The 57,671-nt window shown below is 54.3% G+C and carries 44 protein-coding genes, 1 tRNA gene and 1 pseudogene (2 of these 46 cut by a window edge); 19 read left to right on the plus strand and 27 right to left on the minus strand.

Annotated elements, in window-relative coordinates:
- A protein-coding gene (gene pckA / locus ACLJR2_RS03775) for a phosphoenolpyruvate carboxykinase (ATP) (RefSeq protein WP_001265691.1) crosses the window boundary here: on the plus strand, positions 1–1,015 show its 3' portion. The gene continues 605 nt to the left of window position 1, outside the view; only the last 1,015 of its 1,620 coding nucleotides appear in the window; its start codon lies beyond the left edge, outside the window; it ends in the stop codon at positions 1,013–1,015.
- A 74-nt stretch (positions 1,016–1,089) separates the two neighbouring features.
- Here pckA and envZ read toward each other — a convergent pair whose 3' ends face one another.
- Together envZ and ompR are read right to left on the minus strand one after the other, a co-directional pair.
- Positions 1,090–2,442, minus strand: a complete 1,353-nt coding sequence (envZ, locus tag ACLJR2_RS03780) for a two-component system sensor histidine kinase EnvZ (RefSeq protein WP_001253818.1) — start codon at positions 2,440–2,442, stop codon at positions 1,090–1,092.
- The gene (gene ompR, locus ACLJR2_RS03785; RefSeq protein ID WP_001157751.1) at positions 2,439–3,158 is read right to left on the minus strand and encodes a two-component system response regulator OmpR; all 720 of its coding nucleotides are present in this window, start codon (positions 3,156–3,158) and stop codon (positions 2,439–2,441) included. The genes envZ and ompR overlap by 4 nt, the downstream gene beginning before the upstream one ends.
- Before the next feature lie 225 nt (positions 3,159–3,383).
- Here ompR and greB point away from each other — a divergent pair, with 225 nt between their 5' ends.
- From greB to ACLJR2_RS03815, 6 genes are all read left to right on the plus strand, one after another.
- The gene (greB, locus tag ACLJR2_RS03790) at positions 3,384–3,857 is read left to right on the plus strand and encodes a transcription elongation factor GreB (protein ID WP_000856695.1); all 474 of its coding nucleotides are present in this window, start codon (positions 3,384–3,386) and stop codon (positions 3,855–3,857) included.
- A 98-nt stretch (positions 3,858–3,955) separates the two neighbouring features.
- Positions 3,956–6,286, plus strand: a complete 2,331-nt coding sequence (locus tag ACLJR2_RS03795) for a Tex family protein (protein ID WP_000980661.1) — start codon at positions 3,956–3,958, stop codon at positions 6,284–6,286.
- Between the two features lie 436 nt (positions 6,287–6,722).
- On the plus strand, positions 6,723–6,950 hold the full coding sequence (gene feoA, locus ACLJR2_RS03800) for a ferrous iron transporter A (RefSeq protein WP_001160955.1): 228 nt from the start codon (positions 6,723–6,725) through the stop codon (positions 6,948–6,950).
- A gap of 18 nt (positions 6,951–6,968) precedes the next feature.
- Positions 6,969–9,287, plus strand: coding sequence for a Fe(2+) transporter permease subunit FeoB (feoB, locus tag ACLJR2_RS03805; RefSeq protein ID WP_000736983.1), 2,319 nt, complete (start codon positions 6,969–6,971; stop codon positions 9,285–9,287).
- A 12-nt stretch (positions 9,288–9,299) separates the two neighbouring features.
- Positions 9,300–9,536: a [Fe-S]-dependent transcriptional repressor FeoC gene (gene feoC, locus ACLJR2_RS03810; protein ID WP_000157587.1), complete on the plus strand. Its 237-nt coding sequence runs from the start codon at positions 9,300–9,302 to the stop codon at positions 9,534–9,536.
- A gap of 234 nt (positions 9,537–9,770) precedes the next feature.
- Complete coding sequence (locus ACLJR2_RS03815) at positions 9,771–10,685, plus strand: Rpn family recombination-promoting nuclease/putative transposase (protein ID WP_000235955.1); 915 nt, start codon at positions 9,771–9,773, stop codon at positions 10,683–10,685.
- Between the two features lie 35 nt (positions 10,686–10,720).
- Here ACLJR2_RS03815 and bioH read toward each other — a convergent pair whose 3' ends face one another.
- The gene (gene bioH, locus ACLJR2_RS03820; protein WP_000998144.1) at positions 10,721–11,491 is read right to left on the minus strand and encodes a pimeloyl-ACP methyl ester esterase BioH; all 771 of its coding nucleotides are present in this window, start codon (positions 11,489–11,491) and stop codon (positions 10,721–10,723) included.
- Between the two features lie 37 nt (positions 11,492–11,528).
- Here bioH and gntX point away from each other — a divergent pair, with 37 nt between their 5' ends.
- The 3 genes from gntX (at position 11,529) to gntT (ending at position 14,529) form a co-directional block, all read left to right on the plus strand.
- Positions 11,529–12,212, plus strand: coding sequence for a DNA utilization protein GntX (gntX, locus tag ACLJR2_RS03825; protein ID WP_000958733.1), 684 nt, complete (start codon positions 11,529–11,531; stop codon positions 12,210–12,212).
- 58 nt (positions 12,213–12,270) lie between these two features.
- The gene (gene nfuA / locus ACLJR2_RS03830; RefSeq protein WP_000619387.1) at positions 12,271–12,846 is read left to right on the plus strand and encodes a Fe-S biogenesis protein NfuA; all 576 of its coding nucleotides are present in this window, start codon (positions 12,271–12,273) and stop codon (positions 12,844–12,846) included.
- Positions 12,847–13,212: 366 nt separating this feature from the next.
- Positions 13,213–14,529, plus strand: coding sequence for a gluconate transporter (gntT, locus tag ACLJR2_RS03835; protein WP_001131738.1), 1,317 nt, complete (start codon positions 13,213–13,215; stop codon positions 14,527–14,529).
- Between the two features lie 118 nt (positions 14,530–14,647).
- On the opposite strand, the gene malQ is transcribed toward gntT, so the two are convergent.
- Positions 14,648–16,726, minus strand: coding sequence for a 4-alpha-glucanotransferase (malQ, locus tag ACLJR2_RS03840; RefSeq protein ID WP_000428731.1), 2,079 nt, complete (start codon positions 16,724–16,726; stop codon positions 14,648–14,650).
- Positions 16,727–16,735: 9 nt separating this feature from the next.
- Positions 16,736–19,129 (minus strand): maltodextrin phosphorylase, encoded by a 2,394-nt coding sequence (gene malP / locus ACLJR2_RS03845; RefSeq protein WP_000082249.1) that lies wholly within the window; start codon positions 19,127–19,129, stop codon positions 16,736–16,738.
- A gap of 594 nt (positions 19,130–19,723) precedes the next feature.
- Here malP and malT point away from each other — a divergent pair.
- Positions 19,724–22,429, plus strand: coding sequence for an HTH-type transcriptional regulator MalT (malT, locus tag ACLJR2_RS03850; RefSeq protein ID WP_000907030.1), 2,706 nt, complete (start codon positions 19,724–19,726; stop codon positions 22,427–22,429).
- A gap of 114 nt (positions 22,430–22,543) precedes the next feature.
- Here the strand turns inward: malT and ACLJR2_RS03855 are convergent, their stop codons facing one another.
- The 5 genes from ACLJR2_RS03855 to ACLJR2_RS03875 all read right to left on the minus strand — a co-directional run bounded on the left by ACLJR2_RS03855 (position 22,544) and on the right by ACLJR2_RS03875 (position 27,260).
- Complete coding sequence (locus ACLJR2_RS03855; RefSeq protein ID WP_000220921.1) at positions 22,544–23,104, minus strand: hypothetical protein; 561 nt, start codon at positions 23,102–23,104, stop codon at positions 22,544–22,546.
- Positions 23,101–24,135 carry an RNA 3'-terminal phosphate cyclase gene (gene rtcA, locus ACLJR2_RS03860; RefSeq protein ID WP_000101036.1) on the minus strand — a complete coding sequence of 345 codons (1,035 nt, stop codon included), beginning with the start codon at positions 24,133–24,135 and terminating at the stop codon, positions 23,101–23,103. Before rtcA ends, ACLJR2_RS03855 begins: the two co-directional genes overlap by 4 nt.
- 3 nt (positions 24,136–24,138) lie before the next feature.
- Positions 24,139–25,353 (minus strand): RNA-splicing ligase RtcB, encoded by a 1,215-nt coding sequence (rtcB, locus tag ACLJR2_RS03865; RefSeq protein ID WP_001105536.1) that lies wholly within the window; start codon positions 25,351–25,353, stop codon positions 24,139–24,141.
- 78 nt (positions 25,354–25,431) lie between these two features.
- Positions 25,432–25,548 (minus strand) — tRNA-OTHER (locus ACLJR2_RS03870).
- 158 nt (positions 25,549–25,706) lie between these two features.
- A complete protein-coding gene (locus ACLJR2_RS03875; protein ID WP_000013009.1) occupies positions 25,707–27,260 on the minus strand; it encodes a vWA domain-containing protein in 1,554 nt (517 codons plus the stop codon).
- A gap of 189 nt (positions 27,261–27,449) precedes the next feature.
- Here ACLJR2_RS03875 and rtcR point away from each other — a divergent pair, with 189 nt between their 5' ends.
- Positions 27,450–29,033, plus strand: a complete 1,584-nt coding sequence (gene rtcR, locus ACLJR2_RS03880) for an RNA repair transcriptional activator RtcR (RefSeq protein WP_001232875.1) — start codon at positions 27,450–27,452, stop codon at positions 29,031–29,033.
- On the opposite strand, the gene ACLJR2_RS03885 is transcribed toward rtcR, so the two are convergent.
- The 3 genes from ACLJR2_RS03885 to glpE form a co-directional block, all read right to left on the minus strand.
- Entirely contained in the window at positions 29,030–29,788 is a 759-nt protein-coding gene (locus ACLJR2_RS03885; protein WP_000815085.1) for a DeoR/GlpR family transcriptional regulator, read from the minus strand. The genes rtcR and ACLJR2_RS03885 overlap by 4 nt on opposite strands.
- Positions 29,789–29,881: 93 nt before the next feature.
- Complete coding sequence (gene glpG, locus ACLJR2_RS03890) at positions 29,882–30,712, minus strand: rhomboid family intramembrane serine protease GlpG (RefSeq protein WP_000928702.1); 831 nt, start codon at positions 30,710–30,712, stop codon at positions 29,882–29,884.
- Between the two features lie 75 nt (positions 30,713–30,787).
- Positions 30,788–31,114 carry a thiosulfate sulfurtransferase GlpE gene (glpE, locus tag ACLJR2_RS03895; RefSeq protein WP_000434524.1) on the minus strand — a complete coding sequence of 109 codons (327 nt, stop codon included), beginning with the start codon at positions 31,112–31,114 and terminating at the stop codon, positions 30,788–30,790.
- Positions 31,115–31,312: 198 nt separating this feature from the next.
- On the opposite strand from glpE, the gene glpD reads away from it, so the two are divergent.
- A complete protein-coding gene (gene glpD / locus ACLJR2_RS03900) occupies positions 31,313–32,821 on the plus strand; it encodes a glycerol-3-phosphate dehydrogenase (protein WP_000448178.1) in 1,509 nt (502 codons plus the stop codon).
- Positions 32,822–32,867: 46 nt separating this feature from the next.
- Here glpD and ACLJR2_RS03905 read toward each other — a convergent pair whose 3' ends face one another.
- The 8 genes from ACLJR2_RS03905 to asd all read right to left on the minus strand — a co-directional run bounded on the left by ACLJR2_RS03905 (position 32,868) and on the right by asd (position 45,899).
- Positions 32,868–33,413, minus strand: coding sequence for a hypothetical protein (locus ACLJR2_RS03905; protein WP_000390369.1), 546 nt, complete (start codon positions 33,411–33,413; stop codon positions 32,868–32,870).
- 9 nt (positions 33,414–33,422) lie between these two features.
- On the minus strand, positions 33,423–34,916 hold the full coding sequence (locus ACLJR2_RS03910; RefSeq protein WP_015633155.1) for a PstS family phosphate ABC transporter substrate-binding protein: 1,494 nt from the start codon (positions 34,914–34,916) through the stop codon (positions 33,423–33,425).
- Between the two features lie 129 nt (positions 34,917–35,045).
- Positions 35,046–37,493, minus strand: coding sequence for a glycogen phosphorylase (gene glgP, locus ACLJR2_RS03915; protein WP_000993424.1), 2,448 nt, complete (start codon positions 37,491–37,493; stop codon positions 35,046–35,048).
- Positions 37,494–37,512: 19 nt separating this feature from the next.
- Positions 37,513–38,946, minus strand: a complete 1,434-nt coding sequence (glgA, locus tag ACLJR2_RS03920; RefSeq protein WP_001197674.1) for a glycogen synthase GlgA — start codon at positions 38,944–38,946, stop codon at positions 37,513–37,515.
- A complete protein-coding gene (gene glgC, locus ACLJR2_RS03925) occupies positions 38,946–40,241 on the minus strand; it encodes a glucose-1-phosphate adenylyltransferase (protein ID WP_000253994.1) in 1,296 nt (431 codons plus the stop codon). Before glgC ends, glgA begins: the two co-directional genes overlap by 1 nt.
- A gap of 14 nt (positions 40,242–40,255) precedes the next feature.
- The gene (gene glgX / locus ACLJR2_RS03930; RefSeq protein ID WP_000192489.1) at positions 40,256–42,232 is read right to left on the minus strand and encodes a glycogen debranching protein GlgX; all 1,977 of its coding nucleotides are present in this window, start codon (positions 42,230–42,232) and stop codon (positions 40,256–40,258) included.
- Positions 42,229–44,415 (minus strand): 1,4-alpha-glucan branching enzyme, encoded by a 2,187-nt coding sequence (glgB, locus tag ACLJR2_RS03935; protein WP_000098547.1) that lies wholly within the window; start codon positions 44,413–44,415, stop codon positions 42,229–42,231. The genes glgX and glgB overlap by 4 nt, the downstream gene beginning before the upstream one ends.
- 377 nt (positions 44,416–44,792) lie before the next feature.
- On the minus strand, positions 44,793–45,899 hold the full coding sequence (gene asd, locus ACLJR2_RS03940) for an aspartate-semialdehyde dehydrogenase (protein WP_000799940.1): 1,107 nt from the start codon (positions 45,897–45,899) through the stop codon (positions 44,793–44,795).
- 234 nt (positions 45,900–46,133) lie between these two features.
- Here asd and ACLJR2_RS03945 point away from each other — a divergent pair.
- Positions 46,134–46,208: pseudogene (locus ACLJR2_RS03945) on the plus strand (MarC family protein); the annotation flags it as partial.
- 114 nt (positions 46,209–46,322) lie between these two features.
- On the opposite strand, the gene gntU reads toward ACLJR2_RS03945, so the two are convergent.
- The 5 genes from gntU to ACLJR2_RS03970 form a co-directional block, all read right to left on the minus strand.
- Positions 46,323–47,663: a gluconate transporter gene (gntU, locus tag ACLJR2_RS03950; RefSeq protein WP_000105950.1), complete on the minus strand. Its 1,341-nt coding sequence runs from the start codon at positions 47,661–47,663 to the stop codon at positions 46,323–46,325.
- Positions 47,660–48,193 carry a gluconokinase gene (gene gntK, locus ACLJR2_RS03955; RefSeq protein ID WP_000108340.1) on the minus strand — a complete coding sequence of 178 codons (534 nt, stop codon included), beginning with the start codon at positions 48,191–48,193 and terminating at the stop codon, positions 47,660–47,662. Before gntK ends, gntU begins: the two co-directional genes overlap by 4 nt.
- A 138-nt stretch (positions 48,194–48,331) precedes the next feature.
- On the minus strand, positions 48,332–49,327 hold the full coding sequence (gene gntR, locus ACLJR2_RS03960; RefSeq protein WP_000730239.1) for a gluconate operon transcriptional repressor GntR: 996 nt from the start codon (positions 49,325–49,327) through the stop codon (positions 48,332–48,334).
- A gap of 129 nt (positions 49,328–49,456) precedes the next feature.
- A complete protein-coding gene (locus ACLJR2_RS03965; RefSeq protein WP_000639789.1) occupies positions 49,457–50,152 on the minus strand; it encodes a pirin family protein in 696 nt (231 codons plus the stop codon).
- Between the two features lie 123 nt (positions 50,153–50,275).
- On the minus strand, positions 50,276–51,313 hold the full coding sequence (locus ACLJR2_RS03970) for an oxidoreductase (protein ID WP_000172396.1): 1,038 nt from the start codon (positions 51,311–51,313) through the stop codon (positions 50,276–50,278).
- 468 nt (positions 51,314–51,781) lie between these two features.
- On the opposite strand from ACLJR2_RS03970, the gene yhhY reads away from it, so the two are divergent.
- The 5 genes from yhhY (at position 51,782) to ACLJR2_RS03995 (ending at position 56,582) form a co-directional block, all read left to right on the plus strand.
- On the plus strand, positions 51,782–52,270 hold the full coding sequence (gene yhhY / locus ACLJR2_RS03975; RefSeq protein ID WP_001290286.1) for an N-acetyltransferase: 489 nt from the start codon (positions 51,782–51,784) through the stop codon (positions 52,268–52,270).
- A gap of 264 nt (positions 52,271–52,534) precedes the next feature.
- Complete coding sequence (locus ACLJR2_RS03980; protein WP_000667440.1) at positions 52,535–53,749, plus strand: PfkB family carbohydrate kinase; 1,215 nt, start codon at positions 52,535–52,537, stop codon at positions 53,747–53,749.
- Between the two features lie 15 nt (positions 53,750–53,764).
- Complete coding sequence (locus ACLJR2_RS03985) at positions 53,765–54,526, plus strand: glutamine amidotransferase (protein WP_001066509.1); 762 nt, start codon at positions 53,765–53,767, stop codon at positions 54,524–54,526.
- A gap of 53 nt (positions 54,527–54,579) precedes the next feature.
- Positions 54,580–55,551 carry a DMT family transporter gene (locus ACLJR2_RS03990; protein WP_001038944.1) on the plus strand — a complete coding sequence of 324 codons (972 nt, stop codon included), beginning with the start codon at positions 54,580–54,582 and terminating at the stop codon, positions 55,549–55,551.
- A complete protein-coding gene (locus ACLJR2_RS03995; RefSeq protein WP_000675705.1) occupies positions 55,548–56,582 on the plus strand; it encodes a phosphotriesterase in 1,035 nt (344 codons plus the stop codon). The genes ACLJR2_RS03990 and ACLJR2_RS03995 overlap by 4 nt, the downstream gene beginning before the upstream one ends.
- Positions 56,583–56,626: 44 nt before the next feature.
- Here ACLJR2_RS03995 and ggt read toward each other — a convergent pair whose 3' ends face one another.
- A protein-coding gene (ggt, locus tag ACLJR2_RS04000) for a gamma-glutamyltransferase (RefSeq protein WP_000805089.1) crosses the window boundary here: on the minus strand, positions 56,627–57,671 show its 3' portion. The gene runs 698 nt beyond the window's last position; the window shows 1,045 of its 1,743 coding nt (coding positions 699–1,743); its start codon lies off the right edge, out of view — the gene reads right to left on this strand; it ends in the stop codon at positions 56,627–56,629.

A 57,671-nucleotide genomic window follows, 5' to 3' on the forward strand; every position in this document is an offset into this window, starting at 1 on the left:
CGGCACCTGGTACGGCGGCGAAATGAAAAAAGGAATGTTCTCGGTAATGAACTACCTGCTGCCGCTCAAAGGTATCGCCTCAATGCACTGTTCCGCCAACGTGGGTGAAAAAGGCGATGTCGCGGTCTTCTTCGGCCTTTCCGGTACCGGAAAAACCACTCTGTCCACCGACCCGAAACGTCGTCTGATTGGCGATGATGAGCACGGTTGGGATGACGACGGCGTGTTCAACTTTGAAGGCGGCTGCTACGCCAAAACCATCAAACTGTCGAAAGAAGCGGAGCCAGAAATTTATCAGGCGATTCGCCGTGATGCGTTGCTGGAAAACGTCACCGTGCGTGAAGACGGCACCGTTGATTTCGACGATGGTTCCAAAACCGAAAACACCCGCGTCTCTTACCCGATCTATCATATCGATAACATCGTTAAGCCCGTGTCCAAAGCAGGTCACGCCACCAAGGTTATCTTCCTGACGGCGGATGCTTTCGGCGTGCTGCCGCCGGTTTCCCGTTTAACCGCTAACCAGACGCAGTACCACTTCCTGTCGGGTTTCACCGCTAAACTGGCCGGCACCGAACGCGGCGTCACCGAACCGACCCCCACCTTCTCCGCCTGCTTCGGCGCCGCGTTCCTGACGCTGCACCCGACGCAGTATGCTGAGGTGCTGGTGAAACGTATGCAGGCAGCAGGCGCGCAGGCTTATCTGGTTAACACCGGCTGGAATGGCACCGGCAAACGTATCTCCATCAAAGATACGCGCGCAATTATCGACGCCATTCTGAACGGTTCTCTTGATAACGCGGAAACCTTCCGTCTGCCGCTGTTCGATCTGGCGATCCCGACTGAACTGCCAGGCGTGGATACCCACATTCTCGACCCGCGTAACACCTACGCGTCGCCGGAACAATGGCAGGAAAAAGCCACCGCGCTGGCGAAACTGTTCATTGAGAACTTCGAGAAGTATACGGATACCCCGGCAGGCGAAGCGCTGGTTAGCGCCGGACCGAAGCTGTAAGGAACAGGCCGGATGGCGGCTTTGAACGGCGTCATCCGGCGTTGAGAAGAAAGGGAGGGTAATACCTCCCTTTCTTATGCCTCTTTTGTCGTCCCCTGGACGCGAGCCACAGGAACCGGTAGCCAGGCGCGAATTGACAATCCGCCACGCTCGCTGGTGCCAATCTCCAGCATCCCGTTATGGTTATCGATAATGCGCTGCACAATCGCCAGCCCCAGCCCTGTGCCACTGGTGCTACGGGCGCTGTCGCCACGCACAAAAGGCTGGAACAGATGTTTACGCTGCTCCGGCTTAATGCCCGGCCCGTCATCTTCTACCTGAAACCAGGCGCGATGCGACTCGGTGCCGCTGCTGACCTTAATCCAGCCGTTGCCATAGCGGGCAGCATTGACCACCATATTCGCCACCGCGCGCTTAATTGAGAGCGGGTGCATTTTCACCTGGATGCTCCCTGCCTGAAGCGCAGTGTTAATCTCACGCTCATAGCCGCTTTCCGCCGCAATCACCTCGCCCAGCACGGAATTGAGATCCGCCATCTCCATTGGCATTTCCTGACCGGTACGCAGATAGTCAATAAACTGTTCGATAATGGCGTTACACTCTTCGATGTCTTTATTGATCGACTCCGCGAGATAACCGTCTTCCTCGCCCATCATCTCCGTCGCCAGACGAATACGGGTCAGCGGCGTGCGCAAGTCGTGGCTGACGCCCGCCATCAATAGCGTACGGTCATCGGCCAATTGTTTCACGCCGGCTGCCATATGGTTAAACGCCCGAGTCACAGAGCGCACCTCAGAGGCGCCATATTCACGCAGCGGCGGCGGAATAATTCCCTTCCCTACCTGCAGGGCGGCATGTTCAAGATCCACTAACGGTCGATTCTGTATACGAATAAACAGCCACGCGCCGCCTATCGCCAGGAGCATGATCGCCAGCGTGTAACGGAAAAGCGGAGAAAAATCGCCCTGATGAATCTCGGTCAGCGGCACGCGCACCCAGATATTGGGCGACAGCCAGGTTTTGAGCCACACGACGGGCGAGCTTTTGTTGACCTCAACGCGCACTTCCGTCGGGCCGCCTAATTGCTGCGCCATCTGGTGGCTTAAGAATTCGTAGTGTTGCGCCCAACGCAGCCCGGCCTCTTCGGCGGCTTCGTTGGTGTAGAGAGAGATCCCCAGCTCGCGATAGATTTCCCGGCGAAACGCAGGCGGCACGACTAACTGCGTGCCGTCCTCCAGTTGCAGCTTATCGGTCATCAGCATACGGACTTCGTAAGCCAGAACCTTATTAAACTGCTGGAGGCTCGGCAAAATCGCGAAGTTCAGCACCACCAGGTAGGTCGTCACCAGGCTGACGAACAGCAAGGTGACGATGAGCAACAGCGTGCGGGCAAATGAACTTCGCGGCGAGAAGCGCATTCGCCTCATGCTTTAGAACCGTCCGGTACGAAGACGTAGCCCAGGCCCCATACGGTCTGAATATAACGCGGATGTGCCGGATCTTCTTCCACCATACGGCGCAGGCGGGAGATCTGGACGTCGATGGAGCGTTCCATCGCGGAATACTCGCGGCCACGGGCCAGATTCATCAGCTTATCGCGAGAGAGCGGCTCGCGCGGATGGCTGACTAACGCTTTCAGTACCGCAAACTCCCCGCTGGTCAGCGGCATCGGTTCATCTTCACGGAACATCTCGCGCGTACCGAGGTTCAGTTTAAACTTACCGAACGCGATAACGGCCTCTTCCTGCGACGGCGCGCCGGGCAGTTCGTTTGCCTGACGACGTAACACGGCGCGGATACGCGCCAACAGCTCGCGCGGGTTAAACGGTTTAGGAATGTAGTCATCGGCGCCGATTTCCAGCCCGACGATACGGTCAACTTCTTCACCCTTCGCCGTGACCATAATGATCGGCATTGGATTACTTTGACTACGCAGGCGACGACAAATCGACAGACCATCTTCACCTGGCAGCATTAAATCCAGTACCATGAGATGGAAAGATTCACGGGTCAGCAGACGATCCATCTGCTCGGCGTTAGCGACGCTTCGAACCTGGAAGCCCTGCTCGGTCAGATAACGTTCCAGTAGCGCCCGCAGACGCATATCGTCATCAACCACCAGAATCTTATAATTCTCTTGCATTGTCTGTACTCCCAAAGGTTCGCAACAAATGTAAGTGTGTATTCTTAAAAAAGCTCACGTGAGTCACCAGCAAATTCTGGTATGAATTTCAGGCTAAATTGTTACAAAGCATATTTAACAGCAGCTTAAATATACAATTAATCGGCAACCCCATTATTTATTCTGTCGGGACGATCACGTTATACCCCGTGTGCGCAATATCGACAGCAAAGGTAAATCAACGAGATGAAAACGCCCCTGATCACCCGCGAAGGGTACGAAACACTCAAACAAGAGCTCAATTATCTCTGGCGTGAAGAGCGCCCGGAGGTCACCAAAAAAGTGACCTGGGCTGCGAGTCTGGGCGACCGCAGCGAGAATGCCGACTATCAGTATAATAAAAAGCGCCTGCGTGAGATCGACAGACGCGTCAGATATCTGACCAAATGCATGGAAAATCTCAAAATCGTGGATTATTCCCCGCAGCAGGAGGGCAAAGTCTTCTTCGGCGCCTGGGTGGAAATTGAAAATGATGACGGCGATACGCTGAAGTTCCGCATTGTCGGCTACGATGAAATTTTCGGACGTAAGGATTACATCTCTATCGACTCGCCGATGGCGCGGGCGCTACTGAAAAAAGAAGTGGGCGATCTGGCGGTGGTCAACACCCCTGTCGGCGAAGCAAACTGGTACGTCAATGCGATCGAATACGTCAAATAAGACAAGAAGAATCCTAAGCCCCCGCTGATGGCTGGCATTTTTGCCAGCCAATCCGTATAACTATCCCCTGATTTTTATCCTGAAGACGAAGCTAACCCATGATGAATGATTCTTTCTGCCGCATTATTGCGGGTGAAATCCAGGCAAATGCCGGACAGGTTGAAGCTGCCGTTCGCCTGCTTGACGAAGGGAACACCGTGCCGTTTATCGCACGTTATCGTAAAGAAATCACCGGCGGTCTGGATGACACGCAGTTGCGTAACCTGGAAACGCGTCTGGGCTATCTGCGTGAGCTGGAAGACAGGCGTCAGGCCATCCTCAAGTCCATTTCCGAACAAGGCAAACTGACCGATGAGCTGGCTGGCGCCATCAACGCTACGTTAAGTAAGACCGAGCTCGAAGACCTCTACCTGCCCTATAAACCTAAACGCCGCACCCGTGGACAAATCGCCATTGAAGCCGGCCTTGAGCCGCTGGCCGATCTGCTCTGGAACGAGCCGTCCCACGATCCTGACGTGGAAGCGGCAAAGTACATTGATGGCGACAAAGGCGTGGCGGACACGAAAGCCGCGCTCGACGGCGCACGCTACATTCTGATGGAGCGCTTTGCCGAAGACGCCGCATTGCTGGCGAAAGTGCGTGATTACCTGTGGAAGAACGCCCATCTGGTCGCCACCGTCGTGAGCGGCAAAGAGGAAGAAGGGGCAAAATTCCGCGACTATTTCGACCATCATGAGCCCATTGCTAACGTCCCGTCTCACCGTGCGCTGGCCATGTTCCGTGGTCGTAACGAAGGCATTCTGCAACTTTCGCTCAATGCCGACCCACAGTTTGATGAGCCGCCGAAAGAGAGCTACTGCGAGCAAATCATCATGGACCATCTCGGCCTGCGGCTAAATAACGCCCCGGCGGATAGCTGGCGCAAAGGCGTAGTGAGCTGGACGTGGCGTATCAAAGTCTTAATGCACCTCGAAACCGAACTGATGGGCACCGTGCGCGAACGTGCGGAAGATGAAGCGATTAACGTGTTTGCCCGTAACCTGCACGACCTGCTGATGGCAGCTCCCGCAGGCCTGCGCGCCACGATGGGCCTTGATCCTGGCCTGCGTACCGGCGTAAAAGTCGCTGTCGTTGACGGCACCGGCAAGCTGGTGGCGACGGATACCATTTATCCGCATACCGGTCAGGCGGCCAAAGCGGCTACCGTGATCGCCGCGTTGTGCGAAAAATACCACGTCGAACTGGTCGCGATTGGCAACGGTACGGCCTCGCGTGAAACCGAACGCTTCTATCTCGACGTACAGAAACAGTTCCCGAACGTGACGGCGCAGAAAGTGATCGTCAGCGAAGCGGGGGCGTCCGTGTATTCCGCTTCTGAGCTGGCGGCGCAGGAGTTTCCGGATCTCGACGTCTCCCTGCGCGGCGCGGTCTCTATCGCCCGTCGTCTGCAGGATCCGCTGGCGGAACTGGTGAAAATCGATCCGAAATCCATCGGCGTCGGCCAATATCAACACGATGTCAGCCAGACCCAGTTGGCCCGTAAACTGGATGCGGTGGTCGAAGACTGCGTAAACGCCGTCGGCGTCGATTTGAATACCGCCTCCGTACCGCTGCTGACCCGCGTCGCAGGCTTAACGCGCATGATGGCGCAAAACATCGTCGCCTGGCGCGATGAGAACGGTCAGTTCCAGAACCGCCAGCAACTGTTGAAGGTGAGCCGTCTGGGGCCGAAAGCGTTTGAGCAGTGCGCGGGCTTCCTGCGTATTAACCACGGCGATAACCCGCTGGATGCGTCCACCGTCCACCCGGAAGCCTATCCGGTTGTCGAACGCATTCTGGCGGCGACGCAGCAAGCGCTAAAAGATCTGATGGGCAACAGCAACGAATTGCGTCACCTCAAGGCCGCTGATTTTACCGACGATAAATTCGGCGTGCCGACCGTGAGCGATATCATCAAAGAGCTGGAAAAACCGGGCCGCGACCCGCGTCCTGAATTTAAAACCGCGCAATTCGCCGATGGCGTCGAAACCATGAACGACCTGCTGCCGGGGATGATTCTGGAAGGGGCGGTCACTAACGTCACTAACTTCGGCGCGTTTGTCGATATCGGCGTTCATCAGGATGGCCTGGTGCATATCTCCTCGCTCTCGAATAAGTTCGTTGAAGATCCACACACCGTGGTGAAAGCGGGCGACATCGTGAAGGTGAAAGTGCTGGAAGTGGATCTGCAACGTAAGCGTATTGCGCTGACGATGCGTCTGGACGAACAGCCCGGCGAAACCGCCGCTCGCCGCGGCGGCGGCGCCGATCGCGCGCAGGGCAACCGCCCGGCATCAAAAGCGGCGAAACCGCGCGGTCGTGACGCCCAGCCAGCCGGTAACAGCGCCATGATGGACGCGCTGGCTGCGGCAATGGGGAAAAAACGCTAATCGGGTAATACGCAGGCCGGGTTACTTCTTATCCGGCCTGCGATTTTGCAATACGTCCAACCCTTTCTTTTTTAATTAACAATTAAATCTTACCCATTAGAATCTGTTAATTAATTTCCTTCTGCTATCCGCACTATTAATTATCACTTTATTAACAGATGAAACCTTAATTAAACATTAAAAACGGTGAATATTTGCACATTAGGGGTATTTGCAAAAAGACAAATAAATGTTGAGCCATATCAACATCGGCGCAAATTATCGCTTATTTGTACATTCCGTCACATTTTAATCGTTGAAGATAGAAACCATTCTCATTATCATTGTGTTGTTGATTATTTACTCTTTCCTTCGTTGGCTAAACATCGGGTCTCCTGCCGCCCCCCTGAGCGCCGCATGAGGTATACATCCAGTTAGTAAGAAACAAGTAGGTCGTATGCAATTCACTCCTGACACTGCGTGGAAAATCACCGGCTTTGCGCGTGAAATCAGCCCGGCGTATCGTCAAAAACTGCTTTCGCTCGGCATGTTGCCCGGCTCTTCATTTAATGTCGTCCGCGTCGCGCCCTTAGGCGATCCGATCCATATCGAAACACGACGCGTGAGTCTGGTTTTGCGTAAAAAGGATTTGGCGTTAATAGAAGTGGAAGCGGTTTCCTGTTAATACAGTGAGTCTATAAAAATGAAAAAATTAACCATTGGTTTAATTGGTAATCCTAATTCCGGCAAGACCACCTTATTTAACCAACTCACCGGCGCGCGTCAGCGCGTGGGGAACTGGGCGGGCGTCACCGTCGAGCGTAAAGAGGGCCAGTTCGCGACAACTGACCACCAGGTCACGCTGGTAGATTTACCCGGCACCTATTCTCTGACGACCATCTCGTCACAAACCTCTCTCGACGAACAGATCGCCTGCCACTACATCCTGAGCGGCGACGCCGACCTGTTGATAAACGTTGTGGACGCCTCCAATCTGGAGCGCAACCTCTATTTGACGCTGCAACTGCTGGAGCTGGGTATCCCCTGTATTGTCGCGCTCAACATGCTGGATATCGCCGAAAAACAGCAGGTTCGTATTGATGTCGACGCTCTGTCCACGCGTCTGGGTTGCCCTGTCGTACCGCTGGTATCGACTCGCGGCCGCGGTATCGAGGCGCTGAAACTGGCCATTGACCGTCACAACGCTAACGACAACGTCGAACTGGTGCATTATGCCCAGCCGCTGCTGCGCGAAGCAGGTTTCCTGGCCGACGCGATGGCCCAGGAGATGCCTTTACAACAGCGCCGCTGGCTGGGTCTGCAAATGCTGGAGGGCGATATCTACAGCCGGGCTTACGCAGGCGAGGCGGCGCAAAACCTGGACACCTCCCTGGCCCGTCTGAAGGACGAAATGGACGACCCGGCGCTGCATATCGCCGACGCCCGTTACCAGTGTATCGCCGCTATTTGCGACGTGGTCAGCAATACCCTGACAGCCGAACCCAGCCGCTTCACCAGGGCGGTCGATAAAATTATCCTGAACCGCTTCCTCGGCTTACCGATTTTTTTGTTCGTGATGTACCTGATGTTCCTGCTCGCCATTAACATCGGCGGCGCGTTGCAACCCCTGTTTGATGCCGGTTCCGTCGCCATCTTTATTCATGGCATTCAATGGATTGGCTACACGTTGCACTTCCCGGATTGGTTAACCATCTTCCTGGCGCAAGGTCTTGGCGGCGGGATCAATACCGTCCTGCCGCTGGTGCCGCAAATCGGGATGATGTACCTGTTCCTCTCCTTCCTTGAAGACTCCGGTTATATGGCGCGCGCGGCCTTCGTCATGGATCGCCTGATGCAGGCGCTGGGACTACCGGGTAAATCCTTCGTGCCGCTGATTGTCGGCTTCGGCTGTAACGTGCCTTCCGTGATGGGCGCCCGCACGCTTGACGCTCCGCGCGAACGTCTGATGACCATCATGATGGCGCCGTTTATGTCCTGTGGCGCGCGCCTGGCGATTTTCGCCGTCTTTGCCGCCGCCTTCTTCGGGCAAAACGGCGCGCTGGCGGTCTTCTCGCTGTACGTGCTGGGTATTGTCATGGCGGTATTAACCGGCCTGATGCTGAAGCATACCATTATGCGCGGCGAAGCCTCTCCGTTTGTGATGGAGCTGCCGGTTTACCACGTCCCGCATATCAAGAGCCTGATCATCCAGACCTGGCAACGCCTGAAAGGTTTTGTACTACGCGCCGGTAAAGTCATTATCATCGTGAGTATTTTCCTGAGCGCGTTTAACAGTTTCTCGCTGAGCGGCAAAATCGTCGATAACATTAATGACTCCGCCCTCGCCTCTGTAAGCCGGGTCATCACGCCAGTCTTTAAACCGATCGGCGTCCATGAGGATAACTGGCAAGCGACCGTAGGTCTGTTTACGGGCGCCATGGCGAAAGAAGTTGTCGTCGGTACGCTGAACACGCTCTACACCGCCGAAAATATTCAGGACGAAGCGTTTAATCCTGCCGACTTTCACCTCGGCGATGAACTGCTGGGCGCGGTTGACGATACCTGGCAAAGCCTGAAAGACACCTTTAGCCTGAGCGTACTGGCTAACCCGATCGAAGCGAGTAAAGGCGACGGCGAAATGGCGACCGGCGCGATGGGCGTGATGGATCAAAAATTCGGCAGCGCCGCGGCGGCGTACAGTTACCTGATTTTCGTCCTGCTTTACGTACCGTGTATCTCGGTAATGGGCGCTATCGCCCGCGAGTCCAGCCGCGGCTGGATGGGCTTCTCCATCCTGTGGGGACTGAATATCGCCTATTCGCTCGCCACGCTGTTCTACCAGGTTACCAGCTTCAGTCAACACCCGACATACAGCCTGATCTGTATTCTGGCAGTGATCGTCTTTAACGTTGTGGTGTTAAGCCTGTTGCGCCGCGCCCGCAGCCGTGTAGACATTGAACTGCTGGCAACCCGCAAAAACGTCAGTTCCTGTTGTTCGGGCACTGCGGGCAATTGTCACTAAGGGATGTAAAAAATGGCTTCATTGATACAGGTTCGCGATCTACTGGCGCTGCGGGGGCGTATGGAGGCAACGCAGATCAGCCATACGCTGCACGCTCCGCAGCCCATGATCGACGCCATGCTGAATCAACTGGAGATCATGGGTAAAGCGGTACGTATCCCGGAAGAAGCGGACGGCTGCCTTTCAGGCAGCTGTAAAAGTTGTCCGGAAGGTAAAGCCTGCCTGCGCGAATGGTGGGCCTTGCGTTAGCCTTCGCCGGGTAGCGACGTAACGCGTCTTATCCGGCCTTTATCCCGCGTTATGTTGCCCGGTACGCGTCACGCTGCCGGGCAATTTTGCGTCATTCCTTCCACAAAGATGAAAGCGTTACCGCCGTGCGCATTTATCTCCCCACGCGCCTCGCAAGCGCACTAATCCTCTACTGCAATCAGCCCGGTCTGCGCGTAGTGTCACGCCATTGAACTTCACCGATGACGGATCGATATGGCGACCTCAACAACATCCACGCCGCATGACGCGGTATTCAAACAGTTTCTATGCCACCCCGATACTGCACGGGATTTTTTGGAAATTCATCTCCCGACGACATTACGTCAAATCTGTAATCTGAATACGTTACGGCTGGAGTCCGGTAGCTTTATTGAAGAGGATTTACGCCCCCATTATTCCGATATTCTTTGGTCGCTGGAAACAAGTGAAGGTGAAGGTTACATTTACGTGGTTATTGAACATCAGAGTACGCCGGACGCGCATATGGCATTTCGGCTGATGCGTTACGCAATGGCTGCAATGCAACGGCACCTGGAGGCCGGGCATAAGACGTTGCCGTTAGTGGTGCCAATGCTGTTTTATCACGGAAACCGCAGCCCGTATCCGTTCTCATTATGCTGGCTGGATGAATTTGCCGACCCGGTGATGGCGCGTAAGCTATACGCCACCGCCTTTCCTCTGGTCGATATTACGGTCGTGCCGGACGACGAGATTATGCGGCACCGACGGGTCGCGCTGCTGGAACTCATACAAAAACACATCCGCCAGCGTGATCTGATGGGGCTTGTCGAACAGCTGGTCGCACTGCTGGTTAAGGGATACGCTAATGACACCCAGCTTCAAAGTTTGTTTAATTACATGATGCACACTGGCGACGCCGCACGCTTCAATACGTTTATCCGCCAGGTGGCTATGCGTATCCCACAGCATAAGGAGAAGATCATGACTATCGCAGACAGATTACGTCAGGAAGGACATCGTAACGGGTTACAGCAAGGCAAGCAGGAAGGCCAACGGCTCGCCGCATTGCGCATTGCCCGCTCCATGCTAAACGATGGTTTCGATCGCGATACCGTGCTTAGGGTTACCGGGCTGGCGCCTGCCGATCTGGCGTCTGAAAGTCATTAATCTGGCAGAATGGCCTGTGCCCGGCAACGCCCTGGTTACAGCGATGATTTTAACGTCATCAGCGCCTGACAAAACGCCGCCGGATGCGAGATAAACGGCGCATGGGCCGCCTTCGCCATTATCTGTGATGTACTGTGCGGCCATAACGTATCGAGCAAAGGCACGATTTTACGCGGCACCAGACCGTCCAGATAACCATACAAACGCAAAAAGGGCATGTTCACATTTTTAAGCGCTTCTCGTAGATCGACCGTTTTTAAGATTTCCAGTCCGCCATTGAGCACGTCTACATCCGGCATAGGCTGCGCCAGCACCACGCTTTTTAAGGTGCGGGCATCCTGACGCGCCGTCTCCGTCCCTAACGTTTGCAGCGCCAGAAAACGCTCCACCGTGCGCTGAAAATCGTCGCTAAGCTGCTGCTGGAATCCGCCGAGGATTTCCGGTTTTATTCCCGGCCACCCCTCACGCGCGCTAAAGCATGGCGAAGAGGCGACTGTCACCAGCGCCTGAACGCGTTCAGGGTGGGTGAGCGCCATCTGACTCGCCACCAGGCCACCCAGGCTCCAGCCAAGCCAGATAGCCTGGTCCGGCGCGTTTTTCGCTACCTGCGCCGTCATCTCTTCAAGCGTCATGGCGCCAAACCCCGAGCTGCGACCATAGCCCGGCAAGTCGACCAGATGCAGCGTAAAATGCGAGCCGAGTTCCTCGCGAATGCAATGCCATACCTCCGCGTTCAATCCCCATCCGTGCAGCAGCACAAGATGACAATTTCCCTCGCCGTAGGTCTGCCACCAGATGTCATTCATCAGTTACTGTTCTCTTTTGTCTAACAAGGATGCACCTATGCTAACAGTACCGGGATTATGCTGGCTATGCCGAATGCCGCTGGCGTTAAGCCACTGGGGGATTTGTTCCGTATGCGCGCGCGCCGTCCGCCAGCGCGTCAGCCTGTGTCCGCAATGTGGATTACCCGCCGCGCATCCTTCGCTCCCCTGCGGTCGCTGCCTGCAAAAACCGCCGCCCTGGCAGCGTCTGGTGAGCGTCAGTGACTATACGCCGCCCTTGAGTTTACTGGTGCATCAGCTTAAATTTACCCGCCGCAGCGAAATTGCCGCCGCACTGGCGCGTCTACTGTTGCAGGAAGTCCTCATGGCGCGCCGCAGCACTGGCTTGCAGCTTCCCGACAGAATCGTCAGCGTTCCGCTCTGGTCGCGCCGACACTGGCGGCGGGGATTTAACCAAAGCGATCTGCTATGCCAACCGTTAGCGCGCTGGCTTGGCTGCGCGTGGGACAGCCAGACCATCACGCGGGTACGGGCGACCGCAACACAACATCATCTCAGCGCCAGGTTACGTAAGCGCAATTTGAAAAACGCGTTTCGCCTTGAATTGCCGGTACAGGGTCTCCATATGGTTATTGTGGATGATGTCGTCACTACCGGAAGTACCGTCGCGGAAATCGCGCAACTGCTTTTGCGCAACGGCGCAGCGACTGTCCAGGTATGGTGCCTGTGTCGAACCTTGTAGAGCCTCGATGATGGGCGTATTATAACCAACTAAAATAGTCAACTATTAGGCCATTACTATGATCCGTATTTCCGATGCTGCACAAGCGCACTTTGCCAAACTGCTGGCAAATCAGGAAGAAGGGACGCAAATCCGCGTATTTGTCATTAATCCCGGCACTCCTAACGCAGAGTGCGGCGTTTCTTATTGTCCGCCCGACGCCGTAGAAGCCACCGATACTGCACTAAAATTTGACCTGTTGACCGCTTATGTCGACGAGCTGAGCGCGCCCTATCTGGAAGACGCGGAAATTGATTTCGTGACCGACCAGCTAGGTTCTCAACTCACATTGAAAGCGCCAAACGCGAAGATGCGCAAAGTGGCCGATGACGCGCCGCTGATGGAGCGCGTGGAATATGCTCTGCAATCGCAGATTAACCCACAGTTGGCGGGCCACGGCGGTCGCGTCTCGCTGATGGAAATTACCGATGAAGGCTATGCAATTCTGCAGTTTGGCGGCGGTTGTAACGGTTGCTCGATGGTTGACGTCACGCTGAAAGAAGGGATCGAGAAACAGTTGCTGAATGAATTCCCGGAACTGAAAGGGGTTCGCGATCTGACCGAACACCAGCGCGGCGAGCACTCATACTACTAAGATTTTCCCCGCATCCATGCCCGATGGCGCTTGCGCCTGTCGGGCCTTATCTGCCCCACCGTAGGCCGAATAAGGCGTTTACGGCGCAATCAGCCACCTCTCAGAACAATGGTCCTTCTTCTTTCGCCGATAACATGACCTGTGTCTCATAATTTAAATTTTGCCTGCCAGGGTCATTTTCAACACCCATATGTTACCCGTATCATTCTTATGGGCACCTAACATCCATATAACATCTGACTACGCTCATTCGTTTCAACGGTAATCAGTATTGGTGCTATTGCGACTCTGTTCCCGTCGGGAACAACAGGAATTTGTCGTCGAAACAATGACGTTACCCATAACAAAGTAAAGGCCAGGTAAATCATGCCATTAGTCATCGTTGCTATCGGTGTTATCTTGTTACTTCTTCTGATGATCCGCTTCAAAATGAACGGATTTATCGCCCTTGTCCTGGTAGCGCTCGCTGTCGGGTTGATGCAGGGAATGCCTCTGGATAAAGTCATCGGCTCCATCAAAGCCGGTGTCGGTGGTACGCTTGGCAGTCTGGCCCTGATTATGGGGTTCGGCGCCATGCTGGGCAAAATGCTTGCCGACTGCGGCGGCGCTCAACGTATCGCCACTACCCTGATCGCGAAATTTGGTAAAAAGCATATTCAGTGGGCCGTAGTGTTAACCGGCTTTACCGTCGGCTTCGCTCTGTTCTATGAAGTGGGCTTCGTTCTGATGCTGCCGCTGGTATTCACCATTGCCGCAGCGGCGAATATCCCGTTACTGTACGTCGGCGTGCCGATGGCCGCGGCGCTCTCCGTCACACACGGCTTCCTGCCGCCGCACCCGGGTCCAACCGCAATCGCCACGATTTTCCATGCCGATATGGGTAAGACGCTGCTGTTTGGTACGATTCTGGCGATCCCGACCGTGATCCTTGCCGGACCGGTTTACGCCCGTTTCCTGAAAGGCATCGATAAGCCGATCCCGGAAGGCCTGTACAGCGCGAAAACCTTTACGGAAGAAGAGATGCCGGGCTTTGGCGTCAGCGTCTGGACGTCGCTGGTTCCGGTGATTCTGATGGCGATGCGTGCGGTTGCCGAGATGATTCTGCCAAAAGGCCACGCTTTCCTGCCTGTTGCCGAGTTCCTGGGCGACCCGGTAATGGCTACGTTAATTGCCGTACTGATTGCGATGTTCACCTTTGGCCTGAACCGCGGGCGTTCCATGGATCAGATTAACGATACGCTGGTCTCTTCCATCAAAATTATCGCCATGATGCTGCTGATCATCGGCGGCGGCGGCGCGTTCAAGCAGGTGCTGGTCGATAGCGGCGTGGATAAATACATCGCTTCAATGATGCATGAAATCAATGTCTCTCCGCTGTTGATGGCGTGGTCTATCGCGGCGGTTCTGCGTATCGCGCTGGGCTCTGCGACTGTCGCGGCGATTACCGCAGGCGGCATTGCGGCGCCGCTGATCGCCACTACCGGCGTTAGCCCTGAACTGATGGTTATCGCAGTCGGTTCCGGGAGCGTGATTTTCTCTCACGTCAACGACCCGGGCTTCTGGCTATTCAAAGAGTATTTCAATTTGACTATCGGCGAGACCATTAAATCCTGGTCGATGCTGGAAACGATCATCTCCGTCTGCGGCCTGATCGGCTGTCTGCTACTGGGTATGGTGGTTTAAGCGAGGCGGCTTGTAGGCCGGATAAGGTAGCAATGTGCGCCAGGATTGCCTGATGGCGCTGCGCTTATCAGGCTTACGTGCTCTCACCATCATAAAGCCGGGGAAATCCCCGGCTTTATTACTTCTTCTTCGCGGCCGCTTTTCGGCGCTTATCCAAATCCTTAATCAGCTTGTTTACGCCCTCATCGGCAAACATGGCCTCAAGAGATGCAGACAATTTCCGCCGCCAGTTTTTATACTGATCGCTGGTGCCCGGTACGTTAACCGGATCGGCCATATCCAGCCAGTCCTCCGGCTGAAGCCCCAACAGACCGCTGTTACTGTCGGCGATGTAGCGCTGAAGCCCGCGATTTAGCGTTGGCGTCATAGACATTAACGATGCCTTATGCCCGGCGCGTTTTGGTAGACAGCCATATTTATGCAGCGCGTCCAATAGCCCCTGTTTCGCCCGCTCGCGATCCTCATACAGCCCGCGCAGAATCACTTCATCCGGATAAAGCCCCAGAGCTTTACCCAACGTCAGGTCACCGCATTCCCAATAGCCGCGCAGCGTGGGGAGATCGTGCGTCGAGGCGACAGCCATCGATTGTTGCGGATACGCGCCTGGCGCGCGGAAGTTTTTCTCAAGGTCATTTTCAAACCACAGCACTTTATAAGAATAGACCCCGCTATCGCGCAGCTTGCCGACAATCTCAACTGGCACCGTCCCCAGATCTTCGCCTATCACCATACAACGGTGACGTTGGCTCTCCAGCGCCAGAATAGCCAACAGATCGTCAACCGGATAATGGACGTAAGCCCCCTGATCCGCTGTTTCGCCATACGGTATCCACCACAGACGCAGCAACGACATAACATGGTCAATGCGCAACGCGCCGCAGTTTTGCATATTGGCGCGCAGCAGGTCGATAAAGGGCTCATAGGCCCGGGCGACAATAATATGCGGGTCCATTGGCGGCAGCCCCCAGTTCTGACCGAGCGGGCCGAGGATATCCGGCGGCGCGCCGACAGATGCTTTCAGGCAGTACAGCTCCCGATCGCACCAGGTTTCCGCGCCGCCTTCCGCTACGCCAACCGCCAGATCGCGGTACAGACCAATCGGTAGTTTAAAACTCTGGCAAGTATCCCAGCAGGCGGCGAATTGGCGCCAGGCCAGCCACTGAAGCCAGAGGTAAAACTCCACCTCTTCGCGGTGCGCTTCACAGAATTGTTTGACAGCGGGAGACTCTACCGACTGGTACGCCTCCGGCCAGGCTGGCCAGCCCCAGCGCTGCTCATCCTCTTTTACCTGATACGCATGCAGCGCGTCGAATGCCGCCTGCCAGTAAAGGCTCTCGCCTTCGCGGGCGATAAAGTGACGAAACTCCGCCATTTGCGCATCGTCGCGAGCGGCAAACCGCGTCCACGCCATCCGCAGCGCCGTGATTTTCAGCGCGGTAACGGTAGCGTAATCCACCCATTGCGCATCGCGCGCCTGTCGCAGCTTTTGCTGTGTGGCGGACATTTGCCACCATGCCTGCGCCTCTTCGCTCAGGCGGAAATCTTCGACGGCGTTGACGTCGATATATATCACGTTCAGCCAGCGACGAGACGAGGGGCTGTAGGGACTGGCGCTCTCCGGATTCGCCGGATAAAGCGCGTGGATCGGGTTCAGGCCGATAAACGCGCCGCCGCGTGTCGCCACGTCGACCAGCATCGACTTCAAATCGCCGAAATCGCCAATACCCCAGTTTTTTTCTGAACGCAGAGTATAAAGCTGGACGCAGGCCCCCCACAGTTTTTTCCCTTCCAGCAGCGCCTGCGGCTCATAGCATCGCGGCGGGGCGACGATAATCCGGCAGTGCGTACGCTGTTCATCCTGGGTCAACGTCAGGGTGTGGTAGCCCTCCGGCAATGTAGCCGGAAGGTTAAGTTTTTTACCGCCCGTCACGCGCCCTTTGTAATGCACGCCCTCTTCCGTAGTCAGCAGCCAGGCAAACTCACCGCGCCCCTCTACCGGCAACGCCATTTGTTTACCCGCGGTATAAACCTTCACATTCGGCACGACCGCCTGTGGTCCTGTTGTCGTGCCGTGCATCGCCGCCAGCAAACGTCTCTTGGTTTCAGCGCCAATAGACTGCGGTTTGCCATGAGCATTGATGTAACTGGGGCTGATCCCCGCCGCCAGCGCGGCACTATCGAGACGTTTATTTTCCATCGCGCTCCCTTAGCGTTTTGCCTGCCAGATACGGGCCTGATAATCGCGAATAGAGCGATCGGAACTGAACATACCGCAGCGCGCGGTATTGAGGATCGCGGCGCGCGTCCACGCTTCCTGGTCGCGATACAGCGCATCCACCTGCTTTTGCGCCTCGACATAAGCGGCGAAGTCCGCCATGACCAGGTACGGATCGCCCCCCTGTTTGCCGAGGCTATGCAGCATCTGGTCAAAGGCATGTTTATCGCCATCGCTGTATTGACCGCTTTCCAGCTCTTTTAGCACCGCATCCAGCACTTTGTCTTTTTTACGCCATTTCACCGGATCGTAGCCTTTGGCTTTGAGCGCCTTGACCTCTTCCACAGTATGGCCAAAGATAAAGATATTCTCTTCACCCACCTTCTCAGCGATTTCAACGTTAGCGCCGTCCAGCGTTCCCACTGTCAACGCCCCGTTCAGCGCCAGTTTCATGTTGCCGGTGCCGGACGCCTCTTTCCCGGCAGTGGAAATTTGCTCGGAAATATCCGCCGCCGGAATGAGCATTTCCGCCACCGAGACGCAGTAATCCGGCAGGAAAACCACCTTCAGCTTATCACCCACCGCCGGGTCGTTATTAATGGCTTCCGCAACCTTATTGATAGCAAAAATGATGTTCTTCGCCAGGTAATAGCCCGGCGCCGCCTTCGCGCCAAACAGGAATACGCGCGGTACGCGGTCGGCCAGCGGGTTTTCGCGGATCTCTTTGTACAGCGCCAGAATATGCAACAGATTCAGATGCTGACGCTTGTACTCATGCAGGCGTTTGATCTGAATATCAAAAATCGCATGGCTCGAAATCTCAATCCCGGTACGGGCCTTGATGAATTTCACCAGCCGTTCTTTGTTCGCCCGTTTGATGTCGCGATACTGCTGACGGAACTTCGCATCGTCAGCGTATTTTTCGAGGTTGATCAACTGGTCGAGATCGTTAGCCCACTCTTTTTTCAGCGTTTTATCCAGCAACGCCGCAAGCTGCGGATTGCACTGTTTGATCCAGCGACGCGGCGTAATGCCGTTGGTGACATTGTGGAATTTGTTCGGCCAAAGCTGGTGATATTCAGGGAACAGATCTTTCACCACCAGATCGGAGTGCAGCGCCGCCACACCGTTGACCGCAAAGCCACTGACCACGCACATATTGGCCATGCGCACCTGACGGTCATGCACCACCGCCAGTTTTGCCCATACCTGCTTATCGCCAGGCCAGGTGTTATCGACCAGCGTCTTAAAGCGGTCGTTAATCTGCTTGATAATCTGCATATGACGCGGCAACAGCGCTTTGATTAACCTCTCGTCCCAGCACTCCAGCGCTTCTGGCATCAGGGTGTGGTTGGTGTAGGCGAAGGTTTTGCTGGTGATAGCCCAGGCGTCATCCCAGCTCAGCTGGTGCTCGTCAATCAGCACGCGCAGCAGTTCCGGAATGGCGATGGTCGGGTGAGTATCGTTCAACTGAATGACCTCGTAATCCGCCAGCTCATGCAGTTTGCGTCCGGCCAGATGGTGGCGACGCAGAATATCCGCTACCGAGCAGGCGCACTGGAAGTATTGCTGCATCAGGCGCAGTTTTTTGCCCGCCGTGTGGTTATCGTTGGGATAAAGCACCTTCGTCAGTTTTTCCGCATCGATACCCTGCTGTTCCGCCCGCAGGAAAGCGCCGTCGTTGAATTTGGTCAGATCAAACGGATGCGCGTGGGTCGCCTGCCACAAACGCAGCGGTTGCGCGACGCCGTTACGATAGCCTAACACCGGCAGATCCCAAGCCTGGCCTGTAATCACAAAACCTGGCTCCCAGCGCCCTTCTTTGGTGACTTTACCGCCGATCCCAACCTGGACGTCCAGCGCCTCGTTGTGGCGGAACCACGGATAGCTGCCGCGATGCCAGTCATCCGGCGCTTCCATCTGCTTGCCTTCAACAAATGACTGACGGAACAGCCCATACTGGTAGTTCAGACCATAGCCCGTAGCGGACTGCCCGACGGTGGCCATCGAATCGAGGAAGCAGGCGGCCAGACGTCCCAGACCACCGTTGCCGAGCGCCGGATCGACTTCCTCTTCCAGCAGATCGGTCAGATTAATATCGTGCGCTTTCAGTACATCGCTAACGTCCTGGTACCATCCCAGATTTAACAGGTTATTTCCCGTCAGGCGGCCAATCAAAAATTCCATCGAAATGTAGTTCACATGACGCTGGCCTTTCGTCGGCTGCGCTACCGGTTGCGCGCTCAGTAATTCCGCCAGCGCGCCGCTAACGGCCTGCCACCACTGACGAGGCGTCATGTCGGACGCCGACAGTAAACCGAAACGCTGCCACTGACGCGTCAGGGCGGCCTGGAATTGATCTTTATTGAAGGTTGGCTGTGACATAGGAAATCCGTCCTCGGGTAATAAAACAACGTTATCGCTAGTTTGCCAGGCTCGATGTTGACCTTCCTCCTCCCGGCACTGATTAGGGAGGGAGGAGGAGCGGGGATGAGCATAAAAGTGTGATCGCCGCCACTTACCCCTGTATAAACGCGCCGATTCCTGTCAACGACCCCCAGTGTTACGCATAATCAAATGAATAAACAGAAATAACAGTAAATCGCGAAGGGGTATTTTCGAAAGATTATATGAACGCCGAAATAGTTTCTTACCTGAAATATTCAGTGGCGGGAGATTCACTCACTAAACATAATTAATTAAACGCCTGGTATCGCCATTGTGTTAAATCCGGATGATGTCCAGGACATTATTTACAATAACGGAAATATGACCTCAGCCCAGCTCTGACGCTCGTTTCAACCGAGCCGAATACTTTTTTAATACCGTTATTTAGAATTGTGACAGAGTGCAAATTCAGACACATAAAAAGTCTGCTTAGCTTGCATTAAAATGCTTTCTGGCCGACCTTATATCTATTAATTACGAAGCGCAAAAAAAATCGCAGTTCCCCCCATTTCCCACAGTGAAGTGATTGCTATGTTGATTCCGTCTAAATTAAGTCGTCCGGTTCGTCTCGACCATACCGTGGTTCGTGAGCGGCTGTTGGCTAAACTTTCCGGCGCGAACAATTTCAGGCTCGCCCTGGTAACCAGTCCTGCTGGCTATGGGAAAACCACGCTTGTCTCACAGTGGGCGGCGGGCAAAAATGAATTAGGCTGGTACTCTCTCGACGAAGGCGATAACCAGCAAGAGCGATTCGCCAGTTACTTAATTGCCGCTATCCAACAGGCCACCGGCGGACACTGCTCGACCAGCGAAGCGATGGCGCAAAAACGTCAGTACGCCAGCCTGACGTCCCTCTTCGCACAGCTCTTTATTGAACTGGCGCAGTGGCATCGCCCGCTTTATCTGGTGATTGACGACTACCATTTGATTACCAATCCGGTGATTCACGACGCGATGCGCTTTTTCTTACGGCATCAGCCGGAAAATTTCACCCTGGTGGTGTTATCGCGTAATTTGCCGCAACTGGGCATCGCTAACCTGCGCGTGCGCGATCAGCTGTTGGAAATCGGCAGCCAGCAGTTGGCTTTTAACCATCAGGAAGCAAAGCAATTTTTTGACCGTCGTCTTTCGTCGCCCATTGAAGCCGCTGAGAGCAGCCGCATGTGCGACGATGTGGCCGGTTGGGCCACTGCGCTACAGTTGATCGCCCTCTCCGCGCGCCAGAACCATACCTCTGCGCATCACTCCGCCCGCCGTCTTGCCGGGATTAATGCCAGCCACCTTTCTGATTATCTGGTGGACGAAGTACTGGATAACGTGGATGTCAGCACCCGACATTTCTTACTTAAAAGCGCGATCTTACGCTCAATGAATGACGCGTTGATCGTGCGCGTGACCGGCGAAGAAAATGGCCAGATGCGGCTGGAGGAGATTGAGCGTCAGGGGTTATTCCTGCAACGCATGGACGACACAGGCGAATGGTTTAGCTATCACCCGTTGTTTGGTAGCTTTCTGCGCCAGCGTTGCCAGTGGGAACTGGCGGCGGAACTGCCGGAGATCCACCGTGCGGCCGCGGAAAGCTGGATGGAACAGGGTTTTCCCAGCGAAGCTATACATCATGCGCTGGCGGCGGGTGACGCGCAAATGCTACGCGATATCCTGCTTAACCATGCGTGGGGGCTGTTTAATCACAGTGAACTGGCGCTGCTGGAAGAGTCATTAAAAGCGCTGCCGTGGGAAAGCCTGCTGGAAAATCCGCGGCTGGTGTTGTTACAGGCCTGGCTGATGCAAAGCCAACACCGCTACAGCGAAGTGAATACGTTGCTGGCGCGCGCCGAGCAAGAGATCAAAGGGGTCATGGACGGCACGCTACATGCTGAATTTAACGCGCTGCGCGCCCAGGTCGCCATCAACGACGGCAATCCGGAAGAGGCTGAGCGGCTGGCGAAACTGGCGCTGGATGAGCTTCCTCTCGCCTGGTTTTATAGCCGCATTGTCGCGACCTCCGTTCACGGTGAAGTGCTGCACTGTAAAGGCGATCTCAGCCAGTCTTTATCGCTGATGCAGCAAACCGAACAAATGGCGCGCCATCATGACGTCTGGCATTACGCGCTGTGGAGCTTAATTCAACAAAGCGAAATTCAGTTCGCCCAGGGATTCCTGCAGGCCGCATGGGAAACGCAGGAGAGAGCCTTCCAGTTGATCAAAGAGCAACATCTGGAACAACTGCCGATGCATGAGTTTCTGGTACGTATCCGCGCGCAATTGCTGTGGGCGTGGGCGCGCCTTGACGAAGCGGAGGCCTCGGCGCGCAGCGGTATCGCTGTGCTGTCCACCTTCCAGCCGCAACAACAGTTGCAGTGCCTGACGTTACTGGTGCAGTGCTCGCTGGCGCGCGGCGATCTGGATAATGCCCGTAGTCAGCTTAACCGACTGGAAAATTTATTAGGCAATGGTCGTTATCACTGCGACTGGATCTCTAACGCTGATAAAGTGCGTGTCATTTACTGGCAGTTAACCGGCGACAAAAAATCCGCCGCCAACTGGTTACGTCATACGCCCAAACCGGCGTTTGCCAATAACCATTTTCTGCAAGGGCAATGGCGGAATATCGCCCGCGCGCAGATCCTGCTGGGCGAATTCGAGCCTGCGGAAATCGTGCTGGAAGAGTTAAATGAGAATGCCCGTAGCCTGCGCTTAATGAGCGATTTAAACCGCAATCTGCTGTTACTCAATCAGCTTTACTGGCAATCCGGGCGGAAAAACGATGCCCAGCGCGTATTGCTTGATGCCTTACAGCTCGCCAACCGGACCGGATTTATCAGCCATTTTGTGATTGAAGGCGAAGCCATGGCGCAACAATTGCGTCAGCTTATCCAGCTCAATACGCTGCCGGAGATGGAGCAGCATCGCGCGCAGCGCATCCTGCGAGAGATTAACCAACATCACCGGCATAAATTCGCCCATTTTGACGAAGGCTTCGTCGAGCGCCTGCTTAACCATCCGGATGTCCCGGAGCTTATTCGCACCAGCCCGCTCACCCAGCGTGAATGGCAGGTGTTAGGGCTTATCTATTCCGGTTACAGCAACGAACAGATTGCCGGCGAACTGGCGGTAGCCGCAACCACCATTAAGACGCATATCCGCAACCTCTACCAGAAACTCGGCGTCGCGCACCGTCAGGACGCGGTACAGCACGCACAACAGTTGCTGAAGATGATGGGGTACGGGGTTTAACGTGTGCCTGATAACGCTTCGCTTATCAGGCCTGCAGAGTCATTTTAAATCATATTGATATTGCTGGTTTTGTAGGCCGGGAGCATAAACGTAAATCCAGACGTTGAGTTGGCTTCAGGCCCGATGGCCGTCGCTCAGCCGCAGGTTAAATGGCGCCCATCCATCCGGCGGATCCCACTCACCACTGCCATAAATAATACCCTCCCGGATATCGTGAATAATGACGCCATCAATACCACACAGTTCCGATCGCCAGATAATGCCGGAACTCACGTTGATAAGAAACGTATACTGAAAGGTTGTGACCAGGAAATTCTCGCTCAGCGAGGCCTTATGATCCCAAACATCGGGTATTGAATAAATATGGCCAACATAATCATCAAGAAACAAGCTCTTAACCTGATGTGAATCCGTATCAAATAAGTGAACGTGCTGACCGTATAATATCGCAATAGTCTTATCATTATTCATGATGCCGCTGAAGCACTGCTCAACGATCCAGCGCCCCTCTTCCAGCGCGACAAAAAGACACAGCACGATAACCGGCTCGCCGTCCTGACTCACCAGCACTCTTCGCCGCATCGTTGAAGGGCCGGAAAAGGGATTAACATCCCTCTCCGGGATGGCGTCAGCAACGCGTTGTTCAGCATCAAGGAAATCAGCGTGGTATGTCATGATCCGCTATCCTTTTTACTTACCATAACCTGCACCATCCCCCTCGCCTCCTCCAGGTTGAACGTTACCGGCAAAAACCGTTCCACCACTGCAATATTGGTAAGCAAGTGAGCGGAAGCCCGCGCCACGGTAAACGCGCCTTCGCCCGCCAGCGCCAGCGGTAAAATCAGCTGGTCGGCCAGATGCTCTCCCACCGCCGCCGGGCTTGCGAGATAGCGCCGCGCTTCATGCGCAACCTGATTAGCTACCGCTTCCGCGCTGGTGCCTTTTACGCCGAACGCGGCGAACAGTTCGGTCAACTGTTCGCTTTGGATCACCAGCGACAGCGCGTTGCCCGGCCCGCAGCCGCCTTCCAGCGCAACGACGTTTTTCTCCGCCAGCGGGAAGTAGGCTTCCAGCGTTGCGACTTCACGTTCGCCAACGTGGTGAGGCACCGAGGCCAGCAAAGCTTCGGCGGTGATACGCCGCGTCTCGCCGCGCGATATCAGCGTCAGACCGCGTAAAGACGCCGCCGGTTCGACGACCGTCGCCGCCGCGCCGCCGCCTGCCGGATAAAAGCCGTGTTTTATCAGCGTGGTACGCTGGCTGATGCCCATCCTCGCCAACAGCGGCTCCCAGACGCGGCAGATAAAATCGGCGCTGGGCGCGGCCTGATTATGCGTCCCACCGTGAACCTCCACGCGGGATGAACCATCGGCAAACCACAGCGCAGGCAGGACGGTTTGCAGCACCAGCATACAACTGCCCGCGCTGCCAATCGCGAAACGGTACTCGCCGCCGCGAATCGGCCCCGGCGTAAAACGCAACTGCTGCGAGCCCAGTTCGTCGCCGTTCACCTGCGCGCCGCAGATTTCCGTCGCCGCCCGCACCGCCGTTAAATGCTGGCGTAGCAGCCCCGGTTTGGCGCGCCCGGCGCGGATGCCGCTCATTTCAAACGGCTGGCCGGTTATCATTGATAAACTCAGCGCCGAGCGCAAAATCTGCCCGCCGCCCTCTCCCTGTGAGCCATCCAGCGCGATGATCCTTGCCATTTTCTATCCTTTAACGCACACCACCTGCCGCAGGGTGTACATGATTTCCACCAGGTCAGACTGCGCCGCCATCACCGCATCAATGTCTTTATACGCCATTGGGATCTCGTCGATCACGTCCGCATCTTTACGGCATTCGACATGCGCGGTGGCGCGAATCTGATCGTCAACGCTAAACAGTTTCTTCGCTTTCGTTCGGCTCATCACACGCCCGGCGCCGTGGCTGCACGAACAGAACGACTCTTCGTTACCCAGGCCGCGCACGATAAAGCTTTTCGCCCCCATCGAACCGGGAATGATACCGAACTCACCGCGCCGCGCCGAAACCGCCCCTTTACGCGTCACATAGATCTCTTCGCCAAAGTGCTGCTCTTTTTGCACATAGTTATGGTGGCAGTTGATCTCGTCCATATCGAGGGCGATCGGTTTTTCCACGCAGCGCTGGAGCGCCGCCAGCGCATTTTCCATCATCGCCTCGCGGTTCAGGCTGGCGAATTGCTGCGCCCAGTGTACCGCTTTCAGGTAATCGTCAAAATATTCGCTTCCTTCATTAAAATACGCCAGATCGCGGGACGGCAGCGTTTCTAACTGCTCCTGCATTTCTTGCTGCGCCAGGCCGATAAAATAGGTGCCGATGGCGTTACCGATCCCGCGCGAACCGGAGTGCAGCATGATCCATACCCGATCGGTTTCATCCAGACAGATCTCAATAAAGTGGTTACCGGTTCCCAGCGTTCCCAGGTGCTTATAGTTATTGGTATTCAAAAAGCGCGGATATTTTTGCGTTAACCACTGATATCCCGCCTCCAGTTGCGCCCATTTCTCATCCACGTTGACCGGCGGGTTTTCCCATGCGCCCACATCGCGACGCCCGCGTCCGGTGGTACGCCCGTGAGGCACAGCGGCCTCTATGGCGCTACGCAGTTCCGCCAGGTTTTCCGGCAGATCGGCCGCCGTTAAGTTGGTACGCAGCGCGTTCATTCCACAACCGATATCCACGCCCACCGCCGCCGGAATAATCGCCCCTTTCGTCGGGATCACGCTACCGATGGTCGATCCTTTCCCCAAATGCACATCCGGCATAACGGCAATATGTTTGAAAATAAACGGCATTTTCGCCGTATTGATCAGCTGCTGACGGGCATCGTCTTCTACCGGTACGCCTTTGGTCCACATTTTTACCGGTGCATTCCGGGTGGTCATCAATTCGTAATTCATCATTTTTTTCTCGTTTTAATCATTAGGGTGGCGACAAGTTTATGTGAATACACCGCTCTACCATTGAGCTACAGAGCCGGGCTCTGACGGGTCTCGAACCCGCAACAAATGTAGATCCACAGGCATTCGCCAAAATAGGGTGGCACGACAAGTTGAGGTGGATCAGCCTGCTCTAACCTACTGAGCTACGGAGTCAGACTCCGGCAGGACTCGAACCTGCGACCTGGATCTTCATAGGATGTAGATCCACCAGCATTCGTGCCTTCAGCGTTGCGCGACAAATTCATAGCCGGGATGATACGCATCGGGAAAGATGTAATCCCGACCAGCATTCGCGCCGCGCTGAATACTCTTTACAGCGTCACGGCTTCAATCTCTTCCAGCCAGTGCGCGCTGCCATAGCGACCGTTAACAAAGTTATCTATCACCGTAAACACCTCGTCGCTGAAGCCGCCGACGTTCAAAATATCGCTTCGTTCCGCCGCCTGCGTGGTGCCGTAAGGCAGCAGATCGATACACACCAGGCGCGCCTGCGGGTTGCGCTTTTTCAGTTCGATCCAGCATTCCATGGTGGCCGCTGAGCCATGGCGCGATTTATCAACCCACGATTCGTTATCCGACACCATAATCACCAGATCCACTCGCGCCCGCTCGTTCAACAACCTACGCAGCGGCGCGGAGCAGTTGGTGCCGCCGCCGCCAACCGCCGCCAGCTTTTGCGCGTTGTGCATAACCGACTGGCGCGCATCAAGCTGCACGTCGACCACATCGCATTCAAACGGCAGCACGCGGGCCTGCGGATGATTACGCAGCACGGCGGCGGCGATCAGCCCGGCAACGTCCACGCAGCGGATCTTACTGGTCGCCCCCTTGCGATAGCCGGTTATCGACGACTTCATCGACCCCGACACGTCCGGGCAGACCACCACATTGCCGTGAAACGGCGGAGTGTTCTCCAGCGCGTACTCCATCGCCTGCGCTAAAGCCTCGCGAATAACCTGCGGCACGCCGCTTTGCAGATTGCTCCACGCCGACAGCAACTGATAAGGATAAACCCAGGACTGGCGCACCTGCGCCCTGTCCGCCAGCCGCTGCGCCACGCTGGCGGCAAGCGTTGCATTCTCAAACACGTCATGACGCGCCAGCGTATTCAAATTCATCCGCAACGTTTGCCAACTCATCCGCTGCGCCAGCTGTGCCCACTGTTCGCGACTCAGCGGCGCGTTGGTCAGCAGTAAAAACGGCACATCGGGTAAGGCCGCGCCCATGTTGCCTTCACGAAACGCCAGCAGCGCGCGCGTTTTTTCCGGCAGCTGCGCCTTATCGCACGGCTTACCAATCAGCCAGGCGAAGAAGGCTTCCTGCCACGCCGCCTGCGGCCGTGGGTGCACCATTTTGACGATATCCGCCAGCGACGGCGCATTGCCCACCGAGGCCTGCAATAAACGCTCTTCGCTGGCGTTCTGCAACCAACGCTGCACCAGCTTCTTTGGCCGCGTCCCCAGCGAGCGCCGCCCGGTCACGCCGCTGCGCAACATTTGCACAAAGTTACGCAGCATCCGGCCATTATTGATCACCCGCGTAAAGACTACCGGCAGCAGCGCCGAACCACGCGCCGCCAGAATGGCGGTCAACAGCGCGGGCATATCCTTCATCATCCCGCGTTCGCGGCCATAAATCGCCAGTTGCGCTAAAAACAGATCGTCGAGATCTTTCGCCGTCGCCAGAACATCATTTAGCTGCGCCTGGCCGCTGGCATAAAAAGTCTCGTTCATGCAGCCGGTCATCACCATTTGCGCCAGTTTATGGCGCGGGGTGAAGGCAAAGGCCGCTGCGCCTTGCTGATTGCTGGCGTTGGCCAGCGGCGCGTCCCTTAACAGCGAACGGAACAAAAGTGGATTAGCCATTTGTTTTTCCCATTTCCGTTATTCTCCATGCCATGGTTATTGCAACCAGCGTGCCAGAAAATAAATTATTTTATAATTTATTGATTTTTAAAAAATTTATTTCTTTGGTGTTCAGATGAAAGAAAAATGCCTGCACGGCAGCCATTAAAAAGCGATAAAATTATCTCGTCTTTTAGAAGGAAATCTAAGATGCGAAAAACGGTGGCCTTTGGTTTTGTCGGTACGGTGCTCGACTATGCAGGACGCGGCAGTCAACGTTGGGAAAAATGGCGCCCCACCTTGTGCCTGTGTCAGCAGGAGACGCTGGTCGTTCACCGCCTGGAACTGCTGTACGATGCCCGCTCTCGCTCGCTGTTTGAAGGATTAAAGAAGGATATCGCCAGCGTCTCGCCGGAAACGGAAGTCGTCGGCGTAGAAATCGCGATCCGCAACCCGTGGGACTTCGAAGAGGTTTACGCCTGCCTGCACGATTTCGCCCGCAGCCATACCTTTCATCCCGAAGATGAAGACTATCTGATTCATATCACCACCGGCACCCACGTCGCGCAGATCTGCTGGTTCCTGCTGGCGGAGGCGCGCTATCTACCGGCGCGATTAGCGCAGACCTCGCCGCCGCGCAAAAAAGATAAATCGCATAGCACGGGCGACGTGACGATTATTGACCTCGACCTCAGCCGCTACAATGACATCGCCACCCGCTTCGCCCAGGAGCGGGAGGAGACGCTCAACTTCCTGAAGTCCGGCATTGCAACCCGCAACCCGTGTTTCAACCGGATGATTGAGCAAATTGAGCGCGTCGCGATACGCTCCCGTTCGCCAATCCTGCTCAACGGCCCGACCGGCGCGGGCAAGTCGTTTCTCGCCCGTCGCATCTATGAACTAAAACTGGCCCGCCACCAGTTCAGCGGCCCGTTTGTCGAAGTGAACTGCGCCACCCTGCGCGGCGACACGGCGATGTCGGCGCTGTTCGGCCACGTTAAGGGGGCGTTTACCGGCGCGAGAGAGGAGCGTGCAGGGTTGCTGCGCAGCGCCGACGGCGGCATGTTGTTTCTTGACGAAGTGGGAGAGCTGGGCGCGGATGAACAGGCCATGTTGCTGAAAGCCATTGAAGAGAAACGCTTTTACCCTTTCGGCAGCGACCAGCAGGTCAGCAGCGATTTCCAGTTGATTGCCGGCACGGTGCGCGACCTGCGCCAGCGGGTGGCGGAGGGGACATTCCGCGAAGACCTGTACGCGCGCATTAATCTCTGGACCTTCGAACTACCGGGCCTGCGTCAGCGCCAGGAAGATATTGAACCAAACCTTGACTACGAACTGGAGCGCCACGCGGCGCTAACCGGCGACAGCGTGCGTTTTAATACCGAAGCGCGCCGCGCCTGGCTGAGCTTCGCCACCTCGCCGCAGGCCGCCTGGCGCGGTAACTTCCGCGAACTCTCCGCCAGCGTCACCCGCATGGCGACGCTGGCGGACAACGGGCGAATCACGGTCGAAACGGTAGACGATGAAATCGCGCGTTTGCGCTATAGCTGGAATGACCATCGCCCCTCCGCGCTCGACGGACTGTCGGGCATTGACGCAACGGCGCTGGATCTGTTTGACCGTATGCAACTGGAAAACGTCGTTGCCGTCTGCCGCCAGGCGAAAACCCTTTCCGACGCCGGGCGGCAGCTATTCAACGTTTCCCGTCAGGGGAAAGCCACGGTGAATGACGCTGACCGGCTGCGTAAGTACCTGGCGCGTTTTGGTCTGACGTGGGACGTTTTACAGAATTAACACAGCTCCAGTTGGATATGGTTCTCCGTCAACACCTGCATCACGCCCGGCGGCGGCAGGGTATCGGTGTAGACCGCATCGACCATACTAATGCTGCCCATGTTTACCATCGCGTTACGGCCAAATTTAGAGTGATCCACCACCAGCATCACGTGGCGCGAATTTTCGATAATCGCACGCTTGGTGCGTACCTCATGGTAGTCAAATTCCAGCAACGAGCCGTCGCTATCAATACCGCTAATACCGAGAATGCCGAAATCGAGACGGAACTGGGCGATAAAGTCCTGCGTCGCTTCGCCAATAATGCCGCCGTCGCGGCTGCGGAGTTCGCCGCCGGCGAGGATAATACGAAAATCCTCTTTCGCCATTAGCGTGTTCGCTACGTTCAAATTGTTGGTCACGATCCGCAAATTACTGTGCCCTAACAGGGCGTGCGCTACGGCTTCCGGCGTCGTGCCGATATCAATAAACAGCGTCGAACCATTGGGGATCTGGGCCGCGACTTTGCGAGCGATGCGCTCTTTTTCTTCCGTTTGCGTCGCCTTACGATCGTGCCACGGCGTGTTCACCGAGCTGGAGGGCAACGCCGCGCCGCCGTGGTGGCGCAAAATCATATTCTGTTCCGCCAGATCGTTAAGATCCCGACGAATGGTTTGCGGGCTGACAGAAAAATGCTCCACCAGCTCTTCCGTACTGACGTACCCCTGTTTTTTCACCAGTTCAATGATCGCGTCATGCCGTTGTGTTTGTTTCATGAATAATCTCTGAAAGTAACCAACCTTGCGCCGGATAGCGGCATTCGCCCTACCCGGCCTGGAAAAATATCTCGACCACAGGCCGGATACGCCTCACGTTCGTTTTCGCGCATTCAGCGTATCAACAAAGGCCATCGCTAAACCGACGATAAGCCCGGCGATGTGCGCGCCGTTCGCCATAGACATGCCAAACCAGTCAAACCAACCAGCGACTATCCACAATAATGCAAAAATAATTAAGCCGCGCTGGAGGTAAATTCCGCTTTGCGGATCGCGCTCTCCGCGCAGCCACACGTACCCCATCAGCGCATAGACGACGCCAGACAGTCCGCCAAACCACGGGCCGCTAAATTTCTGCTGTACATAGCCGCTTAGCAGCGCACTTATCACCGTAATGACGATTAATTTACCGCTGCCCAGGCGCTTCTCTACCGCCCCGCCGAGATACCACCACCACAGCAGGTTAAAAAGAATATGCATCAGTGAGAAGTGCATAAAGATATGGGTGAAGTAGCGCCAGACTTCAAATTTTAAAACCGGATCGAACGGCCACGCCAGCCACACCATCACCGTCTGATCGCCGATGAGACTCATCGCGATATAGACCAGCACGCAGGCGAGCATCACGATCCAGGTAACAGGGCCGGCTCGTTCACGCAGCGTGGCGAGAAAGGGAAAACGGCGGTAGCGTAGCCCGCTGTTAGTCTGCCCGGACTGCCAGCTAGCCGCCAGATAACGCGGATCGCCGGGATTTTCTATAAACCGCGCCAGCTCGACCCGCACACGTTCGGCCTGCGATTCATCTGCCAACCAGATATCGCTTTGATTATGTTGCTGAATAGTAAGAATGACGCCCTGGGTGGCCATGTAATCAACAAATGCCTGCGCCACGCGAGGATTCGCAAAGGAAGTAATCATCAACATTATTGCTGTCGCTTAGTCCATACAAAAGAAGACAGTATATATACCCTTCTCGTCGGAGGCTGCATCTTTATGGGATTACGCGCCATTCGCGACATTGGCAGGGAAACGGCGATGCCAGGCCTCAAACCCGCCGTCAATGCTGTAAACCGCATCATAGCCTTGCTGGAGCAGATACTGCGCGGCGCCTTTACTACTGTTGCCGTGATAGCACATTACCATCACCGCGGTATCGAAACCATGCTCACGCATAAACGCGCCCAGCGTATCGTTAGTCAAGTGAAACGCCTGCGGCGCATGACCCATGGCATAACTTTGCGGATCGCGAATATCGACCAGCACCGCCGCGCCCTGGTGCAGTTTCTGATACGCCTCTTCTACAGTGATACATTCAAATTGTTCCATGAATCGCTCTTTCATTATTGCCGGTGAAGCCAATTAAGGCATTTTATCGCCCAGTGTACGTTGACGGAGTAGCTTAACGCCATAATGTTATACATATCACTCTAAAATGTTTTTTCGATGTTACCAATAGCGCGTTTCTTTGCTATTATGTTCGATAACGAACATTTTTGAACTTTAACGAAAGTGCAAGAGGGCAGCATGGAAACCAAAGATCTGATCGTGATAGGCGGGGGCATTAACGGTGCAGGCATCGCGGCTGATGCCGCCGGACGCGGTTTGTCCGTACTCATGCTGGAAGCGCAGGATTTGGCCTGCGCGACCTCTTCCGCCAGTTCGAAACTTATCCACGGCGGCTTACGCTACCTTGAGCACTACGAGTTCCGTCTGGTCAGCGAAGCGCTGGCAGAACGTGAAGTGCTGTTGAAAATGGCGCCGCACATCGCCTTCCCGATGCGTTTTCGTCTGCCGCACCGCCCGCATTTACGTCCGGCCTGGATGATCCGTATCGGTCTGTTTATGTACGATCACCTCGGCAAACGTACCAGCTTACCCGGTTCCACCGGTGTGCGGTTTGGCGCAGATTCGGTGCTCAAACCTGAAATCGTGCGCGGATTCGAATATTCCGACTGCTGGGTAGACGATGCGCGTCTGGTGCTGGCTAACGCACAGATGGTGGTGCGTAAAGGCGGCGAAGTCCTTACCCGTACTCGCGCAACCGCCGCTCGTAGGGAAAATGGCCTGTGGATTGTCGAAGCGGAAGATATCGACACCGGTAAAAAATATGTCTGGCAGGCGCGCGGACTGGTTAACGCCACCGGACCGTGGGTCAAACAGTTCTTCGACGAAGGGATGCACCTGCCGTCGCCGTATGGCATCCGCCTGATCAAAGGCAGCCATATCGTCGTGCCGCGCGTCCATAATCAGAAGCAGGCGTATATTCTGCAAAACGAAGATAAGCGTATCGTCTTTGTCATTCCGTGGATGGAAGAGTTTTCGATCATTGGCACAACCGATGTCGAATATAAAGGCGATCCGAAAGCGGTAAAAATTGAAGAGAGCGAAATTAATTACCTGTTGAAGGTTTATAACGCGCACTTCCAGAAACAACTGGGGCGCGATGACATCGTCTGGACGTACTCCGGCGTCCGTCCGCTGTGCGATGATGAGTCCGACTCACCGCAGGCGATCACTCGCGATTATACCCTTGATATTCATGATGAAAACGGCAAAGCGCCGCTGCTTTCCGTGTTTGGCGGTAAGCTCACGACCTACCGTAAGCTGGCCGAACATGCGATGGAAAAACTGGCGTCTTATTATCCAGGCATCGGCCCGGCATGGACCAAAACGTGCGTACTGCCCGGCGGCGACATCGACGGCAGCCGCGAAGATTACGCGGCGAAGCTGCGTCGTCGTTACCCATTCCTGACGGAATCGCTGGCGCGCCACTATTCGCGCACTTACGGCAGCAACACGGAGTGGATTCTCGGCGAAGCCACGTCGCTGCTTGATTTAGGCGAAGATTTCGGTCATGAGTTTTACGAAGCGGAACTCAAGTACCTGGTGGATCACGAATGGGTGCGCCGTACTGAAGACGCTATCTGGCGTCGCACCAAAGAAGGCATGTGGCTGACCGCCGAACAGCAGTCCCGCATCACCCAGTGGCTGGCGGCGTATGTTGAGAAACACCAACTTTCACTGGCGTCGTAATAAAATCCGGGGCGGTTTATACCGCCCTTTTCGCCACATACCGCATTCACTCGCCGGGTTTTGTACAGCCGGGCATATGATTAGTGATACGGTAGCGATCGACACTTATTTTGGTAATAAAGAAGGGTTTTGCCCGCGCTTCGCTATTCCAGAGAGTTTTCCCCGTTTTACACCAGCTTTTATGAGTAAAGTTGGCATAATGAACCACGCTCTCCTCCCCCAGCACGCTTTCAAAATGCGCGCGTTTATCACCGTCGGCCACGCTAAAGTCAGCATAAAAAAGATTGCTGTCCAGGTTAAACGTCATTTCTATTTCACTGGCGGACGATGGAAAGAACACAGGTAGCCAGGTCCAGATACCGGACTGCTCGGGTATGGCGGCATAATCAGGAAAATAGCTTACCTGGCGATCATCGCAGGCGGTCAGCACAGCGACGATGATTAATGCCGCGCCACACCGGAGAACCTGATTAATCAGCTCAGCAACAATATCTTTATGCCACGAAGTGGATTCACGCCGTGCAATACGAATATCCGCGCCGCTGGCCGGGTCTACGCCTACCCGTTCCACATATAATTTAACATCTTCCATTTAGTCCCTTTATTTCGCGGCCGGATACAGCGGCACATATCCCACATCCTGCACCAACTGCTGCCCCTGCGGGCTTAGAAACCAGTCCACCAGCTTTTGTGTTTCCGCTGTGGGGTGTTCACGGGTGACCATATAAACATCAACCGTGTACGGGTAACTGCCGTTACGAATATTTTCAACCGTCGGCGCAACATCGTTTATCGCCAGTAATTTAATCTCTTTATTGCTGTGCATCTGCGTAGCGTAATAACGAAAGGTATAGCCAATGGCGTTGTGCGTATTGCGATACTCAGCCACGATATCCACCATTTCCCCCATCGCGGTTGCCACTGATGTTGTTTGCGCTGGCATCAGCTTCGTTTCTTTCATTACCTTCGCCAGCATCGCCGTTTGGCTGCCAGAGTTTTCCGGTCGCTGCCAGGGCTTAATGTCGATTGCCTCTCCGCCTACCTCATTCCAGTGGGTGATTCTTCCGCTAAAAATGCCGCGAATTTGTACATCACTCAACGATGACACGGGATTGTTTTGGTTGACGATAAACACAAACGCTTCACGTGCAAAGGGGGTGTAAACCAGTTTTACGCCACTGGCCTCGGCCAATTGCTTTTGAGCAGTGGAAGGCTGGGCGACAAAAATAAGATCGGCATTACCGTTAAGGATATTTTGATAGGCTTCAATGGTTCCCTGGTTTTCAAGGTAGTCTTCAGGGCAGATATCATCCGGAAAGCGCGTAAGCGCATAAAAAGCCGAGGCGTATAACGGCAAGCCAGCCGTTGCGCCATCAAGCCGCGGCCAATTTTGGGTGAGCAAAAGTGTCGGTTCATCGCGCAGCCCGGTTAGCTTGTTGCCCCATGTGTGCGCCTGATAATCGCGGAAATAAAGATATTCACTGCTCTCGGGAGCGGGATACTTCACGGCATAAAGATGTGACTGGTATACGGCACAGCTCCCGAAAAACAGCAGGCAAATCACCAGCAGATTACGACAAGTGTAGCCCGCACCGCCGCGTAGCACTCCCCAACGCGCACCGCCATACCCTAATGCAAAACAGAGCTGCGAGCCAACCGGGATGAGCAACACTGCCCATACCCAGCCGTTGAAAAAGGATATTACGCTGGGTACTAACCAAAGCGTTTGCACCACCTGGGCGATGGGTTTACGCCCTATCGCGCGAATATTAAGATCGGTGAGAAACATCAGGATGACCCACCCCATCAGCACCACCAGAGCGGGCATAAGCAGGCAGCAATCACGCCATTCTGGATTTACCTCTGATGCATTTCCCTTTCCCCATATTCGGCCACAAAGAAAAATTAACCCTGCGCCCAGAAGCGCTACCGGGATAATGGTCGCCTTCTCAATAGATTGCGCGACGGGGATACTATTTTCAAGAACGCTAATGCACGCCCACATTCCCCCCACGATAATCGTAATAATGTTCACCAGCAGCGGCACGCCGATAAACGCCATCACCAATGATGTTAAGCTCCTTTGCATCTTCATATTTTGCTTCACCCATCCCTGTATCAGCGCAAAGTATAAACCTGCAGATATCTCCCCCTTCTCCCGCACTTTTCCGAAATACACGCATAAAAAACGGGGCCCGCAGGCCCCGTCGTGAGAGAACGCGATTTACAACCGCACCGGATCAATATGCCAGATATTTTCGGCATACTCTTTGATGGTTCTGTCCGATGAGAAGTAGCCCATATTGGCAATGTTGAGCATCGCTTTCGTCGTCCACTCTTCCGGGCGACGATACAACTCATCCACCTTATCCTGGCAGTCCACGTAGCTGCGGTAGTCCGCCAGCACCTGATAGTGATCGCCAAAGTTAATCAGCGAATCTACCAGATCGCGGTAACGGCCTGGCTCTTCCGGATTAAAGACGCCGCTACCAATCTGCGTCAGTACCTGATGTAGCTCTTCATCTTTTTCATAATAGTCGCGAGGCTTATAACCCTGCCTGCGCAACGCTTCCACCTCTTCTGCAGTATTACCGAAGATAAAGATATTCTCCTCGCCGACATGCTCCTGCATCTCTACGTTCGCGCCATCCAGCGTACCAATGGTGAGCGCGCCGTTCAGGGCAAATTTCATATTACTGGTGCCGGAAGCTTCTGTCCCTGCCAGCGAAATCTGCTCAGACAGGTCGGCAGCGGGAATGATCACCTGCGCCAGGCTGACGCTGTAGTTCGGGATAAACACCACTTTCAGCTTGTCGCCAATCTGCGGATCGTTGTTAATCACTTTCGCTACGTCGTTGATCAGATGAATAATGTGTTTTGCCATGTAATAGGCGGAAGCCGCCTTACCGGCAAAAATATTCACCCGCGGCACCCAGTCGGCCTCCGGATTTTCTTTAATGCGGTTATAGCGGGTAATGACATGCAGTACGTTCATCAACTGCCGCTTGTATTCGTGAATACGCTTAATCTGCACGTCGAATAACGCTTTAGGGTTCACCACCACATTCAGTTGTTGCGCTATCACTACCGCCAGCCGTTTTTTATTTTCCAGCTTCGCCTGACGCACCGCATGATTGACCAGCGGATAATCACAATGCTGCTTCAGCTCGCTGAGCTGACTAAGATCGGTACGCCAGGTACGACCAATATTCTCATCCAGCACGTCAGACAGCGGCGGGTTTGCCAGCGCCAGCCAGCGGCGCGGCGTAACGCCGTTAGTGACGTTACAAAAACGGGTCGGAAAAATCTTCGCAAAATCCGCGAACAGCGACTGCACCATCAGGTTGGAATGGAGTTCAGAAACGCCGTTGACTTTATGGCTGACCACCACCGCCAGCCAGGCCATCCGTACCCGGCGACCGTTCGACTCATCAATAATCGACGCGCGTCCAAGCAGGCTGGTATCGTTGGGATATTGCTCCTGCAACGTTTTCAGGAAATAGTCGTTAATCTCGAAGATAATCTGCAGGTGACGGGGCAGAATTTTCCCCAGCATATCGACAGGCCAGGTCTCCAGCGCCTCGCTCATCAACGTATGGTTGGTATAAGAGAAGACCTGACAGCACACCTCAAACGCGTCGTCCCAGCTAAATTTATGTTCATCAATCAGCAGGCGCATCAGCTCAGGAATTGACAGCACCGGATGCGTATCATTGAGGTGAATGGCGATTTTATCCGCCAGATTCTCATAGGTTTTATGCAGTTGATAATGACGGTGCAGGATATCCTGCACCGTCGCCGAGACCAGAAAATACTCCTGGCGCAGGCGTAGCTCTCGTCCGGAATAGGTGGAATCGTCCGGGTAGAGCACCCGTGAAACGTTCTCAGAGTGGTTTTTATCTTCCACCGCCGCAAAGTAGTCGCCCTGGTTGAATTTACCGAGGTTGATTTCACTACTGGCCTGCGCATTCCACAGCCGCAGTGTGTTAGTGGCGTCGGTGTCGTAACCGGGGATGATCTGATCATACGCGACGGCCAGAATCTCTTCCGTCTCAATCCAGCGCGCTTTTTTACCTTCCTGCTGAATGCGCCCGCCAAAAAGCACTTTATAGCGCGTATTGTGGCGCTTGAACTCCCACGGGTTGCCATATTCCAGCCAGTAATCCGGAGATTCTTTTTGCCGCCCGTCGACAATATTCTGCTTAAACATGCCGTAATCGTAGCGAATGCCATACCCGCGACCCGGTAATCCTAGCGTCGCCAGCGAGTCCAGGAAGCAAGCCGCCAGCCGTCCTAAGCCGCCGTTGCCAAGCCCTGGGTCATTCTCTTCATCGATCAGCTCTTCGAGATCTAAGCCCATGGCCTCCAGCGCGCCTTTAACGTCATCATAAATGCCCAGCGAGAGCAGCGCGTTAGAGAGGGTACGACCAATCAAAAACTCCATCGACAGGTAATAAACCTGCCGGGTTTCCTGCGATAATTGGGCTCGATTAGAACGCAGCCAGCGCTCCACCAGACGATCGCGCACCGCGAACAACGTGGCGTTCAGCCATTCATGTTTATTGGCAATGACCGGGTCTTTACCAATCGTAAACATCAGCTTATAGGCAATAGAATGCTTAAGCGCCTCAACGCTGAGTGTGGGCGATGCATAAGTAAACGGAGCATTCATATAAATGATTCCTGGATGACTATTTCAAGCGATAGTACAGCTCGCGGTATGATTTCGCGGCAACTTGCCAGCTAAAATCCATCGCCATCGCCTGCCGTTGTACAAACCGCCAAAGCGAAGGCCGTGACCACAACACAAAAGCACGCCGAATCGCGCGTAGCAACGACCAGGCGTTACTGTCTTCGAAGACAAAACCGCTGGCGATACCGTCCGCCAGATTTTCCAGCGAACTGTCGGAGACCGTATCGGCCAACCCCCCGGTACGCCGCACCAGAGGCAGCGTGCCATACTTTAAGCCATATAACTGCGTTAAGCCGCACGGTTCGAAACGACTGGGCACCAGAATAACGTCCGCGCCGCCCATAATGCGATGCGAGAAAGCTTCGTGATAGCCGATCTGTACGCCAACCTGCCCTGGGTGTTCCGCCGCCGCCGCGAGGAACCCTTCCTGAAGCACCGGATCGCCCGCGCCGAGTAGCGCCAACTGCCCGCCCTGCTCCAGCAGCCCCGGTAACGCCTCCAGCACCAGATCCAGACCTTTCTGGTTGGTCAGACGGCTTACCACGGCGAACAGCGGCACTTTGTCGTTAACCTTCAACCCCATCGCAATTTGTAGCTGACGTTTGTTTTCCGCCTTCTCTTCCAGGGTATCGCGCGTGTAGCGCGACGCCAGCAGCAGATCGGATTCCGGGTTCCAGATCTTCTCATCCACGCCGTTCAGTATGCCGGACAAGCGCCCTTCCAGATGACGCTGGCGCAGCAGGCCTTCCATACCATAAGCAAACTGCGGTTCGGTAATTTCACGCGCATAGGTCGGGCTCACCGCCGTAATATGGTCGGCATAGTACAAACCGGCCTTCAAAAAGGAGAGTTGTCCGTTGAACTCCAGCCCATGCATATTAAAGAATGACCACGGCAGTTCGATGTCATCCATATGCTTTGCATAAAACATGCCTTGATAGGCCAGGTTGTGTACGGTAAAGACCGATTTCGCCGGCCGCCCGCGCGCCGCCAGATAGGCGGGCGCCAGCCCGGCGTGCCAGTCATGGGCGTGCACCACGTCGGGGCGCCAGAATGGATCAAGTCCGCAGGCCATTTCACAACCGACCCACCCTAACAGGGCAAAGCGCAGCACGTTATCGGTATAGGCATATAAATTCGTATCGTGATAGGGACTGCCTGGACGCTCGTACAGATGCGGCGCGTCGATCAGATAAATGCCCACGCCGTTATAATGCCCGAACAGCAGCGATATCTTACCTGCGAAAGTATCGCGGCGGCTCACCACATGCGCGTCGGATATCCCCCGACGGATATCGGGAAATCCTGGAAGCAGAACGCGAACATCAACACCATCCGCAATTTGTGCCGCAGGCAACGCGCCTATCACATCCGCCAGCCCCCCAGTCTTCAGCAGGGGGAACATCTCTGAACATACATGTAAAACCTGCATTATCGCTCCTGTTTGACCTGCAGTTTGCGCAGCATTTCACGCGTGACCAGTACAATACCTTCTTCTGAACGGTAGAAACGACGAGCGTCCTCTTCCGCATTTTCACCAATCACCATGCCTTCCGGGATAATACAGGCACGGTCAATAACACAGCGACGTAAACGGCAGGAGCGTCCTACCCAAACCTCAGGTAACAACACTGCCGAATCAATATTACAAAAAGAATTTATTCTCACCCGTGGGAAGAGCACAGATTGCACCACCACCGAACCGGAGATAATGCAGCCGCCGGAGACCAGCGAGTTCAGCGTCATACCGTGGCTACCGGAGCGGTCCTGCACGAATTTCGCAGGCGGTAGCGATTCCATATGCGTACGGATAGGCCAGTTCTGGTCATACATATCCAGCTCCGGCGTCACCGAGGCTAAATCCAGGTTCGCCTTCCAGTAAGCTTCCAGCGTACCTACATCGCGCCAGTACGGTTCGGCTTGTGGATCGGACTGCACGCAGGAGAGCGGGAAAGGATGCGCGTAAGCCATACCTTCGCGGGTGATTTTGGGGATAATGTCTTTACCGAAATCGTGGCTGGACGCGTCATCTTTATCGTCTGCCGCCAGCAATTCATACAGGTAATCGGCGTCAAAAACGTAAATGCCCATACTGGCCAGCGCTTTGCTGGCGTCACCAGGCATTGCGGGGGGATTCGCCGGTTTTTCGACAAAATCAATAATCTTGTCGCTTTCATCGACCGCCATCACGCCGAACGCCGTCGCTTCTTTGATCGGCACCGGCATACAGGCCACCGTGCAACGCGCGCCCTTTTCAACGTGATCGATCAACATACGCGAGTAGTCCTGCTTGTAGATATGATCGCCTGCCAGGATGACGACATATTCCGCTTTATAGCGACGAATAATATCCAGGTTCTGGGTCACCGCGTCTGCCGTGCCGCGATACCAGTTTTCGCCCTTCATACGCTGTTGGGCTGGCAGCAGATCGACAAATTCGTTCATCTCTTCGCTAAACAGTGACCAGCCGCGCTGAATATGCTGCACCAGCGTATGGGACTGATACTGAGTGATCACGCCGATACGGCGAATCCCGGAGTTCAGACAATTAGATAAGGCGAAATCGATGATGCGGAACTTCCCACCAAAGTGGACGGCTGGTTTGGCGCGTTTGTTCGTTAAATCTTTTAGACGCGTGCCGCGGCCGCCGGCCAGGATTAGGGCAACAGATTTCAATGGCAGCTGGCGCGCCAACATTACACGATCGTTCTTCTCTAAACTCACCATGATTAACTCCTTTTTTATCCTCTCTGGAACACACACAGTCCATGCGCAGGTCCCTGCCAGACCGCCGTTATCACCGGATTATCCTCTCCAGCGAATGGGGGAACGGCGCGCCATTCCCCTTCGGGTAAAACTATATCTGTCACCTCAAGCGTGGCATTTATCGCAATCAGAAAACGGTCCGACAACAGAATTTGCATCAGCTTAGGCCCGTTTTGCCACTCATCCGCACTCAAGGGTTGCGCGTTTTTATTCAGCCAACGCACGTTGCCATCGCCTTCTTCCCACCAGCTATTGTCGGTTAAAGCCGGTATCTGCTGACGCAAACGAATCAGCGCGGCGGTAAACGTGGTTAACCCACGATTTGCCTGCTGCCAGTCCAGCCAGGTTAAGGCATTATCCTGACAGTAGGCGTTATTGTTGCCGTGCTGGCTATGGCCGTGTTCATCGCCTGCCAGCAGCATCGGCGTTCCCTGAGAGAGCAGTAGCGTCGCCAGCAGGGCATGAATGCTGTCGCGCCGCCGCTCCATTAAATCAAGCGGACCGCCTAATCCTTCTTTACCATGATTGTCGCTGTAATTGCTGTTGGTGCCGTCGCGATTTTCCTCACCGTTCGCCTCATTGTGTTTCTGATTGAAACAGACGCAGTCCCGGAGCGTAAAACCGTCATGCGCCGTGAGCAGATTGACAGAGGCGCCGGGCGCGCGGCCATTGCGTTTAAACACATCGCTGGAAGCGGCGAAACGACAGGCAAACTCCCCGGTCGTCAGGTTACGCGGCAACCAGAATCGGCGGGCCGCATCGCGAAAATGGTCGTTCCACTCGGCAAACGGTGGCGGAAAATTCCCGACCTGATAGCCGCCCTCGCCAATGTCCCACGGTTCAGCAATCAGCTTGACCGTTGATAACACAGGACACGCTTTAATCGCGGCGAACAGCGGCGCATCCTGGCGAAACGTCGGCGTGCGCCCCATGACGGACGCCAAATCAAAACGAAAACCATCGACATGACAGGTTTCCACCCAATAGCGCAAACACTCGCACGCGTATTCCACCACGCCGGGATGGCTTAAATTGAGCGTGTTGCCGCACCCCGTCCAGTTGTGATAATCGCCATCGTCCCTTATCCAATAATAGCTACGGTTATCAATTCCGCGCAGGGAGAAGGTTGGACCGTCCAGATCCAGCTCGGCGCTATGGTTTAATACGATGTCCAGAATGACCTCAATCCCCGCGCGATGCAGCGCTTTCACCGCATCGCGAAACTCGTCCAGCGCCGTCTCGGGCGAACTGGCCCAGGCGGGATGCAGCGCGAACATCGCCATCGGGTTGTAACCCCAATAATTGGTCAGTCCCATACGTTGCAGGCGCGGCTCGCTGGCAAACTGCGCCACCGGCAACAGTTCCAGCGCCGTAATGCCAAGCTGTTTGAAGTACGCCACCATGACCGGATGGCCGAGCGCTTTATAGGTGCCGCGTATCTCCTGGGGGAGCTCCGGATGCAGGTAGGTAAGCCCTTTGACATGCGCTTCATAGATGACCGTTTTTCCCCACGGCGTGCGCGGCGCGGCGTCATCTTCCCAGTCATAATGGTCGCTGATTACCACGCTTTTCGGCGCCACCGCCGCGTTATCGCGGTAGTCCGGTTCATCGTGTCCGCCGTGCAACAGCGGATGATCTTTTAGTTCGCCCTCGACCCGGCGCGCATAAGGGTCAAGCAGTAACTTCGCCGGATTAAACCGATGCCCCTGCGCTGGCTGCCACGGGCCATGTACGCGATAGCCATAGCGCAAACCTGGCCTGGCGCCTGCCAGATAACCATGCCAGACATCGCCGCGACGTCCTGGCAGGTCATAGCGACGCTCATTCCCTCGGGAATCAAAAACGCACAGCTCTACGCGCTCCGCATGGGCGGAAAAGAGCGTGAAATTCACGCCATGACCGTCATACGTTGCGCCATGCGGCGTTGCTTCGCCGATCGCAAGCTGCGTCATTCCCCCTCCCGCATCAGCCAGATCGTCGCCAACGGCGGTAACGTCAGGCTAAGAGAGTGCTGACGGCCATGGCTTTCGATCTCATCGCTGTGCACCACGCCGCCGTTGCCGGTGTTGCTACCGTGATAATGAATCGAATCAGTATTGAGAATTTCACGCCAGCGTCCCGGCTGGTTGATGCCAAAGCGGTAGTCGTGGCGAGGAACGGGCGTAAAGTTGCTGGCGACGATGATCTCGTTACCGGCTTTATCACGGCGTACAAAAATCAGTACCGAGCGTTCATTGTCATCGACCACCAGCCACTCAAAGCCGTAAGCATCAAAATCCAGCTCATGCAACGCTTTATGGTGGCGATAGGTGTGGTTGAGATCGCGTACCAGACGCTGAACCCCGTGGTGCCAGTTATCGCCCCCCTCCAGCAGGTGCCAGTCGAGGCTGGCGTCATGGTTCCACTCGCGTCCCTGGGCAAACTCATTCCCCATAAATAGCAGTTTCTTGCCGGGGAAGGCCCACATCCAGCCATAGTAGGCGCGCAGGTTGGCGAATTTTTGCCACGCATCGCCCGGCATACGATCGAGAATGGATTTCTTGCCGTGAACCACCTCATCGTGCGACAGCGGCAGAACAAAGTTTTCGGTATGGTTGTACAACATACCAAAGGTCAGCTTGTCGTGATGATACTGGCGGTACACCGGGTCCAGCTTCATGTAGTCCAGCGTGTCGTGCATCCAGCCCAGATTCCACTTGTACCAGAACCCCAGACCGCCCGTTTCCGGTGGACGCGTCACGCCAGCGAAGTCTGTCGACTCTTCCGCCATGCTGACCGCGCCGGGCACCTGCTCGCCAATAATGCGGTTGGTATTACGCAGAAACTCAATGGCTTCCAGGTTTTCACGACCGCCGAACTCGTTCGGTATCCACTCGCCCTCTTTGCGGCTGTAGTCGCGGTAGATCATAGAGGCCACCGCATCGACACGCAGCGCATCAATCCCAAAACGCTCCATCCAGTACAGGGCGTTACCCACCAGATAATTACTGACTTCACGACGACCATAGTTGTAGATCAGCGTATTCCAGTCCTGGTGATAGCCCTCGCGCGGGTCGCTGTGCTCATAGAGGTGGGTGCCGTCAAACTCCGCGAGGCTAAATTCATCGGACGGGAAATGGCCCGGCACCCAGTCGAGAATGACGTTAAGGCCCGCCGCATGGGCCGCATTGATGAAATAGCGGAAGTCGTCCCGCGTACCAAAGCGGCGGGTCGGCGCGTAGAGGCCGGTCGGCTGGTAGCCCCAACTGCCGTCAAACGGATGTTCGTTGACCGGCAAGAGTTCAAGGTGCGTAAAGCCCATCCATTTGGCGTAAGGCACAAGCTGATCCGCCAGCTCACGATAGCTCAGCCAGAAATTGTTATCCGTATGGCGGCGCCATGAACCTAAATGCACCTCATAAATCGAGATCGGCGCATCAAACTGATTGGCTTTTTGTCGTTCTTCGCTTGGCGTCACTTTCTCCGGCAGTCCGCAAATCATCGACGCCGTTTCCGGACGCATCTGCGCCTCAAAAGCATAGGGATCGGCTTTAATGCGCAGATTACCGTTCGCATCAAGCAGCTCGAATTTATACAGTTGTCCATTATGCGCGCCGGGGATAAACAGCTCCCAAATACCGCTCTCTTTGCGCAGACGCATCGGGTGGCGACGCCCATCCCAATAGTTGAATTGCCCGACAACCGAAACGCGACGAGCATTAGGTGCCCAGACGGAAAAACGGGTGCCGGTGACGCCATCCATCGTATCGGCGTGCGCGCCCAGCGTTTCATAAGGACGCAGGTGGGTGCCTTCCGACAATAGCCAGGCATCCATTTCCTGTATTAATGGACCAAAACGGTAAGGATCGTCGATGAGGTTCTGCTGTCCGTGCCAGGTCACGGCGAGCTGATAGCGAAAGAAATTTTTACGTCGGGGTAAAACGCCGCAGAAAAAACCGCGAGCGTCGAGACATTCCAGTTTGCCGACTTTACGTCCGGTTTTGGGTTCAATCACCCATACATCGGTGGCGTCAGGTAATAGGGCGCGGACTTCTAGTCCGGCTTGGGTCTGGTGCATTCCGAGTACGGAAAAAGGGTCCGCAAAATGTCCTGCAATTAGCGCATTAATCACGTCTCTATCGATACGACTGGACATGGTTTGTCATCCTGTTTTGTGGCGTCACTCCATCTCACTGAATTCAACATCAGGTAGTGACACTTCTTTGACCTGAACGGCGCAGCACACTGTGCATCCTATCTGCGTCGTCCTACCTTCAGGTTAGGCTTAATACCCGTGGGATTAAGCTACCCTTAAAGAATAGCCAATGCTCTGCTTAACTCCTGATAAAAATGAAACATCTGCGTTTACTCCTGTATTACGCAAAAAAAAGGGTGACGATGCACCCTACATATCAATCTGACGTCTGCTTGCCGACTACGCCTTATCTGGCGGATATTGCCGGATGGCGGCGCTGACGCGCCTTATCCGGCCTACAGAACCACACGCAGGCCCGATAAGCGCTGCAATAGCCACTACGCCAACTGGCGCAGCATTCGACGCAGCGGCTCGGCGGCGCCCCATAACAACTGGTCGCCTACGGTAAACGCCGACAAGAACTCTGGCCCCATGTTCAGCTTACGCAGACGACCAACCGGCGTAGTCAACGTGCCGGTCACCGCCGCCGGGGTTAATTCGCGCATAGTGATATCACGATCGTTCGGTACCACTTTCGCCCACGGATTATGTGCCGCCAGCAGTTCTTCCACCGTCGGAATGGATACCTCTTTTTTCAGCTTAATGGTGAACGCCTGGCTGTGACAGCGCAGCGCGCCGACGCGCACACACAAACCATCAACCGGAATCACAGAGGCAGTATTGAGAATCTTGTTGGTTTCCGCCTGGCCTTTCCACTCTTCGCGGCTCTGGCCGTTATCGAGCTGTTTGTCGATCCAGGGGATCAGGCTTCCCGCCAGCGGTACGCCAAAGTTATCCACCGGCAGCTCGCCGCTGCGGGTCAATGCCGTAACTTTGCGTTCAATATCAAGAATTGCGGAAGACGGCGTCGCCAGTTCATCGGCGACATGGCCATACAACTGACCCATCTGGGTTAACAGCTCGCGCATATGGCGCGCGCCGCCGCCGGAGGCGGCCTGATAGGTCGCGACGGATACCCAGTCAACGAGATTATGGGCAAAGAGACCGCCCAGCGACATCAACATCAGGCTAACGGTACAGTTACCGCCCACAAAGGTCTTCACGCCATTGTTCAGGCCGTCGGTAATCACGTCCTGGTTGACCGGGTCGAGAATAATAATGGCATCATCTTTCATGCGCAGCGTAGAAGCCGCGTCAATCCAGTAACCCTGCCATCCGCTCTCGCGCAGCTTTGGATAAATTTCGTTGGTATAATCGCCGCCCTGGCAGGTCACGATGATATCGAGCGCTTTTAGCGCATCCAGATCAAAAGCGTCCTGTAGCGTGCCGGTGGAGGTGTCGCCGAAGGTGGGCGCCGCCTGTCCAAACTGGGAGGTAGAAAAGAAAACAGGGCGAATAGCGTCGAAATCGCGCTCCTCTACCATGCGTTGCATGAGAACAGAGCCGACCATTCCGCGCCAGCCGATAAAACCAACATTTTTCATAGCGTTTTTTTCCTGCAAAGAGATGTGCTGTGTATGCGCGCCAGTATCCTGTGGCGCATCCTTCACCATACAAAAAGCAGCCAAAGTCGCAAGTGAAATTAATCAATGATAGCGAAGCCATCAGTAATGCGACTTATCCTGCCTTACCGCGCAAGCAGAAAGTCCAGTGGCGATTATCAGGGAATTTGCGTTAGGAAGGGAATCATTTCCGTCGCTGTTTTATTGATCCTAATTATGGATCAGCGTAGAAATTTGCCTGCTTTTATGCGCGTACTGAAACATGGCGAGGCAAAACGTCGTTGGGCGATTGCCATGCACACCTCAATAAAAAAACCGGGTAGCGATTACGCCTTACCCGGCTTACGGTGTCGATATGTGCCCGTTTCCAGGCCCGGTAAGCACCGCGCCACCGGGCAACAAGACTCAGCTCAGCAGTTGGAAAGCAATCATCCCGACAATCGCGCCGACCGTGCCGAGGATAGTCTCCATCATCGTCCAGGTCTTCAGCGTCTGTGCTTCGGTCGCGCCGGTAAATTTACCGAACAGCCAGAAACCGGCGTCGTTAACATGAGAAACCACAATTGAACCGCCGGCGATACAGATAGAGAGCGCAGCCATCTGCGCGCCGGAGAAATTCAGTTGCTCTATGACCGGCATCACCAGACCGACCGCGGTTAAACACGCCACGGTCGCGGAACCCTGAATGATGCGCACCGCCGCCGCCAGCACAAAGCAGGTAATGGCAATCGGCAGTCCCATACCGGTTAACGCTTCGCCCAGCGCCGGGCCGACGCCGGAGTCAACCAGTACCTGTTTGAACACCCCGCCTGCGCCAATCACCAGCAAGATAATGCCCGCCGGTTGCAGCGCGTGGCCGCAGATTTCCATCACTTTGTCTTTCGGCATCCCCTGACGCATCGCCAGGCCGTAAATCGCAACCAGACAAGCGACCAGAATCGCAGTGAAGGGGTGGCCGATAAACTCAAACCATTCGTAAGCGGTGGAACCTTCCGGCACAAAACGCGCGGCGATCGTTTTCAGCCCTACCAGCACCAACGGCAGCAGGATCAGCGACAGGCTGAAGCCGAAAGAAGGCATTTTACCTTCACCCAGATGCGGCTCGGTAATGTCGTCAGGAATACGCAGCTCAACGTAGCGGCTGATAAAATTCCCCCACAGCGGCCCGGCGATAATCATGCCAGGAATGGCGGCGCACAGCCCAATCAGGATCATCCAGCCGAAATCAGCATGCATCTGGGAAGCCAGCAGCATCGGCGCAGGCCCAGGCAACAAAAACGCCGCGGCTGCCGCCACGCCCGCAAACAGCGGAATGACCAGCTTCACCAGGTTTGTGCCGGTATGACGCGCCATAGAGAACGCCACGCTTATCAGCAGCACAATCGCCACTTCAAAGAACAGCGGAAGCGCGCAAATCAGCCCGGCCAGGCCAATCGCATAGTGCGCGCGGTTATGGCCAAAGGATTTAAGCATTTTCACGGCTATCTGATCGACCGCGCCGGTTTCATGCAGAATCTTGCCGAACATCGCCCCCAGCGCGACCACAATCGCCAGGAAGCCCAGCGTGCCGCCCATCCCTTTTTCCATGGTCGCGGCGATTTTATCAAGCGGCATCCCTGAAAAAAGCCCCGCGCCCATTGAGACGACCATTAACGCGACGAAGGCGTGCATACGCGCCTTCATCACGAGAAACAGCAGCAGTAAGACGGAACCGACGGCGGTTAAAACCAGTGTTAATGTACTCACAGCGTACTGCCTTTATTGATGACCTCAATGGTGCTCGCCACGACGTCTTCCAGCGGCTGGTCGATATCCACCACCAGAACATCGCGTTCGTCGGCACCCGGCTCTTGCAGCGTTTCAAACTGCGTCACCAGCATCTGGGTTTTGAAGAAATGACCTTTGCGCGCTTTCAGACGGCTTTCAATGACGTCGAAATCACCTTTCAGATAGATAAAGGAGAGGTTCGGGTTTCCCTCGCGCAGCAGGTCGCGATAATGTTTTTTCAGTGCGGAGCAGACGATCAGCGAGATTTTATTGGTACGCTGCATCGCGAAAGCGGCGTCGTTTAGCGCCTGTAACCACGGTTTGCGGTCATCATCATTCAACGGCTCGCCGGAAGCCATTTTTTCAATATTGCAGCGCGGATGCAGAAAATCGCCGTCCAGAAACGCGGCATGAAGCTGATGCGCCACGGCGCTTGCGACAGCGGATTTACCGCTGCCTGATACGCCCATCAGAACGTAAACGTGGTGATCATGATTAGTCGTGCTCAAAGCGGGCCCCCACTCTACAAGTTGCAAAATTTGTTACGGGTAACTGTTATCGGTAACATTGTCCAGCCGCACCATTCACGACGCAATGACCATTCGTGCCAAAAGTGAATAAGTGTGAGCTACTTCAAAGTTGTCAGACTAAATAGATCCGCCCGGTGACAAGGTGAAACCTAAATCTAACATTTTCGGCGTGACCGTTTCGCCGCGAATGCGGGCCAACAGACGTTCCGCGCCAATGCTGCCCATTCGCTCGCGCGGCGTCAGGACGCTTGCCAGACGCGGTTCCATCACCTGGCCGATGTCATGACCGTGGAACCCGGCGATCGCCATGTCGTCCGGGATTTTTAGCCCCAGGCGCTGGCATTCGAAGGCCGCCCCCACCGCCAGGTCATCGTTGGTGCAAAAAATACCGTCAAGCTGTGGGTATTCGCGTCGCGCCTGGCGCATGAGTTCGATACCGGAAGAGTAGGATGAAGATTGCTCCATCATCACACTGTAAGGAACCAGGCCTGCGTCCCGCATCGCCTGTTCATAACCCTTCTGCTTGATGATAGTACGTTCGTCGAGGCGCGCCCCCAGATAGGCGATATGACGATGACCACGCGCGATAATCGCGGCGGTCATCTGACGGGCGGCCTCGAAGTTGTCAAAACCGACGGCAATATCGAGACACGGCGACTGGCTGTCCATCAGTTCCACCACCGGAATCCCGGCGACTTCGATCATTTTTAAGGTGCGCGGCGTATGGGTACGCTCAGTGAGGATCAGGCCGTCGATATTCCAGGAGAGCATCGATTCCAAGCGCTCCTGCTCCATCTCCGGTTTATAGCCGTAGTGCGCCAGCATGGTCTGATACCCGTGGGCATCGGTGACGGCCTCAATGCCGCGTAACACTTCCGCAAAGACCTGGTTGGTTAAAGACGGCAGCAGAACGCCAATGGCGCGGCTGGTGGCGTTGGAAAGAATGTCAGGCGCGCGATTAGGAATGTACCCGAGCTCATCAAGCGCAGCCGCAATTTTACCCCGCAGCGCGACGGAGACCTGCTCCGGATTACGCAAAAAACGGCTGACCGTCATTTTGGTCACGCCCACACGGTCGGCCACATCCTGAAGTACGGGTCTTTTCTTTTTCATCGTCCTGAAAGGTATAAAAGGGATAGATTTGCCCAGTTTACCACGGACGTGCGGAATTAATGACAAACGATGAAAAGCCGGATGGCAACGCTTTCGCGTCTTATCCGGCCTACAAAAGGTTACAGCACGTTAGACTGGCGGCAAGTCAAACAACAACACTTCACTGTCGCTGTCGGCATGAATCGAGATTGCCTGCTCATCCCAAATCGCCAGGCCGTCGCTGGTCGTCGCTTTGGTACCGTTAATGGTCACGTTACCTTTTACCACCTGGATCCAGACGCGGCGCTCAGCGGCAATCTGATGCACCGACTGCTCATCTTTGAGCAGCGCCCAGCGGTACAGCTCCATATCCTGGTGGACCTTCAGCGAACCATCACGAGCATCTGGCGAAAGCACCAGTTGCTTGCCCTGCGCGGCGTCGAAGCGGCGCTGTTCGTAGCGCGGCGTGATGCCGGTTTCTTGCGGAATGATCCAGATCTGGTACAGCCGCAGACGATCCGTTTTGCTCGGGTTGTACTCGGAGTGGCGAACGCCGGTCCCGGCGCTCATAATCTGGAATTCACCGGCCGGAACCTGTTCTTTATTGCCCATACTGTCCTGATGCTCCACCGCGCCTTCCAGCACATAAGTCAGGATTTCCATGTCTTTATGGGGGTGAGTACCAAAGCCCTGACCTGCGTCGATCACGTCATCGTTAATCACGCGCAGCGCCGAGAACCCCATAAAGTTCGGATCGTAATAATCGGCAAAAGAAAAGGTATGCCAGGAGTCAAGCCAGCCATGATTCGCATGACCGCGGTCGTTTGCTTTGCGTAAGTAGATCATTGTGTTCACCCCCAGATGTTTTCGATGGAATAAGTGTGGACTCATTCCGTCCGGGATCATAGAGGGTGAAAATTGACTCCTCTGTTCAAAAAATATGAATAAGCGCAGAGGAGTCTGTAAGGGCTATTTAGCCAGGGTTATCGTCGCAGGCGTTGCCTGTTCGAAGGCACGTTCGAGGATTTCCAGGTTGGTAAGAACTTCAGATTCCTTGACGTAATTAGGCGTACCGACGGTCAACGTCTGGTACAGCGCATCATAGACGCGACCATAGTCACCCGTTTCCGGTTTCACCTCTTCTTTCACGGTCACGCCGTCATCGTTAACATATTCCAGCACGCCGACGGATTCGTCAGCGGCAAAACCCGGCTCGCCAGGCATAATGTTCGCTTTCAGGCTGGTTTCTTGTTGATCGATACCGTATTTCACAAACGAACCTTTGGTGCCGTGAACAATAAACTTCGGATAGTCGATTTTCACCAGATGGCTGGTTTTAACGATAGCCTTCAAATCGCCATAAAACAGTTGCGCTTCAAAGGTGTCATCCGGATTCGCTTTATTACGCAGGCTACGAATGTCATACGCGACATGATCCGGGCGGCCAAATAGCGAAATAATTTGATCCATAGTGTGGACGCCAAGTCCATAGAATGCACCATCCTGCGGCAGGCCCGGTTTGGTTTCTGCTACCGGGCGGTAATAATCGAAATGGCTTTCAATTTCGACAATCTTGCCCAGTTTGCCGCTCTCAATCGCTTTTTTAGCCGTGAGAAAACAGGAATCAAAACGCCGATTCTGATACGGCGTGACGGTCAGTCCTTTGCTTCGCGCCAGGTCGAACAACACTTTTGCCTCCGCCAGCGTCGGCGTGAAAGGTTTCTCAACCAGCACATTTTTACCCGCTTCCAGCGCGCGTTTGGCGTATTCGAAATGGCTGTCAGCATGCGTACAGACGATCACCAGTTTTACCTGCGGATCGCCCAACACCTCATCCAGATCGCTGGTGAAATGAATATGCGAATACTGCGGCGCCTGCTCTTCCGGTTTAGCGTGACGACGGAAAATATGCGCGACATGCCAGGTATCCTTCCGATTCAGAACATAGGGGAGATGGTAACGGGTGGTACTTTTGCCGAATCCAATAAATGCGCAGTGTAAGGTCATGAGACGATCCTTTTGAAGATGATTGTCTACACCATAGCGCAAAGCGTGAGGAGACTGAATCCATCCTGCCATCGAGCCGGATGTGGCGTTGCCTTTTCGGGCCTACAAAAGCAGATGCCTCAAGATCGGCCGTCGGCGTCGCGGTCAGTTTGTTCACGGCAAGCGCGCAGGGCCCGGAGCGTACTAAATGTACGTGAGGAGCACGAGCACTTCCCGGGGACAAAATGACAAGTAAGCCAGGCTGAAACAAAACCCAAAAAAAAGCCAGCAAAAGCTGGCTAAAGTAATACTGGAAGCAATGTGAGCAATGTCGTGCTTTCAGGTTCTCCGTAGGGTTCCCCTGAATGCAAGGCAATAATAATCATTCTCATTCGCACTTGTCTACTTCTTTTTGCAAAAAAATGCGGTTGACGGAATTTTCTTTCTCAGCGAGTGTAAATACACAATTACCCCTGCAGGAGATAAGGAATGAGTGAAATAGTGATACGCCACGCTGAACCGAAAGATTACGACGCCATTCGTCAGATCCACGCCCAGCCGGAGGTGTACCACAACACGCTACAGGTTCCTCATCCTTCCATGGAGATGTGGCAAACGCGACTCGCCGATCAGCCGGGGATCAAACAGCTGGTGGCCTGCATCGATGATATCGTCGTGGGGCATCTTTGCATTGCTGTTGCCCAGCGCCCGCGCCGCAGTCACGTCGCTGATTTCGGTATTTGCGTTGACGCTCGTTGGCAAAACCGCGGCGTCGCCAGCGCGCTGATCCGCACGATGATCGACATGTGTGACAACTGGCTGCGCGTCGAGCGTATTGAGTTAACGGTGTTTGTTGATAACGAGCCCGCGGTGGCGGTGTATAAGAAGTACGGCTTTGAAATCGAAGGCACCGGTAAGAAATACGGCCTGCGCAACGGTGAGTACGTTGATGCGTACTTTATGGCGCGCGTGAAATAGCGCTTCCCCGCCCCACCCTGTGGGGCGAAACGTCACAAACCTTCACAACATTCCAGTTATTGCAGCCTACTTCCCCTATATCAAAACAATAACCATCTGAATTTAATGGTTATTACCACTTTAAGCTTTATCACCGTTTTTTCCGTAATTTTAGCAATATTAATATTACATTTTTGTTTTTTTTTGGTTTCTGCCATCACTTTATGGTGACAATCACAACAATATACTCCTCCCGGGACTAATTTAACCACGGTGAGGTAAAAAATGAAATTTGAACGCCATCATAGAATATTGAAGGAACTCAGTATTTCGGGAGTTGTAAAAGTTTCAAATCTGGCGAAAAGTCTCAAGGTAACAAAGGAAACTATTCGTTCAGATCTCAATGAACTTGCCGGACAGGGATATCTTACTCGCTGTCATGGTGGTGCATTTATTACCCTTGATTCTCTTGATAACGTCGCAAAAAATGAAATTGCTTATGTGCTGGAAAAATATGAATCAGCGCAGAAAATAAAAAAAGGTCTCTCTGCCATGAAAAATAATGTATGTGTTATTGGCTCGTTCAATGTTGATATTATCAGTTATCTACCGAGATTACCCTCAACGGGAGAATCATTGCTGGCCGATAAATTTATTTTTTCACCCGGCGGTAAGGGATGTAATCAGGCATTAGCAGCAAGCTATGCCGATTCTGATGTGCATTTTATTACTAAAGTAGGCTCAGATCATTTTAGTGATTACGCCATTAATTTTATAAACTCATCAAAAATCCATAAAAGTGTTATCTACCAGACCAAAGAAACACAAACAGGTACAGCAACCATCATGGTGAATGGAGATACCGGAGATAACGTCATCGCTATCTACCCTGGCGCCAACATGACAATTTCCCCTGATGAAATCACCATTCAGAAAGAAGCCATTGTTCATTCAGATATTGTTCTTGTCCAACTGGAGACGAATTACGAAGCGCTGCAGCAAACAATTCGTCTCGCACAAAAAAATGACATACCGGTCATCATCAATCCAGCGCCATACAATGACATGGTTAACACCATCATTGATAACATTGATTATATTACGCCAAATGAAACGGAAGCAGGCCTGCTGGCCAATATGGCGGTTAATGATATCGAATCAGCCAAATGCGCGGCCAAAATTATTCATCAGAAAGGCGTCAAAAATACCATTATTACATTAGGTAGCAAAGGTTCGCTTGCTTATGATGGCACACAATTCATCTATTCCCCGGCATTTCCGGCAGTTGTAAAAAATACGGCGGGAGCGGGTGACGCTTTCAATGGCGCCCTCGCATCTGGTCTTGCAAAAGGAAAGTCACTGGCATCCGCATTGTGCTACGCCAGCGCATTTGCCTCACTTGCGGTTGAAACGCCTAATGCCTCTGATATGCCGGAAAACGACTCCGTTCTTCATCGTATTCAGGGTTCACATTACAAACAAACTATCTCTACTCACTAAATCAAGGAGCAGACTATGAACAATACGCAGAAAAAACTAAAGGTGCTCTTTATTGGAGAATCCTGGCATATTCATATGATTCATTCAAAAGGTTATGACAGTTTCACCTCCAGTAAATATGAAGAAGGCGCTACATGGTTACTGGAATGCCTGAGGAAAGGCGGCGTTGATATTGATTACATGCCTGCCCACACGGTACAAATTGCCTTTCCAGAGAGTATTGACGAATTAAATCGTTACGATGTGATTGTTATTAGCGACATTGGTAGTAATACCTTCCTGTTGCAAAACGAGACATTTTATCAGCTAAAAATAAAACCAAACGCTCTGGAGTCCATTAAAGAGTACGTCAAAAATGGCGGTGGACTACTCATGATTGGCGGTTATCTGTCATTTATGGGTATTGAGGCAAAAGCCAATTATAAGAACACCGTTCTTGCTGAGGTTCTGCCAGTTATTATGCTTGATGGCGATGACCGGGTAGAAAAGCCCGAGGGTATCTGTGCTGAGGCTGTCTCACCTGAACATCCTGTTGTTAACGGGTTCTCAGATTATCCGGTATTTCTTGGATATAACCAGGCCGTCGCCAGAGACGATGCCGATGTCGTATTAACAATAAATAATGACCCATTGTTAGTGTTCGGTGAATACCAACAGGGTAAAACCGCCTGCTTTATGAGTGACTGCTCCCCACACTGGGGAACCCAGCAGTTTATGTCATGGCCATTTTATACCGACCTGTGGGTCAACACGCTTCAATTCATCGCCAGAAAATAAAAAACAATGGAGTAACGAAAGTTACTCCTTTTATAAAATATAAGGATTAATGTATGAACAAGAATAAGTACTCAACCCCCTTACTGATGCTTGCCACCATCTTAGCCGGTATGCTTTCCCCGATGCAGTCTGCCGTTAATGGGCAGTTAGGACATTGGTTACAAGACGGTAATGCTTGCGCAGTAATCTCGTTTGCCAGCGGTCTGGTCGTCATGTTTTTTATTATTATTGCGCGCAAAGAAACACGCCAGCAATTCGCCGCAATCCCTACTCTGATTAAAAAGAGAAAAATCCCGCTATGGAATTGGTTTGCAGGATTATGCGGGGCTATGGTCGTATTTTCTGAAGGCGCATCCGCCAGCGCGCTGGGCGTTGCCACCTTTCAAACAGCATTAATTTCCGCCCTGCTCCTTTCCGGCCTGCTGTGCGACCGTTTTGGCGTCGGTGTGGAGGAGAAAAAATATTTTACGCCATGGCGCATTACTGGCGCATTGTTCGCCGTTATCGCCACCATTTTTGTCGTGTCGCCACAGTGGCACTCAACCTCGTTTATCCTGCTCGCTATCCTCCCCTTTTTGGCAGGGTTACTCGCTGGCTGGCAGCCTGCGGGAAATGCGAAAGTCGCCGAGGCAACGGGCTCCATGCTGGTGTCCATTACATGGAACTTCATCGTCGGCTTTTGTGTCCTGGGCGCGGCGCTGGCGATACGTATCGCATTAGGCCATGTCACCATTCAGTTACCCGATACATGGTGGATGTATCTCGGTGGTCCGCTGGGTCTGCTGTCCATCGGGCTAATGGCGATTCTGGTGAGAGGCTTAGGGCTATTGATGCTGGGCGTAGCGTCAACAGCAGGCCAACTGCTTGGCTCAGTGCTGATTGATGAATTGATCCCTTCATTAGGCAATACGGTCTACCTGGTCACCATCATCGGTACGCTGTTCGCGGTAGTCGGTGCGATTGTGACCACCATCCCTGAATACAGAGCATCCAAAATGGCGCAAAGAATGGAGGTGTCAGAATGAAAGGTTTCCTGCAAACCGTAACAGGCCCGGTGGCGCATACGGATATGGGGCTGACGCTACCGCATGAACATCTGTTTAACGATCTGTCTTCGGTCGTAGACGAGCCACATTATGCTTTTTCACAGCAACTGGTGGGAAAGAAAGTCAGTGCTGACCTGCAGTGGGGGCTGAAACACGACCCATACTGCTGCGCCGATAACATGGACCGCAAAGAGATTGATGATGTTATCTTCGAAATCAATAACTTTATGGCTTTAGGCGGCAGGACGATTGTCGACGCCACCGGATCAGAATCCATTGGACGGGACGCCTCAGCGCTGCGAGAAGTTGCCTTAAAAACGGGTTTGAATATCGTTGCGTCATCCGGACCTTATCTGGAGAAATTTGAAAGTACCCGGATCCATAAACCTGTTGAGCTGTTAGCCTCACTCATTGATAAAGAACTGAATCAGGGTATTGGCGAGACGGATATTCGCGCTGGCATGATCGGTGAAATCGGCGTATCTCCCGCGTTTACCCAAGCGGAGCGTAACAGCCTGCGGGCAGCGTCTCTGGCACAATGTAACAACCCCCACACGGCGATGAATATCCATATGCCAGGGTGGCTGCGACTGGGTGATGAGGTGCTGGATATCGTGCTGGAAGAAATGAACGTCTCTCCGGCAAAAGTCTCGCTGGCGCATTCGGACCCTTCAGGAAAAGATGTCGTCTATCAACGTAAAATGCTCGACCGTGGCGTATGGCTTGAATTTGACATGATTGGTCTGGACATCACCTTTCCAAAAGAAGGTGTCGCGCCGGGCGTTCAGGAGACCGCAGATGCAGTAGCGAATCTGATTGCACTGGGTTACGCCGACCAAATCGTTTTAAGCCATGATGTTTTTCTCAAACAGATGTGGGCGAAAAATGGCGGAAATGGCTGGGGGTTTGTCCCGAATGTCTTCCTCGCCTATCTGGCTGCTCGCGGAGTAGACAACGATACTCTGCGCAAGCTTTGTATTGATAATCCAGCCCGATTACTCACGGCATAATCTGCAAATAGCCCGGTGTCTGACACCGGGCCTGGAATTAAAAATCAGTATCCCGCCGTTAAATCATCCACCGAACGCGGGTCAGACGCACCGTACAGTTCGCCATCCGGTCCAACCATAATACTTTGGGTACTGCCCATCGCTTCTTTCAGCGCCACTTTCTGCCCTTTCTGTTCCAGCAACTTCAGCGTATCGGGACTGAAGCCCTTTTCTACCCGCAGTTCGTCCGGCAACCATTGATGATGGAAGCGCGGCGCGTTGGTCGCTTCCGCGACGTTCATGCCAAAATCAATGCTGTTCACTACCATTTGCAGCACAGTAGTGATGATTCGACTCCCGCCAGGACTGCCGGTCACCAGCCAGGTTTTGCCCTCTTTAACGACGATAGTGGGCGACATCGACGACAGCGGACGCTTCTTCGGACCGACCGCGTTAGCATCGCCGCCCACCAGGCCATAAACATTAGGTACACCGGGTTTAGCAGAAAAATCATCCATTTGATTATTCAGCAGAATACCGGTATTTCCCGCCACAATTCCTGTGCCGAAGGTGGTGTTCAGGGTATAGGTCACCGCCACAGCATTGCCGTCTTTATCCACCACCGAGAAGTGGGTGGTCTGGTTGCTTTCATACGGGGCGAGCTTGCCCGGTTTTATCTGGCTGGAAGGTTTGGCCTTGTTGATATCAATTTGATCGGCCAGCGTTTTCGCATAGGCTTTGTGGGTCAGCGCCTGCCACGGCACTTTCACAAAGTCCGGATCGCCCAGATACTCTGAGCGGTCAGCGTAGGCGTATTTTTCCGCTTCCGCCATGATTTGCATGGCATCGGCGCTGCCAAAGCCGTACTTCTTCATGTCGAAATTTTCAAGAATATTAAGGATCTGTACGATGTGAATACCGCCCGAGGATGGCGGCGGCATGGAGAAGACCTGATACCCGCGATAGTCACCGCTGATTGGCGTACGCTCAACGGCTTTATAGCTGGCTAAATCCTCTTTGGTCATCAGACCGCCGTTCTTCTGCATTTCCCCGGCAATCTGGTCGGCAATCGCCCCTTTATAAAACGCAGCCGGGCCGTTTTCGGCAATC

This window comes from Salmonella sp. SAL03688 (assembly GCF_046551895.1).
In the GTDB taxonomy this organism is placed as follows: Bacteria; Pseudomonadota; Gammaproteobacteria; order Enterobacterales; family Enterobacteriaceae; genus Salmonella; species Salmonella enterica.

What these genes read in the sequence shown, in the direction of transcription:
- envZ (WP_001253818.1), bottom strand. Translation starts at nt 2,442, where the DNA reads ATGAGGCGAATGCGCTTCTCGCCGCGAAGTTCATTTGCCCGCACGCTG.
- ompR (WP_001157751.1), bottom strand. Translation starts at nt 3,158, where the DNA reads ATGCAAGAGAATTATAAGATTCTGGTGGTTGATGACGATATGCGTCTG.
- greB (WP_000856695.1), top strand. Translation starts at nt 3,384, where the DNA reads ATGAAAACGCCCCTGATCACCCGCGAAGGGTACGAAACACTCAAACAA.
- ACLJR2_RS03795 (WP_000980661.1), top strand. Translation starts at nt 3,956, where the DNA reads ATGATGAATGATTCTTTCTGCCGCATTATTGCGGGTGAAATCCAGGCA.
- feoA (WP_001160955.1), top strand. Translation starts at nt 6,723, where the DNA reads ATGCAATTCACTCCTGACACTGCGTGGAAAATCACCGGCTTTGCGCGT.
- feoB (WP_000736983.1), top strand. Translation starts at nt 6,969, where the DNA reads ATGAAAAAATTAACCATTGGTTTAATTGGTAATCCTAATTCCGGCAAG.
- feoC (WP_000157587.1), top strand. Translation starts at nt 9,300, where the DNA reads ATGGCTTCATTGATACAGGTTCGCGATCTACTGGCGCTGCGGGGGCGT.
- ACLJR2_RS03815 (WP_000235955.1), top strand. Translation starts at nt 9,771, where the DNA reads ATGGCGACCTCAACAACATCCACGCCGCATGACGCGGTATTCAAACAG.
- bioH (WP_000998144.1), bottom strand. Translation starts at nt 11,491, where the DNA reads ATGAATGACATCTGGTGGCAGACCTACGGCGAGGGAAATTGTCATCTT.
- gntX (WP_000958733.1), top strand. Translation starts at nt 11,529, where the DNA reads ATGCTAACAGTACCGGGATTATGCTGGCTATGCCGAATGCCGCTGGCG.
- nfuA (WP_000619387.1), top strand. Translation starts at nt 12,271, where the DNA reads ATGATCCGTATTTCCGATGCTGCACAAGCGCACTTTGCCAAACTGCTG.
- gntT (WP_001131738.1), top strand. Translation starts at nt 13,213, where the DNA reads ATGCCATTAGTCATCGTTGCTATCGGTGTTATCTTGTTACTTCTTCTG.
- malQ (WP_000428731.1), bottom strand. Translation starts at nt 16,726, where the DNA reads ATGGAAAATAAACGTCTCGATAGTGCCGCGCTGGCGGCGGGGATCAGC.
- malP (WP_000082249.1), bottom strand. Translation starts at nt 19,129, where the DNA reads ATGTCACAGCCAACCTTCAATAAAGATCAATTCCAGGCCGCCCTGACG.
- malT (WP_000907030.1), top strand. Translation starts at nt 19,724, where the DNA reads ATGTTGATTCCGTCTAAATTAAGTCGTCCGGTTCGTCTCGACCATACC.
- ACLJR2_RS03855 (WP_000220921.1), bottom strand. Translation starts at nt 23,104, where the DNA reads ATGACATACCACGCTGATTTCCTTGATGCTGAACAACGCGTTGCTGAC.
- rtcA (WP_000101036.1), bottom strand. Translation starts at nt 24,135, where the DNA reads ATGGCAAGGATCATCGCGCTGGATGGCTCACAGGGAGAGGGCGGCGGG.
- rtcB (WP_001105536.1), bottom strand. Translation starts at nt 25,353, where the DNA reads ATGAATTACGAATTGATGACCACCCGGAATGCACCGGTAAAAATGTGG.
- ACLJR2_RS03875 (WP_000013009.1), bottom strand. Translation starts at nt 27,260, where the DNA reads ATGGCTAATCCACTTTTGTTCCGTTCGCTGTTAAGGGACGCGCCGCTG.
- rtcR (WP_001232875.1), top strand. Translation starts at nt 27,450, where the DNA reads ATGCGAAAAACGGTGGCCTTTGGTTTTGTCGGTACGGTGCTCGACTAT.
- ACLJR2_RS03885 (WP_000815085.1), bottom strand. Translation starts at nt 29,788, where the DNA reads ATGAAACAAACACAACGGCATGACGCGATCATTGAACTGGTGAAAAAA.
- glpG (WP_000928702.1), bottom strand. Translation starts at nt 30,712, where the DNA reads ATGTTGATGATTACTTCCTTTGCGAATCCTCGCGTGGCGCAGGCATTT.
- glpE (WP_000434524.1), bottom strand. Translation starts at nt 31,114, where the DNA reads ATGGAACAATTTGAATGTATCACTGTAGAAGAGGCGTATCAGAAACTG.
- glpD (WP_000448178.1), top strand. Translation starts at nt 31,313, where the DNA reads ATGGAAACCAAAGATCTGATCGTGATAGGCGGGGGCATTAACGGTGCA.
- ACLJR2_RS03905 (WP_000390369.1), bottom strand. Translation starts at nt 33,413, where the DNA reads ATGGAAGATGTTAAATTATATGTGGAACGGGTAGGCGTAGACCCGGCC.
- ACLJR2_RS03910 (WP_015633155.1), bottom strand. Translation starts at nt 34,916, where the DNA reads ATGAAGATGCAAAGGAGCTTAACATCATTGGTGATGGCGTTTATCGGC.
- glgP (WP_000993424.1), bottom strand. Translation starts at nt 37,493, where the DNA reads ATGAATGCTCCGTTTACTTATGCATCGCCCACACTCAGCGTTGAGGCG.
- glgA (WP_001197674.1), bottom strand. Translation starts at nt 38,946, where the DNA reads ATGCAGGTTTTACATGTATGTTCAGAGATGTTCCCCCTGCTGAAGACT.
- glgC (WP_000253994.1), bottom strand. Translation starts at nt 40,241, where the DNA reads ATGGTGAGTTTAGAGAAGAACGATCGTGTAATGTTGGCGCGCCAGCTG.
- glgX (WP_000192489.1), bottom strand. Translation starts at nt 42,232, where the DNA reads ATGACGCAGCTTGCGATCGGCGAAGCAACGCCGCATGGCGCAACGTAT.
- glgB (WP_000098547.1), bottom strand. Translation starts at nt 44,415, where the DNA reads ATGTCCAGTCGTATCGATAGAGACGTGATTAATGCGCTAATTGCAGGA.
- asd (WP_000799940.1), bottom strand. Translation starts at nt 45,899, where the DNA reads ATGAAAAATGTTGGTTTTATCGGCTGGCGCGGAATGGTCGGCTCTGTT.
- gntR (WP_000730239.1), bottom strand. Translation starts at nt 49,327, where the DNA reads ATGAAAAAGAAAAGACCCGTACTTCAGGATGTGGCCGACCGTGTGGGC.
- ACLJR2_RS03965 (WP_000639789.1), bottom strand. Translation starts at nt 50,152, where the DNA reads ATGATCTACTTACGCAAAGCAAACGACCGCGGTCATGCGAATCATGGC.
- ACLJR2_RS03970 (WP_000172396.1), bottom strand. Translation starts at nt 51,313, where the DNA reads ATGACCTTACACTGCGCATTTATTGGATTCGGCAAAAGTACCACCCGT.
- yhhY (WP_001290286.1), top strand. Translation starts at nt 51,782, where the DNA reads ATGAGTGAAATAGTGATACGCCACGCTGAACCGAAAGATTACGACGCC.
- ACLJR2_RS03980 (WP_000667440.1), top strand. Translation starts at nt 52,535, where the DNA reads ATGAAATTTGAACGCCATCATAGAATATTGAAGGAACTCAGTATTTCG.
- ACLJR2_RS03985 (WP_001066509.1), top strand. Translation starts at nt 53,765, where the DNA reads ATGAACAATACGCAGAAAAAACTAAAGGTGCTCTTTATTGGAGAATCC.
- ACLJR2_RS03990 (WP_001038944.1), top strand. Translation starts at nt 54,580, where the DNA reads ATGAACAAGAATAAGTACTCAACCCCCTTACTGATGCTTGCCACCATC.
- ACLJR2_RS03995 (WP_000675705.1), top strand. Translation starts at nt 55,548, where the DNA reads ATGAAAGGTTTCCTGCAAACCGTAACAGGCCCGGTGGCGCATACGGAT.